At 65.2% G+C, this 57,001-nt stretch carries 52 protein-coding genes and 1 pseudogene (2 of these 53 only partly in view); 36 read left to right on the forward strand and 17 right to left on the reverse strand.

Annotated elements, in window-relative coordinates:
- From bcsA to PCE31107_RS09885, 4 genes are all read left to right on the forward strand, one after another.
- Window positions 1-845, forward strand: partial view of a UDP-forming cellulose synthase catalytic subunit gene (gene bcsA, locus PCE31107_RS09870; RefSeq protein ID WP_150608093.1) — the end only. The gene continues 1,813 nt to the left of window position 1, outside the view; the window shows 845 of its 2,658 coding nt (coding positions 1,814-2,658); its start codon lies off the left edge, out of view; it ends in the stop codon at window positions 843-845.
- Window positions 846-878: 33 nt separating this feature from the next.
- Window positions 879-2,504: a cellulose biosynthesis protein BcsG gene (gene bcsG / locus PCE31107_RS09875; RefSeq protein WP_130026083.1), complete on the forward strand. Its 1,626-nt coding sequence runs from the start codon at window positions 879-881 to the stop codon at window positions 2,502-2,504.
- A gap of 171 nt (window positions 2,505-2,675) precedes the next feature.
- Window positions 2,676-3,674, forward strand: a complete 999-nt coding sequence (locus tag PCE31107_RS09880) for an aldo/keto reductase (RefSeq protein WP_130026082.1) — start codon at window positions 2,676-2,678, stop codon at window positions 3,672-3,674.
- 267 nt (window positions 3,675-3,941) lie between these two features.
- Entirely contained in the window at window positions 3,942-4,877 is a 936-nt protein-coding gene (locus tag PCE31107_RS09885) for a universal stress protein (protein WP_174966609.1), read from the forward strand.
- A gap of 81 nt (window positions 4,878-4,958) precedes the next feature.
- On the opposite strand, the gene PCE31107_RS09890 is transcribed toward PCE31107_RS09885, so the two are convergent.
- From PCE31107_RS09890 to PCE31107_RS09910, 5 genes are all read right to left on the reverse strand, one after another.
- Complete coding sequence (locus tag PCE31107_RS09890; RefSeq protein ID WP_150608097.1) at window positions 4,959-6,218, reverse strand: NAD(P)/FAD-dependent oxidoreductase; 1,260 nt, start codon at window positions 6,216-6,218, stop codon at window positions 4,959-4,961.
- A 116-nt stretch (window positions 6,219-6,334) separates the two neighbouring features.
- Window positions 6,335-6,988 carry a TetR/AcrR family transcriptional regulator gene (locus PCE31107_RS09895; RefSeq protein WP_150608099.1) on the reverse strand — a complete coding sequence of 218 codons (654 nt, stop codon included), beginning with the start codon at window positions 6,986-6,988 and terminating at the stop codon, window positions 6,335-6,337.
- Window positions 6,985-8,493 (reverse strand): efflux transporter outer membrane subunit, encoded by a 1,509-nt coding sequence (locus PCE31107_RS09900; protein WP_150608101.1) that lies wholly within the window; start codon window positions 8,491-8,493, stop codon window positions 6,985-6,987. The genes PCE31107_RS09895 and PCE31107_RS09900 overlap by 4 nt, the downstream gene beginning before the upstream one ends.
- The gene (locus PCE31107_RS09905; protein WP_246181778.1) at window positions 8,490-11,690 is read right to left on the reverse strand and encodes an efflux RND transporter permease subunit; all 3,201 of its coding nucleotides are present in this window, start codon (window positions 11,688-11,690) and stop codon (window positions 8,490-8,492) included. Before PCE31107_RS09905 ends, PCE31107_RS09900 begins: the two co-directional genes overlap by 4 nt.
- Window positions 11,687-12,898 (reverse strand): efflux RND transporter periplasmic adaptor subunit, encoded by a 1,212-nt coding sequence (locus PCE31107_RS09910; RefSeq protein WP_150608103.1) that lies wholly within the window; start codon window positions 12,896-12,898, stop codon window positions 11,687-11,689. The genes PCE31107_RS09905 and PCE31107_RS09910 overlap by 4 nt, the downstream gene beginning before the upstream one ends.
- 385 nt (window positions 12,899-13,283) lie before the next feature.
- Here PCE31107_RS09910 and phbB point away from each other — a divergent pair, with 385 nt between their 5' ends.
- Together phbB and PCE31107_RS09920 are read left to right on the forward strand one after the other, a co-directional pair.
- The gene (gene phbB / locus PCE31107_RS09915) at window positions 13,284-14,027 is read left to right on the forward strand and encodes an acetoacetyl-CoA reductase (protein ID WP_150608105.1); all 744 of its coding nucleotides are present in this window, start codon (window positions 13,284-13,286) and stop codon (window positions 14,025-14,027) included.
- Window positions 14,028-14,068: 41 nt separating this feature from the next.
- Window positions 14,069-14,659, forward strand: coding sequence for a hypothetical protein (locus tag PCE31107_RS09920; RefSeq protein ID WP_017232207.1), 591 nt, complete (start codon window positions 14,069-14,071; stop codon window positions 14,657-14,659).
- Here PCE31107_RS09920 and PCE31107_RS09925 read toward each other — a convergent pair.
- Together PCE31107_RS09925 and PCE31107_RS09930 are read right to left on the reverse strand one after the other, a co-directional pair.
- Window positions 14,641-16,638, reverse strand: a complete 1,998-nt coding sequence (locus PCE31107_RS09925; RefSeq protein ID WP_246181779.1) for a PHA/PHB synthase family protein — start codon at window positions 16,636-16,638, stop codon at window positions 14,641-14,643. The two genes, PCE31107_RS09920 and PCE31107_RS09925, sit on opposite strands and share 19 nt — an antisense overlap.
- Before the next feature lie 202 nt (window positions 16,639-16,840).
- On the reverse strand, window positions 16,841-17,548 hold the full coding sequence (locus PCE31107_RS09930) for a phosphatase PAP2 family protein (RefSeq protein ID WP_150608107.1): 708 nt from the start codon (window positions 17,546-17,548) through the stop codon (window positions 16,841-16,843).
- Window positions 17,549-17,797: 249 nt separating this feature from the next.
- Between PCE31107_RS09930 and PCE31107_RS09935 the strand changes: the two genes are divergently transcribed.
- The 7 genes and pseudogenes from PCE31107_RS09935 to PCE31107_RS23635 form a co-directional block, all read left to right on the forward strand.
- Window positions 17,798-18,658 carry a M23 family metallopeptidase gene (locus PCE31107_RS09935; protein WP_150608109.1) on the forward strand — a complete coding sequence of 287 codons (861 nt, stop codon included), beginning with the start codon at window positions 17,798-17,800 and terminating at the stop codon, window positions 18,656-18,658.
- 125 nt (window positions 18,659-18,783) lie between these two features.
- Complete coding sequence (locus PCE31107_RS09940) at window positions 18,784-19,779, forward strand: metallophosphoesterase family protein (RefSeq protein WP_217425194.1); 996 nt, start codon at window positions 18,784-18,786, stop codon at window positions 19,777-19,779.
- Between the two features lie 25 nt (window positions 19,780-19,804).
- Complete coding sequence (locus tag PCE31107_RS09945; protein ID WP_150608111.1) at window positions 19,805-20,185, forward strand: cupredoxin domain-containing protein; 381 nt, start codon at window positions 19,805-19,807, stop codon at window positions 20,183-20,185.
- Window positions 20,186-20,222: 37 nt separating this feature from the next.
- Window positions 20,223-20,975 carry an RNA polymerase sigma factor gene (locus PCE31107_RS09950; RefSeq protein WP_281352568.1) on the forward strand — a complete coding sequence of 251 codons (753 nt, stop codon included), beginning with the start codon at window positions 20,223-20,225 and terminating at the stop codon, window positions 20,973-20,975.
- Complete coding sequence (locus tag PCE31107_RS23325) at window positions 20,962-21,819, forward strand: anti-sigma factor family protein (protein WP_174966610.1); 858 nt, start codon at window positions 20,962-20,964, stop codon at window positions 21,817-21,819. Before PCE31107_RS09950 ends, PCE31107_RS23325 begins: the two co-directional genes overlap by 14 nt.
- A 39-nt stretch (window positions 21,820-21,858) precedes the next feature.
- The gene (gene tam, locus PCE31107_RS09960; RefSeq protein ID WP_150608113.1) at window positions 21,859-22,665 is read left to right on the forward strand and encodes a trans-aconitate 2-methyltransferase; all 807 of its coding nucleotides are present in this window, start codon (window positions 21,859-21,861) and stop codon (window positions 22,663-22,665) included.
- 96 nt (window positions 22,666-22,761) lie between these two features.
- A pseudogene (locus PCE31107_RS23635) lies at window positions 22,762-23,613 on the forward strand (helix-turn-helix transcriptional regulator); the annotation flags it as partial.
- Here PCE31107_RS23635 and PCE31107_RS09970 read toward each other — a convergent pair.
- Both PCE31107_RS09970 and PCE31107_RS09975 read right to left on the reverse strand, forming a co-directional pair.
- Window positions 23,574-24,815: a YbfB/YjiJ family MFS transporter gene (locus tag PCE31107_RS09970; protein ID WP_150608117.1), complete on the reverse strand. Its 1,242-nt coding sequence runs from the start codon at window positions 24,813-24,815 to the stop codon at window positions 23,574-23,576. The pseudogene PCE31107_RS23635 and the gene PCE31107_RS09970 overlap by 40 nt on opposite strands.
- 179 nt (window positions 24,816-24,994) lie before the next feature.
- Complete coding sequence (locus tag PCE31107_RS09975; protein WP_150608119.1) at window positions 24,995-25,921, reverse strand: LysR family transcriptional regulator; 927 nt, start codon at window positions 25,919-25,921, stop codon at window positions 24,995-24,997.
- 122 nt (window positions 25,922-26,043) lie between these two features.
- Here PCE31107_RS09975 and PCE31107_RS09980 point away from each other — a divergent pair, with 122 nt between their 5' ends.
- A complete protein-coding gene (locus PCE31107_RS09980) occupies window positions 26,044-26,715 on the forward strand; it encodes a glutathione S-transferase (RefSeq protein WP_150608121.1) in 672 nt (223 codons plus the stop codon).
- 214 nt (window positions 26,716-26,929) lie between these two features.
- Complete coding sequence (locus tag PCE31107_RS09985) at window positions 26,930-28,591, forward strand: methyl-accepting chemotaxis protein (protein WP_150608123.1); 1,662 nt, start codon at window positions 26,930-26,932, stop codon at window positions 28,589-28,591.
- 37 nt (window positions 28,592-28,628) lie between these two features.
- Here the strand turns inward: PCE31107_RS09985 and dapA are convergent, their stop codons facing one another.
- Window positions 28,629-29,582, reverse strand: a complete 954-nt coding sequence (dapA, locus tag PCE31107_RS09990; RefSeq protein ID WP_150608125.1) for a 4-hydroxy-tetrahydrodipicolinate synthase — start codon at window positions 29,580-29,582, stop codon at window positions 28,629-28,631.
- Window positions 29,583-30,205: 623 nt separating this feature from the next.
- Here dapA and PCE31107_RS09995 point away from each other — a divergent pair.
- Entirely contained in the window at window positions 30,206-30,454 is a 249-nt protein-coding gene (locus tag PCE31107_RS09995) for a hypothetical protein (RefSeq protein ID WP_130026066.1), read from the forward strand.
- Window positions 30,455-30,576: 122 nt separating this feature from the next.
- Complete coding sequence (locus tag PCE31107_RS10000) at window positions 30,577-31,977, forward strand: diguanylate cyclase (protein ID WP_150608127.1); 1,401 nt, start codon at window positions 30,577-30,579, stop codon at window positions 31,975-31,977.
- A gap of 28 nt (window positions 31,978-32,005) precedes the next feature.
- Here the strand turns inward: PCE31107_RS10000 and PCE31107_RS10005 are convergent, their stop codons facing one another.
- Window positions 32,006-32,755: an FRG domain-containing protein gene (locus PCE31107_RS10005; protein ID WP_232424515.1), complete on the reverse strand. Its 750-nt coding sequence runs from the start codon at window positions 32,753-32,755 to the stop codon at window positions 32,006-32,008.
- On the opposite strand from PCE31107_RS10005, the gene PCE31107_RS23330 reads away from it, so the two are divergent.
- Window positions 32,754-32,933: a hypothetical protein gene (locus PCE31107_RS23330; RefSeq protein WP_174966590.1), complete on the forward strand. Its 180-nt coding sequence runs from the start codon at window positions 32,754-32,756 to the stop codon at window positions 32,931-32,933. The genes PCE31107_RS10005 and PCE31107_RS23330 overlap by 2 nt on opposite strands.
- Window positions 32,934-33,008: 75 nt before the next feature.
- On the forward strand, window positions 33,009-33,935 hold the full coding sequence (locus PCE31107_RS10010) for a 3-hydroxyacyl-CoA dehydrogenase NAD-binding domain-containing protein (protein WP_130026064.1): 927 nt from the start codon (window positions 33,009-33,011) through the stop codon (window positions 33,933-33,935).
- A 125-nt stretch (window positions 33,936-34,060) separates the two neighbouring features.
- Here PCE31107_RS10010 and PCE31107_RS10015 read toward each other — a convergent pair whose 3' ends face one another.
- Entirely contained in the window at window positions 34,061-35,077 is a 1,017-nt protein-coding gene (locus tag PCE31107_RS10015; RefSeq protein ID WP_150608129.1) for an NAD-dependent epimerase/dehydratase family protein, read from the reverse strand.
- 96 nt (window positions 35,078-35,173) lie between these two features.
- On the opposite strand from PCE31107_RS10015, the gene PCE31107_RS10020 reads away from it, so the two are divergent.
- The 9 genes from PCE31107_RS10020 (at window position 35,174) to PCE31107_RS10060 (ending at window position 45,553) form a co-directional block, all read left to right on the forward strand.
- Window positions 35,174-36,064 (forward strand): LysR family transcriptional regulator, encoded by an 891-nt coding sequence (locus PCE31107_RS10020; protein WP_150608131.1) that lies wholly within the window; start codon window positions 35,174-35,176, stop codon window positions 36,062-36,064.
- A gap of 95 nt (window positions 36,065-36,159) precedes the next feature.
- On the forward strand, window positions 36,160-36,891 hold the full coding sequence (locus PCE31107_RS10025; protein WP_246181780.1) for an alpha/beta hydrolase: 732 nt from the start codon (window positions 36,160-36,162) through the stop codon (window positions 36,889-36,891).
- A gap of 61 nt (window positions 36,892-36,952) precedes the next feature.
- Window positions 36,953-38,578: an AAA family ATPase gene (locus tag PCE31107_RS10030; protein WP_150608133.1), complete on the forward strand. Its 1,626-nt coding sequence runs from the start codon at window positions 36,953-36,955 to the stop codon at window positions 38,576-38,578.
- A 205-nt stretch (window positions 38,579-38,783) separates the two neighbouring features.
- Window positions 38,784-39,932, forward strand: a complete 1,149-nt coding sequence (locus PCE31107_RS10035; RefSeq protein ID WP_150608135.1) for a PAS domain-containing sensor histidine kinase — start codon at window positions 38,784-38,786, stop codon at window positions 39,930-39,932.
- Window positions 39,929-40,576 (forward strand): response regulator transcription factor, encoded by a 648-nt coding sequence (locus PCE31107_RS10040; protein WP_150608462.1) that lies wholly within the window; start codon window positions 39,929-39,931, stop codon window positions 40,574-40,576. Before PCE31107_RS10035 ends, PCE31107_RS10040 begins: the two co-directional genes overlap by 4 nt.
- Window positions 40,577-40,832: 256 nt before the next feature.
- Window positions 40,833-42,101, forward strand: coding sequence for an amidohydrolase family protein (locus PCE31107_RS10045; RefSeq protein ID WP_017232177.1), 1,269 nt, complete (start codon window positions 40,833-40,835; stop codon window positions 42,099-42,101).
- A 31-nt stretch (window positions 42,102-42,132) separates the two neighbouring features.
- Window positions 42,133-42,669 (forward strand): DUF1097 domain-containing protein, encoded by a 537-nt coding sequence (locus PCE31107_RS10050; RefSeq protein WP_017232176.1) that lies wholly within the window; start codon window positions 42,133-42,135, stop codon window positions 42,667-42,669.
- 167 nt (window positions 42,670-42,836) lie between these two features.
- Window positions 42,837-44,606 carry a gamma-glutamyltransferase family protein gene (locus PCE31107_RS10055; protein ID WP_150608464.1) on the forward strand — a complete coding sequence of 590 codons (1,770 nt, stop codon included), beginning with the start codon at window positions 42,837-42,839 and terminating at the stop codon, window positions 44,604-44,606.
- Between the two features lie 59 nt (window positions 44,607-44,665).
- Complete coding sequence (locus PCE31107_RS10060) at window positions 44,666-45,553, forward strand: LysR substrate-binding domain-containing protein (RefSeq protein WP_130026058.1); 888 nt, start codon at window positions 44,666-44,668, stop codon at window positions 45,551-45,553.
- Between the two features lie 107 nt (window positions 45,554-45,660).
- On the opposite strand, the gene PCE31107_RS10065 is transcribed toward PCE31107_RS10060, so the two are convergent.
- Window positions 45,661-46,500 carry a bifunctional allantoicase/(S)-ureidoglycine aminohydrolase gene (locus PCE31107_RS10065; RefSeq protein WP_017232174.1) on the reverse strand — a complete coding sequence of 280 codons (840 nt, stop codon included), beginning with the start codon at window positions 46,498-46,500 and terminating at the stop codon, window positions 45,661-45,663.
- Here PCE31107_RS10065 and PCE31107_RS23335 point away from each other — a divergent pair.
- Window positions 46,499-46,636, forward strand: coding sequence for a hypothetical protein (locus tag PCE31107_RS23335; protein WP_174966611.1), 138 nt, complete (start codon window positions 46,499-46,501; stop codon window positions 46,634-46,636). The two genes, PCE31107_RS10065 and PCE31107_RS23335, sit on opposite strands and share 2 nt — an antisense overlap.
- 11 nt (window positions 46,637-46,647) lie before the next feature.
- Here PCE31107_RS23335 and PCE31107_RS10070 read toward each other — a convergent pair whose 3' ends face one another.
- From PCE31107_RS10070 to PCE31107_RS10080, 3 genes are all read right to left on the reverse strand, one after another.
- Complete coding sequence (locus PCE31107_RS10070; RefSeq protein WP_150608137.1) at window positions 46,648-47,172, reverse strand: AidA/PixA family protein; 525 nt, start codon at window positions 47,170-47,172, stop codon at window positions 46,648-46,650.
- Between the two features lie 79 nt (window positions 47,173-47,251).
- Window positions 47,252-47,755 carry an inclusion body family protein gene (locus tag PCE31107_RS10075; protein ID WP_130026056.1) on the reverse strand — a complete coding sequence of 168 codons (504 nt, stop codon included), beginning with the start codon at window positions 47,753-47,755 and terminating at the stop codon, window positions 47,252-47,254.
- Window positions 47,756-48,110: 355 nt separating this feature from the next.
- Window positions 48,111-48,764: a GntR family transcriptional regulator gene (locus tag PCE31107_RS10080; protein WP_130026055.1), complete on the reverse strand. Its 654-nt coding sequence runs from the start codon at window positions 48,762-48,764 to the stop codon at window positions 48,111-48,113.
- A 252-nt stretch (window positions 48,765-49,016) separates the two neighbouring features.
- Between PCE31107_RS10080 and PCE31107_RS10085 the strand changes: the two genes are divergently transcribed.
- The 3 genes from PCE31107_RS10085 (at window position 49,017) to PCE31107_RS10095 (ending at window position 52,693) form a co-directional block, all read left to right on the forward strand.
- Window positions 49,017-49,484 (forward strand): VOC family protein, encoded by a 468-nt coding sequence (locus PCE31107_RS10085; protein ID WP_246181781.1) that lies wholly within the window; start codon window positions 49,017-49,019, stop codon window positions 49,482-49,484.
- Window positions 49,485-49,759: 275 nt separating this feature from the next.
- A complete protein-coding gene (locus tag PCE31107_RS10090) occupies window positions 49,760-50,809 on the forward strand; it encodes a porin (RefSeq protein ID WP_150608141.1) in 1,050 nt (349 codons plus the stop codon).
- Between the two features lie 81 nt (window positions 50,810-50,890).
- Window positions 50,891-52,693 (forward strand): LVIVD repeat-containing protein, encoded by a 1,803-nt coding sequence (locus PCE31107_RS10095; protein ID WP_130026054.1) that lies wholly within the window; start codon window positions 50,891-50,893, stop codon window positions 52,691-52,693.
- A gap of 135 nt (window positions 52,694-52,828) precedes the next feature.
- Here the strand turns inward: PCE31107_RS10095 and PCE31107_RS10100 are convergent, their stop codons facing one another.
- Complete coding sequence (locus PCE31107_RS10100) at window positions 52,829-53,812, reverse strand: 2-hydroxyacid dehydrogenase (protein ID WP_165385431.1); 984 nt, start codon at window positions 53,810-53,812, stop codon at window positions 52,829-52,831.
- A 160-nt stretch (window positions 53,813-53,972) separates the two neighbouring features.
- Here PCE31107_RS10100 and PCE31107_RS10105 point away from each other — a divergent pair, with 160 nt between their 5' ends.
- The 4 genes in view from PCE31107_RS10105 to PCE31107_RS10120 are tightly spaced (at most 37 nt apart) and all read left to right on the forward strand, a layout consistent with a single transcriptional unit that may run on beyond the window.
- On the forward strand, window positions 53,973-54,929 hold the full coding sequence (locus PCE31107_RS10105) for a fumarylacetoacetate hydrolase family protein (protein ID WP_150608143.1): 957 nt from the start codon (window positions 53,973-53,975) through the stop codon (window positions 54,927-54,929).
- Window positions 54,930-54,966: 37 nt separating this feature from the next.
- Window positions 54,967-56,028 (forward strand): ABC transporter substrate-binding protein, encoded by a 1,062-nt coding sequence (locus tag PCE31107_RS10110; RefSeq protein ID WP_150608145.1) that lies wholly within the window; start codon window positions 54,967-54,969, stop codon window positions 56,026-56,028.
- Window positions 56,029-56,063: 35 nt separating this feature from the next.
- Window positions 56,064-56,621: a VOC family protein gene (locus PCE31107_RS10115; RefSeq protein WP_017232163.1), complete on the forward strand. Its 558-nt coding sequence runs from the start codon at window positions 56,064-56,066 to the stop codon at window positions 56,619-56,621.
- 28 nt (window positions 56,622-56,649) lie between these two features.
- Window positions 56,650-57,001, forward strand: the 5' end (the start) of a protein-coding gene (locus tag PCE31107_RS10120) for an ABC transporter permease (protein WP_017232162.1). Its footprint extends 392 nt past the window's final position; only the first 352 of its 744 coding nucleotides appear in the window; it begins with the start codon at window positions 56,650-56,652; the stop codon falls past the right edge of the window.

The raw sequence follows: 57,001 nt of genomic DNA on the forward strand, positions 1-57,001 counted from the left end.
CGCACATTGCACACGCGAATATCGCCAACTCTCGCATCCAGGGCAAGTATCGCCATTCGTTCTGGTCAGATGTCTATGAAGCCGTGCTGGCGTGGTACGTGGCGTTACCCACGACGGTGGCGTTCATCAACCCGCGTTACGGCAAATTCAACGTGACGGCCAAAGGCGGCCTGATCGAACAGAGCTTCTTCGACTGGAATATCTCGAAGCCTTACCTGGTGCTGCTCGGGTTCAACGTCCTGGCCTTCCTCGCGGGCGTCTTGCGCTACTTCTACGGGCCGGCGCATGAGATGGGCGCGTTGATCTTCAACGTGGGGTGGGTGACGTTCAATCTGGCGGTGCTGGGCGCGGCGGTGGCGGTAGCGACCGAGGTGCGGCAGGTGCGCCGCACGCACCGGGTGTCAATGCGCATGCCCGCCACGCTGTATCTGCCGGACGGGCGCGCGATGGCGTGCTACACGCGCGACTTCTCGGGCGGTGGTCTGGCGCTGCAACTGCCCGTGCCCCTCGCGTTGCGCGAGGGCACCGAGGCGCAGGTCGCACTCGCGCGCGGCGCCACGGAGTATGGTTTTCCGGTGCGCGTGGTCGGGGTGCGCGGGCAGGCGCTGTTTCTCTCGTTCATGCCGCTCACGGTGGCGCAGGACAAACATCTTGTGCAATTCACGTTCGGCCGTGCCGACGCCTGGCGCGACTGGGATGTCGAGCGCACGCGCGACGAACCGATCAAGGCGCTCTTCGAGATGCTCGCGATGGGGCTGCGCGGTTATCAGGTGCTGGCGAATTACTTGCTGGGCAAACTCGTGACGCGCTGGCAGGATCGCCTGCGCAGCGCACGCCAGACGTAAGCCGGACAACACCGGCACTCAGGGACGCATACGATGGGCATCTGGAACCTCTATTTCATCCTGAAGCTGCTGCTCCTGTGGGCCGGCATCATCGGCTTTCACGTGCTGCCGAACTTCCTCTTCGCGGTGCTGCTCGCGATCCGGCTGCGCCCGCGCTGGGCGCGCATCGGGCGACAGGTGATCGCTCTGCCGGCCGGCGCGGCGCTGCTCTATTACGATTCGAACCTGCCGCCGTTCGCCCGTTTCGTCGAGCAGTTGCCGGCGCTGCTGCAATTCCGGTTCTCGTACCTGATCGAGCTGCTCGGACGCTTCGTGCCGACGCAATTCTGGCTGCTGCTCGCGATCCTGACGCTCGTCTACTGGATCGTGAACCGCTGGGTTCGCGTGACGACCTTCGTGATGCTCGCGCTCGTGATCGTGCCCCTCGTGCTGCGCTTTGGCGCGCTCGGGCCGGTCGCGCCGGTAGTCGCGGCGCAGGGCGATACCCCGGCCGCGCAGCCAGCGGGAGAGGGCGCAGCGACCGCCGGCGTGAACGAATTCGTGTCGGGTGACGGCGAGGTGCCGTTGGCCGCGAGTCCGGATGCCGCACTCGATGGCTTCTACTCCCGCGAACTGACGCGCGCCGTCGCGATGCCCGCGCAGACCGGGGCCGGCCCGGACTTCGACATCATCTTCCTGCACATCTGTTCGCTCGCGCAGGACGATCTCGACGTCGACAATCTCGCCAACCTGCCGCTGCTCTCGCGCTTCGATTTCGTCTTCAAGAACTTCAACTCCGCGGCGAGCTATAGCGGCCCGGCCGCCATTCGTGTGCTGCGCGCCGGCTGCGGCCAGCCGACGCACAAGGCACTGTACGATCCGGCCGGCCCGCAATGCTACGTGATGAGTGACCTGAAGCAGCTCGGCTTTACGCCGTCGCTCGCAATGAACCACGACGGGCATTTCGACAACTTCATGCAGGAGGTTCAGCAGAACTTCGGCATGCAGGGCATCACGCCGTTCGATAACACGCGCACGCGTGTGGCCATGCGCTCGTTCGACGAAACCCCGGTCCGCTCGGATGGCGACGTGCTGCAAACGTGGTGGCAGCAGCGTATGGCCATGCCCGACAAGCGCGTCGCACTCTACTACAACACGATCTCGCTGCACGACGGCAACCGTCTCGAAGGCTCGCGACTGCCCAGCGCGCAGAGCTATCCGATACGGGTGAAGGCGATGTTCGACGATTTTGGTCAGTTCATCGACACCATTGCCCGGTCGGGCCGCAAGGCGGTGGTGGTGTTCGTGCCTGAGCACGGCGCGGCGCTGCGGGGCAGCAAGCTGCAGGTCTCGGGCATGCGCGAGGTGCCGCTGCCGCAGATCACGCATGTGCCGGTGGCGGTGAAGCTCGTGGGCTTCGGCAACGGGGCGGGGGCGAGCCACGGCACGCCCATCACGATTTCCACACCCACGAGCTATCTGGCGCTGATGACACTGGTTTCGCATCTCATCGCGAACAATCCGTTCGCGGGAACGCCCGATCTGGCGTCATACGCGGCTGATTTACCGCAGACGGCCTTCGTGTCGGCGAACGAGCAGACCACCGTGATGAAGTACGGCGGCAAGCAGCTCATTCGAGGCACGGACGGTGTCTGGGTGGACCTCAAATCGATGGAGTGACGCGCCGACCCTGCGCGAGTCCTCGCCGGATCCGCACGCGAATGCGTGTTCGGGCTTGCGCACGCGTTTTCCCGGAATCGCGCATACTGTGCGCTCTTGCCAGCGCGCGTGGCCGGCGAGGCCCGCGATCGTCGCCTGGCATGGACGCATTCGAAACTTCCGGGAGTTACTGTGCAATACACCAAATTCGGCCGCACCGGCCTGAGCGTTTCCCGCTTGTGCCTGGGTACCATGACGTTCGGCCTGCAAACCGAGGAAGCCGCCAGCCATGCGATTCTCGACCGTACCGCCGACGCGGGCGTCAACTTCATCGATATTGCCGACGTCTACCCGCTCGGCGCCGACATCTCGTTGTCCGGGCGTACGGAGGAGATCGTCGGTCGTTGGCTCAAGGGGCGCCGTAGCCAGTTCATCGTCGCGACCAAAGCTTGCGGCCAGATGGGGCCGTCACCGTGGGACAAGGGGGCGTCGCGCAAGCATCTGCTCGATGCCATCGATGCGTCGCTGCGCCGCTTGGGAACCGACTACGTCGACCTGTACCAACTGCATTCCGACGACACCGACACGCCCATCGACGAAACGCTCGAGGCGCTCGACACCATTGTGAAGTCGGGCAAGGCCCGCTACGTCGGCGTGTCGAATTACCTCGCCTATCGCCTCGCACGTGCCCTGGGCCGCGCCGACGTGCTGCGCGTGGCACGCTTCGTGTCGGTGCAGCCGCGCTACAACCTGCTGTTCCGTCAGATCGAGCGCGAACTGCTGCCGCTGGCCAGTGAAGAGGGTCTGGCGGTCATCCCTTACAACCCGCTCGCCGGCGGATTGCTGACGGGCAAATACCGACACGACGCCGCGCCGAGCGAGGGTCGCTTCACCACGGCGACGGTCGGCAAGGCCGGCTCGATGTACCAGCAGCGCTACTGGCACGAGCGTGAGTTCGAGACGATCGAGTCGCTCAAAGGCATTGCGAAGGACGCGGGTGAGTCGCTGACGCGTCTGTCGCTCGCCTGGGTGCTGGCGAACCCGGTGGTCACGTCGGCGATTATCGGCGCGAGCCGCGTCGAACAATTGACCGAAACACTCGGTACTGTCGACTACGCGCTCGACGCCGGCCTCAAGGCGAAGCTCGACGACGCGTCGCATGCTTATCGCTGGGGCGACGCCGCCCGATAAGCGCAACGTCCCGCCCCCGTTTTTTGCTGGACTCACACCCTACACAGGCCCGATGCGTCGGGCCTGTGTCGTTTTTGCGTTGCATCAAGCAAGCGCGTCTTAAGGGGGATTCCCGAGCCCGCGAAGGTAGTCGTCGGCTACGATCGAGCGCTATAGTAGTTGCATCGTGTCACGATTCGACAGTCGAAGCGACTGGCGCGGCGGCACGATGCCGGACACGCTGCCTGCGTGCGAGGCCTTCCTCTGATGCTCCTTGCGAGGCTGCTCATGACAAAACGCATTCTGCTGGCGACCGACGGTAGCGAATCGTCACGCCGTGCGCTGCGCGAGGCGGCCGCCTTTGCGCGCAACGGCGACATGATCCGCGTCATTCACACGGTGGAAGATCCCGTCACGCCGGTGACTTCCGCCTTCGCCAAGCTCATCGACCTGGAGCAGGTGCGTCGCGACATGCAGCGCGAGGGCGAGGAACATCTGGCGCGCGCGGTGCTGTATCTGCGCGAGGAAGGGCTCGACCCACAGGCGCATTTGTTCGATCTGCGCACGACCGGCGAGACCGTGCCCGAGGCCATCACTCGCGAGGCCAACGAGTGGGGCGCCGACATCATCATCGTCGGCACGCACGGCCGGGGTGGTGTGCGACGCGCCATGCTGGGCAGCGTCGCCGAACAGATTCTGCGCAGCGCGGAGGTGCCGGTGATGCTGGTGGCGGGCGAGGCACGTCCGCATTCGCCGTTGCGTGCGGGCGGACACTACGAACGGATACTCGTCGCGCTCGACGACAGCGAGACGTCGCGCCGTGCCTTCGAATACGCGCTGTCGCTCGCTCGCGCGCATGCGGCGTCGTTGCGCGTCGTCCATGTACTGGATATGCCGGGGCCATTTCCCGAAGGCTTCGACTCGGCCCCGCTGCTTGGCGCGGTGCGCGCCGTGGGCGAGCAGGCGCTGAAGTGGGCGACGCGACGCCTGCACGAGGCGGGCGTGCCCGGCGACGTAGAGTTGCGAGAGGTTCAGCCAGTCGGCGAGGGGGTTGCCGATCAGATTATCTGCGCAGGCAAAGAGACCGACGCCGATGTCATCGTGCTTGGCACGCACGGGCGGCGCGGGTTCCGGCGCTTCACGCTGGGCAGCGTCGCGGAGGACACGGCCCGTCACGCGGGTCGGCCGGTGTTGCTGTTGCCCGCGCACGCACCGGTGGAGTGACACGCATGCCGTCAGGCGGCGCGTTGATCGCCGGGCGGAAGCGCCCGGCGTGTTTGGCACATCAGAAGGAGGCGTTCGGCCTCAGGCGGCCGGCCCGAGTTCTGCGAGAAGCGTTTTGAGGGGCGTGGCGGCGTCGGCCAGACGCACCGGGTCGACCACGGCGCGGCGACCGACGAGTTCGCGTGCCGCCAGAAACTCCTGTGCCCGATTGATGCTCACGGCCGCCACGACGGCACCTTCGCGCAGATAGAAGCGCATGAACACGGCGGCGCCTTGCGCGTCCGGCAAGCGGCGCTCGATCATGGCGTCATGGCCGTCGGTCAGGCCAACCATTTGCAGCTTCGCGTTGAACTGATCGGACCAGAACCACGGCGCGGTCGCGACGGCCTTGGGGGCATCGCCATGAACCACGCTCGCGGCCACCTTGGCCATTTCGCTCGCGCTCGGCACCGATTCCAGACGAATGCGGCGGCCCAGCGCCGGGTGTTCGTGATGCGCACAGTCGCCCACCGCCAGAATGTCCGGGTCGCTCGTACGGGCAAATTCGTCGACGACGATGCCGTTCTCGACGGCCAGCCCCGCAGCCTGAGCCAGCTCGGTGTTCGGAACGAGACCAATGCCAACGACCACTACGTCGGCCGGCAGGCGCTTGTCGCCGGCCACGACCGCGACCACTTGGCCAGCCGCATCCCGCTCAAGCGCCGTCACGCCGACACCGACCTGCACGTCGACGCCGTTCTCGCGGTGCAGCGCTGCGAAAAAGTCCGCCAGATCGGCTTCCGCCACGCGGGCCAGCAGGCGGGGGGCCGCTTCGAGCACGGTCACCGCGGAGCCCGCCTTGACGGCGGTTGCCGCCACTTCCAGCCCGATGTAGCCGCCGCCGACCACGACGACACGCTTGCCCGGTGCGAGCGCTTCGCGCAGACGCGTCGCGTCGGCGATGTTGCGCAGGTAGTAGACGTTCGGGGCGTCGCCGCCCGGAATGGGCAGATGGCGCACGCGGCCGCCAAGCGCCAGCACCAGATGGTCGTAGCTCAGTGCCTGGCCGTCGTCGAACGCGACGGTGCGCGCCGCGCGGTCGATGGCAGTGGCCGTCACTCCCAGACGCACGTCGATCTCGGCCTTCTCCCAGGCGTCCGCTGGACGGATCAGCAGGCTGGCTTCATCGGCCTGACCGGACAGAAACGCTTTCGAGAGCGGCGGGCGGCGATACGGCAGATGGCTCTCGCTGCCGGCGAGCACGATGCGCCCGGCATAGCCCAACTGACGCAGGGCGAGGGCGGTTTCGCCGCCGGCTTGACCGGCGCCGAGAATGACGGTGGTGGAGATAGCTTCTGACATGAGGATGAAAGCAAAAGAAGGCGGCCGCCAGTGTAATGCATCGGCGCGCCTGTCGCGTCCCGGATACCGTCAAGATGTGTTCGTGACACTGCCGCGTCGCTTGGCGCTGACGGGCGTCAGTCCTTTGGGCCGTTGGGTTCGGCGAAGAACAGGCTTTCGACCTGCTTGATCAGGGCCGGCCCGAAGGCATCGCCGCCGACCTGCGGCGCAATCAATTGCATCAGCACCGGGGAGCCGGGCGGTGGGTGCAGGGCGTGAACAAGCACGCAAAAGTACATGGCCGGATGTTCGGCACGCACGACACCCGCCTGCATGCCCTGCACGATGAGGGGCTCCATGCCGTCGTAGACGGGCATCACCAGATGGCGGTGCAGGATGGCACCGCGCTCGCCGGTCTCCGATGCGTGCTGCGTGATGAACTGCTTGTGCTCCGGATGGTTGATGGCGTGGGCGGCGATGATCGCAATGGCCTCCTTGAGACGATCGGTCACCGGACGCGCAGTGTCGAGTGACAACGCGCGAAGCCGCTCGCTCGGACCCGTGAGCGCGCCTTCGAGCGTGTCCACGCATGCGCGCCACAGTTGCTCCTTCGAGCCGAAGTGCACGCGCACCAGGCTGGCGTCGACCTTCGCCGCCCGCGCGATGCCACGCAGGTTGGCGCCGTCGTAGCCCAGTTGCGAAAAGGCGTCGATGGCGGCGGCAAGCAACGCCGCACGGCCTTCGGGCAGGTGTTTGGGGCGACGGCCCCGTGGGGTCGATATGGCAGTCATTGTCGGACAACGTCGTGCGCGGGGCGTGTGGCCTCAGCGGTCTGGGCCGTGTCGGCCGCTGGCGCTGGCGGCACCCCCATCGCGTAAAAGAGGAGGGCAGTATCCGACAAACGTGCGCCGGTTGCACGCACTGTCGTGAGATAGGCGCTCCAGTACTGCTGTTCGCGCCCGCGCGCAGCCGACACCGGCAGGGCGCCCAGACGCACGCGGGCGGCCGTGTCGCGATAGATCTGCTCGGCCGCCGCGCTGGCAAGGTCCGCGTGCCGCAGCGATGTGTTGTCCGCTTCGAGCGACGCCAACGTATCGGCCACGTTCTTGAAGGCGGAGAGCACCGTCTGCTTGTATCGGTCGAGCGCGGCCGCATAAGTGGCACTCGCTGCCCGACGCTGCGCGAGCAATGCGCCACCGTGGAAGATCGGCTGCGAGATCGACGCGGCTACGCTCCAGAGCGCCCCGGCGCCGGAAAGCACCATCGGCCAATGGAAACCGCCTTTGCCCATCGACGCGCTGAGCGTCAGACTCGGGAACATCTGCGCTGTGGCCACGCCGACCTCGGCCGAGGCCGCCTTGAGGGCCATCTCGGCCGCCTGGATGTCGGGCCGCGATTGCAGCAACGTCGACGGCACGACGACCGGCACCCGTTCGGGAACCTTCAGCGCGCCCAGCGGCACATCGTCGGGGGCGCGATCGGGCGTGCGGCCCAGCAACACGGCCAATGCGTGGCGCGTGGACTGCCACTGCGCGCGCAGGCCGGGTAGCGACGCCGCGAGCGTCTCGGCGTTTTGTGCTGACGCCAGCGCGTCGGCGCGGGAGACGGCGCCGAGCCCCTCTCGCCGGGCCATCTCCGTGGCGTCGGCCTGCGCCAGTTCGACGAGCCGCTCGGTCGCCTTGACCTGTGCGCCGAGCACCGACGCCCCGATGGCGCCGGAGACGATATTCGCCGCGAGCGCCTGCCGCGCCGATTCGAGCTGGAACGCCTGCTGATCGACCTGGGCCGCCAGCGCCGCATCGGCGAAGCGAGCGGCGCCGAAAAAGTCGAACGTGTAGCGTGCCTGCACCTGTCCCACGAACATGTTGTACAGCGCCGTCGGCGGTCCGAGATTCGGGATGCCGAGATTGCGCTCGCGTGCCGCTTCACCGCCAAGGTCGATCGACGGGAAGAGCGACGCGCCGATCTGCGCTTTCAACTGCTCGCGCGCGCCCTGCAAGGCATGCTCCGCCGAGGACAGGGAGGGGCTGTTGCGCAGCCCTTCGTCGACGAGGGCATTGAGGGTGTCCGAGCGATAGGCATGCCACCACGCGCTCACGGGGGCCGCGCCCACGTCGAACTGCTGTGCCGTGCCCTGCGCCATGTCGGTATGCGCGGGCAGCGCGCTGGCGCCATAGTGCGCGGGCGAGGGCATGACCGGCGGCGTGTCGCCCGGGGTGAACGCGCAGGCGCTCAGCCACAGTGGGAGGATCGGAACGAGCGGGGCGCACCAGCGCCGGGCGAGGCGCGGCATCATGAGCGGTCTCCTTGCGGGTTAGCCGCGTGTGCGGGGTCGGCGGGCGAGGCACGTTCGTCGTGACGCACGCGGAATGCCGTGGCGTACAGCGCCGGCAGGAAAAACACGGTCAGGATCGTGGCGCTGGTGATGCCGCCCATCAACGCCGTGGCCATCGGGCCGAAGAAGTTGCTGCGCAGCAAAGGGATCAGCGCGAGCACGGCGGCGGCGGCGGTGAGCGTGATTGGCCGGAAGCGCCGTACCGTGGCGCTCACGATGGCGTCGAAGCGCGGGTGTCCAGCGGCGATGTCCTGTTCGATCTGGTCGACCAGGATCACCGAGTTTCGCATGATGATGCCGAACATCGCGATCACGCCGAGCATTGCCACGAAACCGAACGGCTTGCCGAATAGCAGCAACGTGGCGACCACGCCGATCATGCCGAGCGGGGCCGTGAGCACCACGAGCAAGGTGCGCGCGAAGCTCTGGAGCTGAATCATCAGGAGTGTGAGCACCGCGATGATCATGATCGGCATCTGCGCCATGATCGACGACTGTCCCTTGGCGGACTCTTCGACCGATCCGCCGATCTCGATGCGATAACCCACCGGGAGGGCCCGGCGAATGTCGCCGAGCGATCGGTAGACGGCGTCGGTCACGTCGATCCCTTGCTTGCCCGCGCGCACGTCCGAGCGCACGGTGAGCGTCGGCTGCCGGTCGCGCTCCCAGATCACGCCATATTCCAGGTCGTTCACCACGTGCCCCAGCGTGGCCAACGGTACCGGGCCGTTCGGCGTGGGCATGGCGAGCGTGGCGAGCTTCGCCGGATCCACCCGCTCGGCCTTGGGCGCGCGCAGTGTGATCGAGATCAGCTTGTCGCGTTCGCGGTATTGGCTGATGTCGTAGCCCGTGAGCGTCATGGCGATGAAGTTCGAGATATCCGTCGAACTCACGCCCAGTGCACGTGCCTTCTGCTGGTCGACTTCAAAGCGCACCGAGCGTTGTGAGGGCTCGTCCCAGTCGAACTGGACATCGGCGGTGTCACCGTTCTTGCGCATGACGGCCGCCACCTGCTCGGCAATCTTGCGCACCGTGCCAATGTCGTCGCCGCTCACGCGAAACTGCACGGGAAAGCCGACGGGTGGTCCGTTTTCCAGTCGCGACAACCGGGTGCGCACACCGGGCATGGCCTCGCGCAGCGTCGGCTCGAGCCATTGGGCGAGCGCCTCGCGATCGTCCACGGACTTGGCGGTAACAACCAGTTGCGCGAAGTTCGGCGTGGGCAGTTGCTGATCGAGCGGCAGATAGAAGCGGGGCGCGCCGGTGCCGACAAAGCTCACCGTGTGATCGATCTCTTTCCGACCCTTGAGCAATTTTTCCAGACGTTGCGTCTCGCGCAGAGTCGCTTGATACGACGCCCCTTCCGGCAGACGGAGATCGACCATCAGTTCGGGCCGATCGGAACTCGGGAAAAACTGCTGGGGCACGAGCGAGAAGGCAGCCATCGAAATCAGGAACAGCACGACGGTGACGGCGAGCACAATGAAGCGGCGCTCGATGCACCATGTCAGCCAGCCGCGTAGGCGATTGTAGAAGCGGGTGTCGTAGACCTCGTGCTCATGATCGTCGCCGTGATGGGCCTCGCGGGCTCGCTCGGGCAACAGCTTGTAGCCGAGCAGCGGAATGAGCACGACGGCGGCCAGCCACGATGCGAGCAGCGCAATGGCCGAGACCTCGAAGATCGAGCGCGTGTATTCACCGGTGCTCGACTTCGCCAGGGCAATGGGCAGAAAGCCGGACACGGTCACGAGCGTGCCGGTCAGCATGGGGAACGCCGTGCTCGTGTAGGCGAAGGCGGCCGCACGCTTGCGATTCCAGCCTTGGGAGAGCTTCACGGCCATCATTTCGACGGCGATGATGGCGTCGTCCACCAACAGCCCGAGCGCCAGAATCAATGTGCCGAGTGACACCTTGTGCAGCCCGATGTCGAAGAGGTACATGAACAGCGACGTCACGGCGAGGACGACCGGAATCGAAATGGCGACCACCAGGCCGGTACGCAAGCCAAGCGAGACGAGGCTCACGATGAGCACGATGGCGACGGCTTCGGCCACCGCTTCGAGGAAGTCGTCGACGGACTGTGACACAGACTTCGACATGCTCGCGACTTCAGTGAGCGTGAGGCCTGCGGGCAATTGAGCCCGCAGCTCGCCCATCTTGCCGGCCAGCGCCTTGCCAAGGTGAACGACGTCCTGCCCCTTTTGCATGGTGATGCCGATGCCGAGCACGGGCTTGCCACCGAAGCGCATCTCCGAGACGGGCGGGTCGACATAGCCGCGCTTGATCGTGGCGATGTCGCCCAGCCGGAAGGATCGGTTGTTCACGCGGATAAGCGTGTCGGCAAGGTCATCCACGCTGCGGAACTGGCCGCTCGGGCGCACGACCAGCCGGTCGTTGGGCGTGTCGATCGTGCCCGCCGGCGAGACCGCGTTCTGCGCGCCCACGGCCTGGGCGATCTGGCTGGGAGAAATGCCGAGTCGCGTCAGTTGTGTGTTGTTGATCTCGACGTAGATGCGCGGCTCCTGGTCGCCGAAGTAGTCGACCTTCGCCACGCCCGGCACCCGCAGCAGCACGGTGCGTAACGAGTCGGCGTAATCGCGCAACTGGGCGGGACCGAAGCCGTCGCCCTGGAGCGTGAAGATGTGCGTGTAGACGTCGCCGAATTCGTCGTTGAAGAACGGCCCTTGCACGCCCTGAGGCAAGGTGTACGCGATGTCGCCGACCTTCTTGCGCACCTGGTACCACTCTTCGGGCACGTCGCTCGCGGGCGCCGAATCCTTCATCGAAAAAAACAGCAGCGACTCGCCAGGGCGTGAATAGCTGCGTTGGAAGTCGATCGCCGGCATCTCCTGGAGCTTGCGCGCGATCCGGTCGGTGACCTGCTCCTGCACCTGTTTGGCGGTCGCGCCCGGCCAGTACGTGCGGATGACCATTACGCGGAACGTGAAGGGCGGATCTTCTGATTGCGCGAGGCGCGAGTAGGCCAGAATGCCGAAGATCGTGGCCATCGCGATCAGGAAGATCACGAGCGCGCGATGCCGCAGGGCCCATGCGGAGAGATTGAAACGACCCTCCTCGTGACGATAGTCCTTGGGTGCGGCGGGCGGCGCGGCGGGGGATGCCGCGGGCACAGGCGGCTTGCCGTCCTGCGGGCTCATGACGCGAAGTCCTCGGGGTGCAGCGGCGCAATCACGCGAACCTTCTCGCCGGCGGTGACGGTGTGCGCGCCTTGCCAGACGACGCGCTCACCGGGTTGAATGCCGCCCGCGACGGTGACGGTGCGCTCGCCGTAGCGAGCAATCTTCACGCGTCGCAGCACCAGCGTGTCGTCGGATTTAACGACCCACACCGCGGGTTGATCGCCCTCGTGAAAGAGCGCAGTCGACGGCAGCGTGATGGGCGGGCCGTCGGCGAGCGGGGTGGCGGCGGGCTCGCCGGACACCATTGCGGCGGGCGTGGCCGATATCGTCGCCGGTGCCGCAGGTGGGGCGACCGGCGGCGCGAAGGGTTGTGCGAATGCGACGTTGGCTGTCATGCCGAGTTTGACGTCGGGACTGGGTGAGAGCAGCGAGAGCTTGGCCCGGTAAGTGCGGCTCGTGGGATCGGCCGCGGGCGCGATTTCACGCACCCGCGCTTGCCACGTCTTGCCCGGCACGGCGGGCAGCGAGACCGTCGTCATCAGCCCGACGCGCAGGGCGCCGAGCACGACTTCGGGCACGTCGGTAATCACATCGACGTCGCCCGTCCATGCCAACTGGTAAACCGGCTGACCAGCGCTGACGTTCTGCCCTGTATCGGCTTGCTCGGCGGTGATCACGCCGTCGCGATCCGCCTTGAGGCTGCCGTAGTTCAACTGATCGCCGGCGAGTGCGGCCTGCTGCGTCGCCTGATTGCGCTGGGCGAGCGCGCTCGCGTAGGCATTCTCTGATTGTTCCAGTTGCGCCGGGGCGATGAGGTTTTCGCGCGCTTGCGCGCGGTCACGGGTGACGGTTTGCGTCGCGTAATCAAGTTGGTGCTGCGCCGCGTCGAGCTGAGCGCGCGCACTGGCGGCCTGCTTCGACAGATCGCCCGGATCCAGACGGGCGACGATCTGGCCCGCCTTGACGGCGTCGCCGAGTCGCACGTTGCGCTCGATGATCTGGCCTGCAACACGGAATGAGAGCGGCGTGACGTAGCGCGCCTCGATTTGCGCCGGTAGCGACACAACGGGTGCGTGCTCGGCGACCTTGGCCGCCACCGCCACGACCGGGCGCGGGGGCACCTCTGGCGGGGCTTTGCGCGAACACGCGCTCAATATGGCGGCAATGGCCGTGATGGCGACGGCCTGGGCAAGGCGGCGTGGTGCGATGTCGGGCAGAAGGGGCATCGTGCGCTCGTAACTGACAAAGGGAGACATCAAGATTAAATCTACGGGCGATGATATATGGATTGCCCGCGTGGTGCAACGGCGCTGCACACGACTTTTCACCGACCTGTGACTATCGACGGGGGGCGTGTCATTGGATTGTTGTCGGCAAGCCGGGAAGGGCCAACCGCCGAATTAATTTGGAGTACGATGCCTAGCGAGTGCCCGCCGCAACCGCCGCGGACATCGGTGAGTCTTCGCGCGCACGATGCCACGTGGGACGGCGACTTTGACCCAAGTCAAGCGAAGGGCATGCCGGGGGATCGCGCGCGGCGGAAAGCCGGGGGTTCGCGGCTATGCTGGAGGTATCTGACGTTTCGCGATCATTCACCGGAGACGGATAGCCATGACAACACGCATTGCTTTGGTCACAGGCGGTATGGGCGGTTTGGGTGAGGCCATCAGCCTGCGCCTGGCCGATGCCGGGTATCGGGTTGCGGTCACCTGTTCGCCGCAGAATCACGATTGCGAAGGGTGGGTCGAGCGCATGCGCGCCACGGGCCGCGAGTTCGCCGCGTACCGTGTCGACGTAGCCGATTTTTCGTCATGCGAGACTTGCGCGAAAGCCGTCGAATCCGATACCGGTCCGGTGGACATCCTCGTCAATAACGCGGGAATCACGCGCGACGCGACAATGCGCAAGATGACGTCCGAAGACTGGCAATCGGTATTGCGCACGAATCTGGATAGCGTATTCAACATGACCCGGCCGCTCTTCGGCGGCATGGTCGCGCGCGGCTGGGGCCGCATCATCAACATTTCGTCGGTCAATGGCAGCCGTGGGGCGTTTGGACAAGCGAACTATGCCGCAGCGAAGGCCGGCATGCATGGGTTCACCAAGTCGCTGGCACTGGAGGTCGCCAAGGCCGGGGTGACCGTCAACACGATCTCGCCGGGATATCTCGCCACGAAGATGGTCACGGCGGTCCCGGCCGATGTGCTCGAATCGCGCATCCTTCCGCAGATTCCGGTCGGCCGATTGGGACGCCCGGATGAGGTGGCTGCCCTGGTGGCCTTCCTCGCCTCGGAAGACGCGGGTTTCATCACCGGCAGCAACCTTGCCATCAACGGTGGCATGCATATGGAGTGACTTGCAGCGACGCTGCCTACTACTTATTCAGGAGAGTCACGATGTCAAAGGAAACGAATCCGGCACTGACGATGGTCAAGCTCGGCACGGCGAGTGCGTTGGGCGCCTACGGCATTTTGCTGGAAGCGGCGCAACACATGCACCAATTGCAGGCAGAGCGAGATACCGAATTGCTCAAGGCCCATGCGGACGCCGCCAAGTCGCTCGGCGGCGCCAAGGACTTCAATGGGCTATTGACCGCGCACTTGCAAATGCTCAACGGTCAGCTCGCGCAACAGAACGAATTCTGGCGCGAGTGGCTGGCGGTGTGCGCGAACAATCAACTGCTCTGGACCGAGCATTTGCGCAAGACGGGCGAAGAGCTGCAGCACGGCATGGCCGGTGCGATGACGCTGCCCGATTTGATGGGGGCGGGCACAATGCCCGGAGACGCCGCCAAGGCCGCCGAAGCGCCGTTGCAGAAGTGGTTCCAGGCATTCAACGACGCGACGCTGGGCACGATGGACGCCTGGCGACGCTTGTCGACGCAAGCGGCACAGGCCACCGAGGCGGCCGTTTCTCAGCAGTCGCCACTCAACGGGCGCGTACCGCCCAAGCGCGGCGGCGCTCCGGCTCAACGCTCGAGCACGTAAGCGCCGGGCGCATCGCATAGCGAGTGCGTCGGTGGCCAGGCGGTGGCGACGGATTTGCCGCTGCCCTGCGCGAGCAGCCACGCCTGCCATGCCGGCCACCAGGAGCTTGGCTTGGCGGGCGTGGTGCCGAACCATTCGTCGGGATCGCGATACGCCGCGCCTGCCACGCGCGTCGCGACGCGATGGTGACTGGTCGGATGTCCCGGCTCACAGACGACCCCCACGTTGTGCCCGCCCGAGACGAGCGCAAACGTCAGATCGCCGTTGTAGAGCAGGTGCATCTTGTAGACGGAGCGCCACGGGGAGATGTGGTCGCGTTCCGTCGCCACCACGAACATCGGCACGCGAATGTCCGATAGCGCGACCGGTAGGCCGCCCACCTTCAGTGTTCCCGTTGCCAATGCATTGTTCAGATACAGTTCGCGCAGGCACTGACTGTGCAGCCGCGCGGGTATCCGTGTGGTGTCGGCATTCCACACCGTAAAGTCAGTCGTTTGCGCCGGTTTGCCGAGCAGGTAGTCGTGCATGAGCCGCGACCAGATCAGATCGCGCGAATTGAGCAGTTGGAATGTCCCCGCGAGTTGCTCACCGCTGATGTATCCCTGGCGCCACATCATCGCTTCGAGATACGCCACCTGGCTGGCGTCGATAAACAATCCCAACTCGCCAGGCTCGCTGAAGTCGGATTGCGCGGCCAGCAGCGTCACGCTGGCGAGCAGTTGGCTCCCTGCCTCGCTGCCTTTCGAACGTCCGTCCCCGCCTCGGTGATCGCGACTGATCTCACTTCCGTCTTCACCGCCGTTCGGGTGTTCGCGCGCAAGCGTCGCTGCCGCGATGGCGAGCAGCGTGCCGCCCAGACAGTAGCCGCAGGCATGCACGGGCACGTTGTCCGTCAGGCGATGGACCTCCCGCAGGGCGGTCAGTAGTCCGGCGTTCAGGTAGTCGTCCAGTCCGCGGCCACGAGCCTTCGGCCCGGCGTTGTGCCACGACATCATGAAGACGTTATGCCCCTGCGCGACCAAATAGCGCACGAGTGAATGCTGCGCTTCCAGATCGAGGATGTAGTACTTCAGCAGCCACGACGGCACGATGAGAATCGGTTCGCGCCACGTCTGCGCCTGCGCCGGGGCGTAGTGCAGCAACTCGAAATACGCGTTGCGATAGACGACCTTGCCGGGCGTCGCGGCAATGTCGTGGCCAACGCAGAACGCTTTGCACGCCTCGGGCCCCGCACCCGGCGCGTGGCCCGCCGCCATGTCGCGCAGGTCGGACCACCAGCGTTGCGCGCCACTGACGAGGTTTTGCCCGTGCGTGTCGCGTACCGCGTTGATGACTTCTGGATTCAGGAACCAGACGTTGGCTGGCGAGAATACATCGAGCCATTGCCTTGCCATGAAGCGCACCACGTCGCGGTGGTGCCGCTCGACGCCCGGGATTTCGCCCGTCATCGTGTCCACGAAATCCTGCGTTCGCAGGAAACGTTCACGCCACCAGGCGAACGGGAGTTGATCCCAAAGTGGGTCGCGGAAACGCCGGTCGGCGACGGAGGGGCCGCCGGCCTTCGCCCGATCACTGGCCGTGGGCTTGTCGATGGCGGCGAAAGCCTTGAAGACGTTGAGCTGATGCCCGGGCGCCGTCGCGGCGTGCATGGCCCAGTCGGCCCAGGCGAGCGCCACCGCTGCGGGCGAGACATTGCCGGTAAACCGCGCGGTCCCGGCCATCGCGGCGCGGTCCAGGCTGTCCGTAAATGAGGTGGCCGACGATGGAAACGCGACCTCGGGCGTCTCCACTGGCGCAGGTGTGCCTCCCGTCGTGGTAGAGACAGGGCTCGCTGCGGCGGCCGGCGCCGGGCCAGGTGGCGTCGCACGGCGCGTCGGCGGATTCGCCGCTTTGGGCGTGCCGCGCGAGCGCGATGCGGAGGAAGACTGAGACGATGGGGACGACGGCGATTCGGAGGTCTTGGCAGTGCGAGCGGGCATGGCGGACTCCGTTCTACCTCGCCACGATCATGCGAACGCGCGCGGCGGACGTCGAAGCGAGGAGGATGCATTGGGCAACGCCCCCGGTGTCGCAACGTCAATGCGTCACGGGGCGTTTCGGCAAATATATCGCAGACGTCATGCACGTATCGTGATCTGCGACAAATTGCGCAGGGACGACGACGTCATTGCGTGGGGTCGTTCATCGTGGCGGGGCTGGCGTCGGGGCATCGAGCGCGGTGGCGGGTTTCGCCGGCGAGGGGTGCGAGGGCCGCAGAGTCGACGGGGCCATGGGCTTTCGTGCGTGCCAACTGATGCGACGGAACGGCTGCTCGCGTCCGGACAGCGTGAGCGCGACGTGGGTGATCCAGCGCTGCGTCGGCACGCGCTCGCCGTGCAGCCACATGACAAGCACGAACAGGCTGGCCGCCATCGGCAGGGTTTTGAGATTGGGCGTGGCGTCGCGACGCGTATGCCAGGCAAAGGCGGCACAGATGGCGAAGCCCACGACACAGCCGGCCACCGTCTCCGAAATCGAGTGCGCCGACAGGGCGACGCGCGACGCCCCGACCGCCACGCTACCCGCCGTGGCGGCGGCCATGCCGAGCACGCGCCACGGCCACGCGAGGTGGCGCAGAAGCAACCATGCAATGACCGGGTACACGGTGGCGGCGAGCATCGTATGGCCGCTCACGCCGGTGAAATCGAGTTCGCGCCACCCGAGGCCCCAGCCGAGAAACATGACCTTGGAGGCCGCCACGACAAGCGCACCCGCCGCAAACAGGGCGACCCAGGTGAATGCCATGCGCCACGCACGGGCCGAGAGCAACCAGAGGGTGAGGGCGGCGGCGGCGGGCACCGTCACGGCGGCACCGCCGAAATTGGTAATCGTGATCCAGAAGCTAGACATGACTGGCAAATGACGGCCCGAGGGCGGAGGGCTTCGGGCGAAAGCGCTATCTTACGCGCGCGACGCTGGGGAGAACAAATGCCGGTCCGGCATCGCACGGAGGTAGGGTGCGAAACGAGGGTTCGCACCGGGTTATTTCCCAAATGGCGATATTTTGCTGGGTGTTGATGGATATTTTGCGCGTTTTCCCGTCAATTATCGCCATGATGCCCCGTAGACTGCGTCGTTTTCGAACAGGTTTCTCGAGCGATGTCTTTCTCTTCTCCTTCCTCCAAGCGCAGGTGCACCGCGTTGGACGGCGGCGCGCAAGGCCTGCGGGGGCAAGGCGAAGGCCGCCGTGCCCGCTGGCGCGCCGCGTGCGTCTGGCTGTGCATGGCGCTGCCGGTGGCTGCGATGGCCGACACTGGCGGCATGGCCGACACATTGCGCCTGCACCCGCGTCTGACCCCTTCGTTTTCCTTCTCGGCGGCGACACCGACCGTGTCGGCCGACGCATCGTCGCCGCACGCGAACGTGGCATTGCCGCAATCCGTCTGCGGCAAGGTAACGCCGCTGTATGCCATGACCATGACGGTGCGGGCGCCGAAGCCTCTCGTCATGCCGGTGACCTATTCGCGCGTTTCGTCTGATTTCGGCACGCGCTCACACCCGGTGCGACGCGTGAAGCATCGGCACACCGGCATCGATCTCGTGGCGCCGTCGGGCGCGCCGGTGCGCGCGGTGGCGCAGGGCGTGGTGAAGTCCATCGGCTTCGAGCGCCGCGGCTTCGGACGTTACATCGTGATCGCGCATCGAGACGATAGCGAGACGATCTACGCCCACTTGTCCGCCACGGCGCGCGGGCTGCGTGTCGGTGAGACGGTGGCGGCGGGCCGCGTCATCGGGGCGGTCGGCAAGACGGGAATGGTCACGGGCCCGCACCTGCATTTCGAACTGCGCCGCCAAGGCGTGCCCGCCGATCCGCGCCCGTTGCTGCGCCGCACGGCCAAGATGAGCGAATCGCCGGCGGGCACAGGCAACTCTTGCCTGAGCGTGCTCAATGGCGTGCCGTCGGGGCATCTTCACGGGGGGGCCGGGGTGGCCACTCGATGGCAGTACTCGCCGCTCTGAGGGGCGCGTCGAGATCGTCTTTCCGGGAATAAAGCGGCACGTGCACCGGTATTACGGATAGGGGCGCTCTTGCGACTCGTCACGGCGACGGGCGGGGCAGCGCACGTAACGTAGGGAGGTGCGCGATGAGCCATCAAGGGGAAGTCAAGCCGGAGACCGGTTCCGATGCCCGTTCGTTCGACGAGAGCAACCCGTCGCGACGCATGTCGCGTCGCCGGGCGATGACATGTCTTGCGTGGGCGGGCGCGGGTATCCTGTGGACCCTCGACGGGGGCGTACCGCGCGGCCTGTCGCTGGGGGCGCCGGCTGCGGCAGCCGACAAGGCGACACGTCAAGCACTGTCGTTCGTGCAGATCAGCGACAGCCATATCGGCTTCAACAAGGCGGCCAATCCCGATCCAGCGTCCACGCTGCAGTTGGCCATCGATCGAATCCGCGGGGCATCGCAGCGTCCCGCGTTCCTGCTCCACACGGGCGACGTCAGTCATTTGTCGCGCGCCGAGGAATTCGATACCGCGCAGCAGATCGTAAGCAGCGCGGGCCTGGAAACGCACTACGTTCCCGGCGAGCACGACGTGATCGCCGACGACGGGCGCGCCTTCTTCGCACGCTTCGCACCCGACAGCCGGGGTGTCGGCTGGTACAGCTTCGATCGGCAAGGCGTGCACTTCGTCGCGCTGGTCAACGTGATCGGGCTCAAGGCCGGCGGCATGGGCTATCTGGGCGACACGCAGCTCGCCTGGCTCGCGGCGGACCTGAAGGGGCGCTCGCGCAGCACGCCGCTCGTCGTGTTCACCCATATGCCGTTGTGGTCGGTCTATCCCGCCTGGGGCTGGGGGACCGACGACGGCGAACGCGCACTTGCCTTGCTCCGGCCGTTCGGCTCGGTGACGGTGCTTAACGGGCATATCCATCAGGTCCTGCAAAAAGTGGAGGGCAATGTGCGTTTGCAGACAGCCATGTCGACGGCGTATCCGCAGCCCGCGCCGGGCGACGGCCCCGGCCCGGGACCCTTGAAGGTCGACGCGTCGCAACTGCGGCAGGCCCTCGGCATTCGTCGCGTCGACTTCACGGCGCTCGACGCAACGCCAATGCTCAGTGACACCTCGTTGGCGTCGTGACGCCCACGGCTTTCGGAGCCCTTCCATGAAATCGTCTCTTCTGAACGCTTGCGGTGCACGGCGTCGCGCATGGCTGCGTGGCGTCGCCGTGGCGTCGGCCGGCATGCTCACGCTCCGTCTGCCGGCGCTCGTGGGCGTCGCCAACGCCGCCAACGCCAGTGCCGTCAATATCGACAACTTTGCGTTCTCGCCCGCGACGCTCACCGTCCGCGCGGGCACGCGTGTGACATGGACCAATCACGACGAGGACCCGCACACCGTGACCAGTTCGGACAATCCGCATGTGTTTGCGTCGGGCGCGCTCGATACCAACGGCACGTTCTCATTTACGTTCGACAAACCGGGAACGTATCCCTACTACTGCGCGATTCATCCTCACATGACCGGTGTGATCATCGTGAAGTAGTCGCGAAATCGTCGTGGCGAAAGGCAGATGTGATTCAATGAGGCCATTGACGTCGTGTTCGCGACGACAGACCGATTCACCCGGGCACCGTGTTGCCCGCACTGGGGAGACTCCGGTGACCGACGCTGAAACATCCGGCGCGCCTGCGTCGGAACGGTTCGATGCACTGGCGTTGCCGCACCTCGATGCGGCGTACAACCTCGCGCGCTGGCTGTCGGGCAGTGCAAGCGACGCCGACGACATCGTGCAGGAATCCTACTTGCGCGCGTTGCGTTTCTTCGACGGTTTTCGTGGCGACAATGCGCGCGCGTGGCTGCTGGCCATCGTGCGCAATACCTGGCTGACGGAGTGGCGTCGCCGCGCCGATGAGGCGCTCGGCACGCCGTTCGACGAGGCCAGGCACGGCCTGCAGGATGACGCCCGTCTGCCCGGTTGGGATGACGCAACACCCGGTGACCCTGAGCGTCTCGCCGTGCAACGTGACGAGTGCGCGCTCGTGCGCGGGGCGTTGGCCTCGTTGCCGGTGGTGTTTCGCGAGGTGCTGGTGTTGCGCGAGATGGAGGATCTGAGCTACCGCGAGATCGAGACGATCGTCGGGGTGCCGGCGGGCACGGTGATGTCGCGTCTGGCGCGCGCCAGGCAGATGCTGGCGGCTGCCGTGCTCGATGCACAGGCCGCCGCGCGCACGAGCGCCAGGACCACACCGCGCGCGCCGTCGGCGCAGGTCGCACGTCTGACACGTCTGCCGCTCGACGGCACCACGCGGGGAGGACCCGATGAACAAGCCTGACGACCCCAACGATACGATGCCGGGAACGAGCGCGGGCGAAACCCCCGTCGCTGGCGAAGCCACCACGCTGGGCAAGCTGTTGCGCGACGGCTCGTTGCGCCATGCTGCCCCGCAGGCGTTGCGCGAACGCCTGCGCGACGACGTGGCACTCGCCGAACGTCAAGCGCGCCTGACGTCGGCGCCCGCCACGGCAGCGCCTGCACAGGATGCCAAGCCCGGGGCCGATCCGACGAATCCGGCCCATCCGGCGTCGCCGACGAAGCCTCCTCACGTGAACCGACCGGCCGAGCTGGCGTGGGGGCCGAGCCTTGCCCCTTGGTTGTTCGGCGGTGCCGGCGGCGCGATTCTCGGCGGGCTCGCGGTCGCGATGGGGTTGCTGGTGGCGCGTCCGCCCGTGACGCCGCAAGGGGTCGAGGAACCGGCAGCCATCGGCCTGCATCCGCAGGAGATCGTGGCGAGCCATGTGCGCGCGTTGCTGTCGCAACATCCCATTGACGTGATCTCGACCGATCAGCATACCGTCAAGCCGTGGTTCAACGGACGCATCGATTACGCGCCACCCGTCACCGATCTGTCGGCCAAGGGGTTCCCGCTGGAAGGCGGACGCGTCGACTACGTTGGTGGACGCACGGTGGCCGTGCTCGTCTACCGCACGGACAAGCATCCGATCGATGTCTACGTGTTTCCGGCGCGCGACATGGCCGCGGCGGCGCCGACGATCACGGGGTCCGATGGCTATGCCATTGCGCGCTGGCGGCGCGGCGGTATGACCTACTGGGCGATCACCGATGCCGAGCCGTCGCACCTGCGTGTGTTTGTCGAGGCATTGCAGGCGGCGACCTGATATCGTAAGGCGCTTGCCCCATCCCCCATGGAGAGCGTCATGTCGAAAGTCCCCTCGTCGAATGCCCCGGTGAATCCTGCGTGGCAGGCCGAACAATACGTCAAGTTCGAAGACGAGCGCACGCGTCCCGTGCGCGATCTCGTAGCCGCCATTCCGCCGCTTGCGGGGCGCAGAGTGGCCCGCGTGGTCGATATCGGCTGCGGCCCCGGCAACTCCACCGAAGTGCTCGCCGCTCGTTACCCACACGCTGAAGTGCTCGGTCTCGATAGTTCGCAGAACATGGTCGATGCGGCGCTTGCGCGACTGCCGCAATGCCGCTTTGACGTGGCCGATATCGCGACCTGGGCCGATGGCCCGTTCGACGTGATTCTCGCCAACGCGGTGTTGCAATGGTTGCCGGATCACGAGACCCTGTATCCGCGCCTGGTCGATTGTCTTGCGCCCGGCGGTTCGCTGGCCGTGCAGACGCCCGACAATCTCGACGAGCCCGCGCACCAGCTGATGCGCGAAGTGGCGGCCGATCCGCGTTGGGCCGCAACGCTCAAAGGGGCGGAGCGCACGGCACGCCATGGCGCGACGTTCTACTACCCGCTGTTGCGCGCGCTGTGCTCGCGCGTCGACATCTGGCGCACCACGTACTACCACCCGCTCGCGGGCGGGGCACCGGCCGTCGTGGAGTGGTTCAAGGGCAGTGCGTTGCGGCCGTTCCTCGCGAAGCTCGACAACGCATCGCGAGAGGCGTTTCTGGTGCGCTATACCGACGCGATTGACAACGCGTATCCGGCGCTGGCCGACGGTACGGTATTGCTGCCGTTTCCACGCCTGTTCGTGGTGGCGACGCGATGATGGACGGGATAGGGCAAGATCGCCGCGCACAGAGGACTCAAGCAGGCAAGGTGCGCGCTCGGCAAACTGCCTGACGCCCGGTGTAAAGTAGTGCACATGAATGTCCCGTCTCCGCCGATTCAGCCGTTTCGCAACGCCCCTCACTACTGGCGCTCGTCGCTAGTCCCCGGTGGCGATATGGTCACCGCTGAGTACAACGACCACACCTTCGCACCGCATTGGCACGATGCATATACGTTCGCGTGCATCGTGGAAGGGGCCGAGCGCTATGCTTACCGGGGCGGCGAGCATGTGGCGCACGCCGGATCCGTGGCCGTCATTCATCCAGGCGAAGTGCATACCGGCGCGCGCGAAACCGATTTCGGGTGGCGTTATCGCGTGTTTTACCTGCCGGTCGGCTTCGTGCAAGGCGTGCAGCGTCAGGTGACGCGTCCGTTGGCGGGGCTGACGACGCCGGGCGACGCGCATCCCTGGTTTGGCGAGCAGGTCATCCGCGACGCGCAGGCAATGCATCGGCTGACGACGGCGCATCGTCTGCTTCAGGTCGGCGCCGACCCGTTGCTGGCGGAAAGTGTACTGATCGAGGCCGTGTCGTTCATGCTGGCGCGCCATGCGCAGGCGCGGGTGCCGGACACGCCGGTACATCGCGATGCGGTGCGGGTCGAGACCATGAAGGCGCGGCTCTCGGCCGATCTCACCGAGCCATTGTCGCTGACGGCCCTGGCCGAGGCGGTCGACCTGTCGCCGTTTCACGCCGCGCGGCTGTTCTCGCGCGAGACGGGCCTGGCGCCGCATGCCTGGCGCAATCAGTTGCGTCTGGTGCGTGCCTTGCCCGCGTTGCGCGCCGGCGCGCCGGCGACCGACGTTGCCCTCGCGCAAGGCTTCAACGATCTGTCCCACTTCACCCGCTACTTCCGCCGTGCGTTCGGTGTGTCGCCCGGGAAGTGGAGCGCCAGGCGAGCGGAAGCCACGTTGACGAGCAGCCCGATCGCCATCGCGACACCGCCCACCATGAACAGCAGCGCGTAGTTGCCCGACGTCGCGGCGAACACAAACGATAGTCCGTAGGCGGCACCTGCCTGCAACGTCGCGAAACTGGTCGTGGCGGTGCTCCACGCGGCTTTTTGTCCGGCAGGATGATGGGCGAGCAGTTCATTCACGCGTCCGAGCACCAGCGGCACGATGCCCGGGGTGAAGGCGCCCATGACCACGCTGGACACCATCAGCGCGGGCAGGCCGAGGCCGAGCACCGGCAGCAGCACCGCACAGAACTGCGCGACGTAAGCAACACGCAAGGCCCGTGCAAAGCCGATCCGGTCGGCGAGGTGCCCGGCGAAAAGCGGACCGACGATCGCCCCCAGTCCGTACAGCACCCAATAGTTCGCGCCGGCGTCGAGTCCCTTGCCCAGCCCGCGGGCGACATAGTCGACGAGAAAAATCATGTGCGGCACCAGTGCGACGGCGTTTAGTGCGTACTCGATATAGAGTGAGCGCAGCGCCACCGGACTGGCGAGCGGGCGCCTGATGGGAGCGGGGGCGTCGGCGGCCGTTGCCGTCGGCGTGCCGTCGGGCCAACCGCGCCACGCCACTGCCGTGAGCACGAGCGAAAGCACGCCGAGGCCGCTCCACGTCTGGGCAAGGCCGTCGCGCAACAGGAGCGGCACGAGCGTGCCCGACGCGGCGATGCCCAGCCCGAGGCCGGCGAAGATTGCGCCGCTCACGATGCCGCGCCGCGAGGCAGGCACGTGCGCCAGCACCGACGGTGCGGCCGTGACCATCAATACGCCGCCCGCAAACCCCGAGGCGAAGCGCCATCCGAAAAACCAGACGAACGACAGGGGCCAGGCGCAGGCGAAGAAAGCGAAGACGGCGACCAGCATCATCGTGCGCACGAGTCTCACGCTCGACACATGCCGCGCAAGCACGCGGGCCCCCAAGGCACCGGCCAGGTAGCCGCCGAGATTGGCCGCGCCAAGATAGGCCGCGGTCGCGGGTGCGAACCAGTGCGCACCGATGATCGCGGGCAGAAGCGCCGTGTAGGCGAAGCGGGCAAAGCCGATGCCGATGAGACTGGCGCAGGCGGCCGACAGCGTGGCTCGCCAGGCGTTGAAGGCGGCGGTTGTGGGGCTGCCAAGGACAGCGTGGGACATGAGGACTCCGGAAGCACCGGCTGCGCCCCGGCGTGGGTCGGTGCGAGGCGTCGCGGCAATGGCGTCAGTCTAGGCGCTGGCGGCGCGCCGGGGAACGGCTATGGCTCGGAAGTCATTCTTCCGCACGGCGTAACAATGTCGGGGCGGCAGAACGCCGCTTCATCGGCACCGCCCATCCCTTATGCCTGGCTCGCCAACTTGTGTACGCGTGCGAAATGCTTGCGCAGACGCGGTACCGCGAAGTCGACGAAGGCGCGCACCTTGGGCACGGCCAACCGTCCTTGCGGTGTGATGACGTGGACCGGCATGGGCGGGTGTTCGTAGTCCTGCAAGACGATGCGCAGCGTGCCGTGCGCCATTTCGTCGACGATGTGATACGTCAACATTCGCGCCACGCCGTGTCCTGCAACGACCGAGGCAATCGCAGCCCGGATCGAATTGACGACCAGCCGCGGGGTGAACTGTACGATCTGTGGTACCGAACCGCGTCCTGTGGCGGGGAAGCGCCACGCGTCGATGCCGAAGTACGTCATGGACACGATTTGCTGCTTCGACAGATCCGCGGGGGACCCGATAGGATCGTGGGTCGCCAGATAAGCGGGCGAGGCGGCAATGATTCTTCGAACCTCGCCCACGTGCGTGGCCACGAGCGAGGAGTCTGGCAGGTGGGCGACGCGCATCGCGACGTCGATGCCCTCGTCGATCAGGCTCACGGGCAGGTCGCTCAACTGCAGGCGGACGACGACTTCCGGATAGCGTTCGATGAAGGCGTCCACGATCTCGCGCATGAACGTTTCCCCGGCGGCGAGCGGCGCGGAAACGGTGAGCAGGCCGCGTGGGGCCGAGCGCTCCCCGGCGGCGATCACATCGGCTTCGTCCAGATCGAGCAGGATGCGCCGACATGCAGCGGCATAGCGCTCGCCTGCAACGCTCAGCTTGACCGAGCGCGTCGTGCGATGGAGCAGCGCCGTGCCGGTGTGCGCCTCGAGGTAGCCGATGGCGCGACTTACCGCCGCGGCAGAGCGCCCGAGGCGCCGGGCTGCACCGGCGAGGCTTCCTTCGTCGACGATCGCGACGAAGACTTTCATGGCATCGATTCGGTCCATGAGGGATGAAAGAGAGGGAGTGGGCGCAGAGTCGATTCCGGATCGGCCGATGGACAAGATTACCCTTAAACCCGGCGTTGCGGCGACAATGGCGAGCGGACGTCCCGCCGGAGCCAGACCCTATGCTGACGGTTCACCATTTGAACAACTCGCGCTCGCAGCGCGTACTGTGGATGCTCGAAGAGCTGGGCATTCCCTACGACCTGCGTCGATATACGCGCGACCCGAAGACGATGCTCGCTCCGCCGGCACTGCGCGAGGTGCATCCGCTGGGCAAGTCGCCGGTCGTGACCGACGGTGAACTGACGCTCGCCGAGTCGGGCGCCATCATCGAGTATCTCGCCGATCGCGACGAACTCGGGCAACTGGCACCGCCGCGAGGCACACCGGAGCGGCTGCGTTGGACCTACTGGTTGCACTACGCAGAGGGGTCGGCCATGCCGCCTTTGCTGCTCAAGCTCGTCGCCCTGCGCATCGCGAGCGCGCCCATGCCGTTCTTCGCTCGCCCCATTGCCCGCAAGATCAGCGACACGCTGCAGTCGAGCTTCGTCGATCCGCAACTGCGCCTGCACTTCGACTACGTGAACGACGTGCTCACGAAGACCGGTTGGTTTGTCGGCGATCGCTTCAGCGCCGCGGACATCCAGATGAGTTTCCCGCTGGAAGCCGCGAGCGCGCGCGGCAACGCGCAGGGGCGCTGGCCCGCGATCGCCGATTTTCTGCAACGCATTCATGCGCGTGATGCGTATCAACGTGCCCTGGCCCGTGGCGGACCCTATCAGTTGCCGGGCTGACAGGCGTCGTTTGCGCCGTTTTGGTGCGGACATCCCCCGATGACCGCCTGTCTGAGCGGCGCCGACGGAAGATTCGGCGAATTCGTCGCGCAGAGGCTCAAGTTTCGTCAAATGCACTCGTTATACCTCCACAGAGGTACAGAGAGAGGCACTGGCCTGCCAGGCTGAAGTCACGACAACACCGCAGGACGAATCGCTTAACGCGCGCAAGGCAATGTTCAAGAACCTGAGTATCAGCAAACGGCTCGCCGCCGCCTTTTCCGTCAATGTATTCATGCTGTTGGTCGTGGCCGTGGTGGCCGTGACGAAAATGGCGACGATGGATACGAATACCCAGCTCATCGTCTCCGACCTGAACAACAAGATTCTTGAATTTCATGGCCTGAAGGATCGCGCGGCGCACGTTGCCGTCCTCCTGCGCGATATCGTGATGTCCGAAGACAACACGCAACTCGATGCCCGTCTGGCCAAGATCGACGAGATGCGCCAGACCAACAACAAGAGCATCGCGGGCATGGCGACGATCTTTTATACCGACAAGGGCAAGGCGCTTTACCGCACGCTGGCTGATACGAACGCGGACTATGGGAAGCGGCTCGATGCGGTCGTGGCATTGGTTCGCAGCGGCAATTTTGCCGAAGCCAAGACCGAACTGATGGGGCCGCTGCAGAAGGTCCAGGTGGCATACTTCGCCCCCCTCGACGCTCTGATGGAGGTCGGCAAGGTGGTCAGCGCGAAGGAGGCGGCCGATGCGACCGCCGCATATGGATCCGCCCGCCTGTGGCTGCTCGCCACGATGCTCGCGTCGGTCGTGCTGTCCGTGGTGTCGGCGGTGGCGATTACGCGCTCGGTCACGCGCCCGGTGCGTGCGGCGGTGGCGGGGGCCTCGGCGCTCGCGCGTGGCGACCTGACGCATCGTGTCAATGCCGAGCGTGCCGACGAAATCGGCCAGATGGCGAGTGCGCTCGACACAGCCGTCGAACAACTGGGCCATCTCGTGCGCAATATTCAGGGCGCGTCGGGGGCGATCGACAACGCGGCACGCGAAATTGCGCAGGGCAACACCGACCTGTCGCAACGCACCGAAGAGCAAGCGGCCTCGCTGGAAGAGACGGCAGCGTCGATGGAAGAGTTGACATCGACCGTGCGTCAGAACGTCGAACATGCGATGGAGGCGCGGCGCCTGTCGCACGAAGCGACCGGGGTGGCGGATGCCGGGGCGCAGAGCGTGCGTGCCGTCGTCGAGACGATGCAGGCAATGGCCAGCGCATCGGCGCGCATGAGCGACATGATCAAGGCCATCGAAGGCATTGCTTTCCAGACCAATATTCTCGCGCTCAATGCGGCCGTGGAAGCGGCGCGCGCCGGCGAACAGGGGCGTGGCTTTGCCGTGGTGGCCGGCGAGGTGCGCACGCTCGCCCAGCGCTCCGCAGGCACCGCCAAGGACATTCGCGAATTGATCGCGGCATCGGTGCAGCAGGTCGAAGACGGCACGTCGCGCGTGGAAGTCGCGGGTCGTACCATGGACCAGATCGTCGTGTCGGTGCGACGCGTGAGCGAGCTGATCGCCGAGATCGCCGCCGCGAGCGACGACCAGGCGCGCGGCATCGAGCAGGTGGGGCAGGCCGTCACGCAGATGGATCAGGTCACGCAGCAGAACGCCGCCCTCGTGGAACAAGCCGCGGCGGCGGCGGACCACCTGCGTCAACAGGCCGCCGACCTGGTCAACGAGACCGCGAAGTTCCGCGTGGAAAGCGACGGCGGCGCGCGCCCGGGCATGATGCCGCGTGTGCCGACATTGGCGTTGACAGGTGCTTTGTCGTCCCGCGGCGAGCGCGGCACGACGGCGCCGGGACGACAGCGCGCGGCGGCCTGACGTCCGCGGTTCCACCCCCCTCGTCTGCTATCTCGGCTCAGGCGGCATTGGCCGCCTTCGCGCCCAACGCGGCGTCGATGGCGGCAACGGCCGCGACCAACTGCTGTGTCAGGGCGGTTGACGCGCTCGTCATCGGCGCGCGCAGCACATCGGCCATCAGGCCCTCATGGGCAAGCCAGGCCTTCACCGGTCCGGGATTCGCCTCGGCAAACATGAGACGCACCATCGGCATGAGCGCATGGAACAGCACGCGCGCGGCATCGAGCTGCTGCGCTTGCACCGCGCGATACAAGGCCACGAAATGCGCCGGCCGGCAGTGCGACGTCGCAATGATCGCGCCATGGCCGCCCATCGCGAGCGTGGACAGCAATTGAGCGTCCTCACCTGCCAGCACCGATAGGCGTGCGTCGGCGATGAGTGCCTGCGTGGTGTGCGCGTTGCCCGCGCAATCCTTGATGCCGCGAATATTGTCGTGACCCGCGAGCGTGAGCAGTGTCTCCAGCGTCAGGGGGGTACCCGTGCGATACGGAATGTCGTACAGCACCACCGGTGCACGCGAACGATCCGCCAGCGTCTGAAACCAGTGGACGAGCCCGGCCTGTGCGGGCCGGATGTAATACGGCGCCGGCGTCAGTACGCCCGCCAGGGGCAGGGTGTTAAAGGCGTCCAGGCGCGCCAGCGTGTGACCCAGGTGATTGCCGGCGAGCCCGGCGATCACCGGCAGGTCGCCGGCCTCGGTCAGCACTGTGTCGAGCACGGCAAGCTGTTCGGCGTCGTCAAGGGCTGCCGCTTCACCCGTCGTACCACACACGACAAGGCCGGCGATGCCCGAGCGACGATAGTGCGCGACCAGTCGACGTAATGCCGCGTGATCGACCGGCGTGTCGGCGCCATCTCTGGCGAAAGGCGTGACGAGCGGTACCCAGATGCCGCGAAAGAGCGGGGCGCGAGATGAAGCGAGCGACTGGGGTTGGGACTGTGCGACTTGCATAAGTGTCTCCCTGGACGTTACGTACGAAACGAACGTGCGTTGACCGGTATGAAAACCGTTCAGCAGGACGACGGGCAATTGCCGGCGCGTGGGAGACTTCGAGGCAGGCGCGCCGGGTGAGGCAGGGCGGCGCGAGGTGAGGACTGCCGGGTCCACGTGGCTGTTCCGTCGCTCAACTGACGGAACAGCACGCCCCGGTCAGTTGAGCGACTGTTTTTTGCTTTTGACGAACGCACCCCGCTGTCCCATCGGGACAACGCGCAAACACGGCGAGCAGGGGATTCGGAAATTCGTCATAGGCAGACTCTATCCGCTGTACGCAAGTGGCGTCAAGTACAACGATCCGCGATGGCGCCGCAATGCGCGAGGGTCATGTCGATCATGCCGGCATTTGCGCGGCGCAATTTAAAGCGTCCTTTAATTCTCCGTTTAATCGATTTAATCGAAAATCGATGTTCGGTTAACGGCGGATTGCGGTGAACGCCCCGTGGTGCGACCGCCACGGGGGGACTTTCCCGGTTGCCAATTTGAATCCGTCAAGTGACAATCGCACTCACACCCCGGAAACGCAAAACAATAATGGGCACACTGGGGCGGGGAAAACTGAAAAGTATTGAGACAAGATGGCAGCCAAAGTCGTGAAGTATTCGCGTGACGGGGTGACGTATTACGAAATTCGAGGCCCCTTGCCCGACGGTACCCGATATGAGGACCGGGTGGGATTCAGCGAGCGCGAGTTGGCATTCCGGCGTCTCGTCGCGGCGAGAATCAAGCTGCTGCGAAGCGAATACGAGACCGCGTGCCGGAACGTGCGGGCGGAATGTGCCGCAAACGTCGCAGCGCCGGGGTGGCTGAAGCAACTGATTTTTTGAGGAGCGCGGGATCGTAGTGCGGCGGGGAAGCGATCGCAAGTTTTGCGTCGTCAAGGTGACGAAATATTCACATATTGAGATTACCTTATACTGCGCGGAGCCTTCGTGTCCGTTCGAGATACATGGAATTTGTCACAAAAGACGTCTTGGCAAGCTGTATGGCGTTGCTGCTCGACGCTGTGTTTCTTGTCGACAAGGCTGGCGCGCTCGTCTATGTGAGTCCGGCCTGCGAGCGCATTCTCGGGTACACCCCGGAGGAATTGCTGGGGCGCTCGATGATCGATTTCGTCGTGAAGGAAGATCGCGAGCGCACGATTGAAGAATCGAAGTTCGTGATGGCGGGACTTCCCCGGATCGGGTTCGAGAATCGGTATATCCACAAGGACGGCCATTACGTCCACATCATGTGGTCCGCCCGCTGGTCAGAAGACCACGAACTGCGCATTGGCGTGGCACGCGACGTGTCGGCCAAGAAGCAGGCCGAAGCGCTGCAGCGCGCCACGTACTCGATATCCGAAGCAGCCCACGACGCCGCCGATATTCGCTCCCTGTGCAAGGCCGTCCACGACACGCTGGCCACGCTGTTTCCCATCGATGCCATTGTCGTGGCGACCTGCGATGCGGCACTGATGACGTGGGAGAAAGCGTATCAGTATCGCGACAGCGCCGACATCCCCTTGCTCGACTGGCCGCAGGCGCGGGGCCTCTCGACGCAGGCTGCGCAAGCGCAACAATCGCTGTGGCACCTGATCGAAGCGATCCCTATCGACGGCGCGGGGCAATCGATCCCCCACCTATGTACCGAACCGTTTGCGCCAGACGCGCTTGCCGAGCCCGGCGCGCAGGCGCTGGTGATTTTGCCGATGCGCACGGCGCGCCGCGCCGTGGGCACACTCATGCTCTACGGCCCGGCCAGCGCGCTGCGGGCGGAGGCCGCGCAGCGGCTGCTGGCGTTCGTCTGCGACCAGACCGCGTTGGCCATCGAGCGAAAGCAACTGATCGACGACCTCTACAAAGCGGCGCGATTCGATGAACTGACCGGATTGCCGAACCGCCGCACGTTTGGCGAGTTTGCGAGCGAGGCCGTTCGCCGTGCACAGCGCACCAACGGGAAGCTGGCGCTCCTGTTCGCCGATATCGACGGGTTCAAGGGCGTCAACGACAGCCTGGGGCACGCGGTCGGCGACTTGTTGCTCAAGGAGATTGGTCAGCGCATGAAGGCCGGAGTTACGGGAGGCGGCTTCGTGGCGCGTCACTCGGGCGACGAGTTCGTCGCCATTGTCCAGGATGCGGAGGTCGTCGAGCGGATCGACGTCGCAGTCACGCGTCTGCGCGCCGAGATCGAACAGGTCATCTCCGTCAACGATGCCAGCCTGAGCGTGCGCGTAAGTGTCGGGGTGGCGGTGTTCCCCGACGACGGCGAATCGATGAGCGAACTCATCCGCGTGGCCGATCAGCGTATGTATGCCAACAAGTCCGCGCGCAAATCCGGTGGGTCCAGTTTCTTGCAGCACTTGATCTGACGCCCGACTGACCCGCGCGCCGGGCCATTCATCCCAGCGTCTGCGTTGGCCAGATCATTTCGATTTCGATGGCAATCGAGCGGGCGAGGCCGTCGAGATCCGGAAACAGCGATGCGTTCGTGACGTTCATCCGATAAAGCCATTTCATCGCGTCCGCGCGCAGCGCCAACGGCAGCACGATCTTGCGCAGCAGGGGTTCGTCGCTCTCATAACCGTCGAGGATGCGGTGCATCGGCCGGTCGATCACGCCGGGTACCACGAAGGTGCCGGATTGCGCGATCAGACGACCGTCCATTTCTTCCGGCTCGCCGAACCAGACCACCTCGTTGTCATTGCCGAGGAAGTACTTCTCCATGTTCCCCTTGACGCGGGGATCGATCGTATCGCGGGTGAGCCACGGTGCATGACGCGGACGGGCACGGTCGTCATACAGCGCGGGGGTGTTGAGCGCGAAAATGGCCGAATCGCTCGTGGCGCGCTCCAGTGCAAAGAACGCGGCGACAAAGGGCGATTTCGTGAAGTCGAGCAAACGGGTCGGGGCACCATGGTGTTGCATCAGCCCAAGGCAGCGCAGATCATCGTGCAGCAAGTCGGGCCAGGGCACATGGTTGTGCGCCTTGCGCCGAAAGATGCGAATAGCACGTGCCTCACGGCTGCGCCACTGTTCCTTGTCCGCCACATAGGCGTGCAGGTACCGCGAGAGCGAGCTTTGCAGGTGCCAGCGTGCGTCCTGCTGCCCGCGAAAGGCCCAGCCTTCGAAGCGGGAGGACAGTTCCATGAAATCCTTCCAGCTTTCGACGACGGTGGTGTCCATAGTGAGCGAGATCCTTGAGTTGGCGTGCGGCGCCGACGTGCCGCTGATCGAGCACGCCAAGGCAAAGCGAGCGCTGCATGGCGTCGGCCACTATAGTACGGTGTTGGTGACAGCTCAAGCGCGCGCATCGAGCATGCGATAGATGTGAACGAGCGACACGCATTCTCAGGCCGGGCGGCACGTGAGTCGTCCCGCCGCCATCCTTTCGGAGACAAATGTGAAATACGACAACATCGAGCAGGTCGCCGTCATCGGCACGGGCGTCATCGGCGCGAGCTGGGCGGCTTACTTTCTGGCGCGGGGTCTGCGCGTGAGTGCCTGGGATCCGGCACCGGGCGCCCGCGAGCGCTTGCGCGAGGCAGTCGATGCGCATTGGCCGACGCTGATCCGGATCGGCCTGACGGCGGGCGCCTCGCGCGACGCGCTGACGTTTCACGACACGCTCGACGCGGCGCTCGCCGGCGCCGACTTCGTGCAGGAGAGCGGTCCCGAGCGCGAGGACCTCAAGCAGGACCTATTTCGCACGATGGACGCTGCCTTGCCGCCGTCTGTCGTGATCGCATCGAGTTCGTCGGGACTGCTGATGAGCCGCGTGCAGTCGGTGTGCATCCATCCGGAGCGCGTGGTGCTTGGACATCCATTCAATCCGCCGCATTTGATTCCGCTGGTCGAGGTCATCGGCGGCGAGCGATCGTCGCAGGCCGCCATCGACACGGCGATGCAGTTCTACCGCGCCATCGGCAAACGGGCGATCCATGTGAAGAAGGAGGTCAAGGGCCACATCGCGAACCGGCTGCAGGCGGCGCTTTGGCGTGAGGCCATTCATTTGGTCGATACCGGTGTGGCCTCGGTGGCCGACATCGACGACGCCATCGCTTATGGCCCGGGCTTGCGCTGGGCGGCGTTCGGGCCGTTCGTGAACCTGCATCTGTCGGGCGGCGCGGGCGGCATCGCGCATTTTCTCGAGCACCTCGGGCCGCCCGTGGAATCGTGGTGGGCCGATCTCGGCGAGCCGGTGCTGACGGACGACCTCAAGGCGCGCATCGCGGCAGGGGTCGACGCCGAACTGGCCGGCTGCGGCAGCGCGCGGCTCGAAGCGCAGCGCGACGCCATCATTCTCGGTATTCTCGCGGGCAAGGCGTAGGCATCGCGGGCGGGCTCGCGCAACCGGGGCGGGACGCCGGCCGTTCGCGGCGGGCCAACCGCGCGGTGATCCTGGCGCCGTTGCCGCTGCTCGAGCCCGACGCGATGACCTGGAGGGGGGGGCCGTCAATCGGCGAGCCGTGTTGTCTGAAGGCCTCCGCCTGGCAAGCATCCGAGCCCTTCGAGCGTAGCGCTGAGCGCGACGTCCAGCGGCGTGTGAGGCTCATGCCCGAGCGTCGCCACGAGTCGCGTGTTATCCATGCGCACCGGCTGCTGCCACAGATAGCGCATCTCGCGCAGCTCGCGAAGCGTCGTGACGAAGGGCGATGCCGCCCACACGAGCCACCACGGGAATCGACGGAGTTTGACGTCGACGCCGTGTCGCGCCATGACGCGTGTGATCGCGGTCGCCATCTGAGTGCCATCGGCATCCCAATGCCCGGCCATGTGGAATGTGGCGAAGGCGTCAAGCGTACGACGACGTTCGATGAGCATGACCATCGCGCGGCCGACATCGGGCAAATAGGACCATTGATGACCCACGCCGGGTGTGTTGGGCACCTGGACGACGCGCGCAATCCGCCCCGGCTTCACCAGTCCTTGTCCAAACCAGCTATTGCGCGATTGCGCACCAAAAAAATCGCCGGCGCGAACGATGATCGTCTGCACGCCATGGCGGCTCGCGTCGCGCAGACGGGCTTCCATCGTCGCGCGGATGCGCCCCTTGCGCGTGCGCGGCCGCTGCGCGGCGTCATCGCGCAGGACCGGGAATGTCTCGGGGCCGTAGTTGTAGACCGTGCCCGGCAGAACGATGGTGGCGCCATGCATCGTGGCGGCCGCGAGCGTGTTGTCGAGCATCGGCAACACTTGCGTGTCCCAGTGGCGATAGCCGGGCGGGTTGACGGCATGCACGATCACCTCGCAGTCGCGTGCCACCGCGAGGACGTCGCCGGTCTGCATGGCGTCGCCGTCGAGCCACTCGATGCCGGCGGACGATGCAGCGGCACGCGGCGCACCGCCGCGACGCAACGCGCGCACATGCCAGCCGGCGGCGAGCAACTGACGCGCGACTTCGCCGCCGATACCACCGGTCGCCCCGAGGACCAGCGCGCGAGAGACTTTGTGTTGGGACCCGTAGTGCATGATGCCGCTCCTTGAATGTTGTCGGTGACGCCATTCTCCGCGCGAGGCAATTCAATTAAAATTACCTAAAACCATCTATCGGCTATACATTTTTGTATGATGACGCCCCTGAACTGGGATCTCTGCCGGACGTTTCTCGCTGTGCTGACCGAGGGCTCGCTCTCCGGCGCGGCGCGTGCGTTGGGCATTACGCAGCCGACGGTCGGCCGTCATATCGCCTCGCTGGAGGCGGTGCTGGGGCAAACGCTCTTCACGCGTTCGCAGACCGGCTTGCTGCCCACCGATGCCGCGGCATCGCTACGGCCCCATGCGCAGGCGATGCAACACACCGCGCAGGCATTCGAGCGGGCGGCGGCAAGCCAAGGGGAGGGGGCGAACGGCGTCGTGCGCCTCTCGGCGAGCGAGGTCGTTGGCGTGGAGGTGCTGCCACCGATCCTGAGCGCGCTGCGACGCGCCCACCCGCACCTCGTCATCGAACTGGTACCCACGAACCGCATTCAGGATCTGCTGCATCGCGAGGTCGATATTGCCGTGCGAATGGCGCCGCCACAGCAGGACGCGCTGATGGCGCGTCGCGTCGGAAACATCGACGTCGGCCTGCATGCGCGCGACGATTACCTGGCGCACCACGGCGTGCCGACGTCGCTGGCCGATCTCGCGCATCACACAATGATCGGCTTCGATCAGATGACGCCGTTCATCCGTGAGGCCACACGGGGCATGCCCGTCTGGTCACGCGATAGTTTTGCGTTTCGCGCCGACAGCGATCTGGCGCAACTGGCCATGATCCGGGCAGGCTACGGCATCGGTGCGTGTCAGGTGCCGCTGGCGCAACAAGAGGCCCGGCTCGTGCGCGTGCTGCCCGATGCCTTTCGCTTCTCACTGCAAACGTGGGTCACGATGCACGAAGACTTGCGTCAAAGTCCGCGCTGCAAAGTCACCTTCGACGCGCTCGTGGCAGGATTGACCGCCTATATGGCCGAATAAGGCGGCTGTCCAAAGGCATACCGGATATCGACGGAGATCTTTGTTGATATACAATATATCAATAATATCAACGATCACGAGACAATCTCCTCGCTATGTTCGACCCTTCGTTGTTCGGAAGAATGCCACCGGACGTTCTGACGTCCGCCTCTCCCGACGTTGGCGCAGCGGTGCCTGCGCCGGCGTCATCCGGCGCGGCCTTGCCGTCCCACTGGCCGTCCGGCCGTCACTCACTTGGGTTGAGTGAGCAGCGTGACACTGTGCTTTACGTGCCGCCCGATCTCCCCACGGACACCACCGTTCCTCTGTTTGTCATGTTTCATGGCGCGGGTGGCTTTCCGGAAAAGGTGTTGCCGTTCATCGAGCCGCATGCACAGCGTCATAAGTTTCTCGTACTCGCACCGCATTCGACCTTTCCGACGTGGGACATCGTGATCGGCGGCAACGGCCCCGATCTGGCGCGACTTCAAGCGGCGCTGCGCGAGGTCGCCAGCCGGTATCGCATCGACACAGGGCGTGTGGCGTTCGCGGGCTTTTCCGACGGGGCGAGTTACGCCCTGTCCATCGGGGTGACGAACGGCGACATCGCCACTCACGTGATCGCGTTCTCGGGGGGCTTCATGTCCATCTTCGTTCAGGAAGGGCAGCCCAGCGTCTTCATCGCGCACGGACGCGTCGACGAACAACTGCCCATCGAGACAAGCGGCCGCCAAAACGCCAGCAAGCTCGCGGCGGCGGGCTACGACGTGCAGTTCGTCGAGTTCGACGGACGGCACATCATCGAGCCGGACGTCGTTGCGCGTGCCATCGACTTCTTCCTCGCCTGACACGCGCCTTGCCACGGGGCAACGTACGCACGGGCCATACGCCTTACGGGGAGTGCCGTTCATGGATTTCGAAATTCCCGAGTCACTGATTCATCCGCTGCTGCAACTGATCGGCAGCGATTCAACGCTGGGCAAACAACTGACGGCTTACGGCGTGTGTCGCGGCAACCTGCGGGTGTCGAGCCACTGGTTCGACGCCAAGTCGCTCAATACGCTCTACGTGCTGTGCAAAACGCAGAACGAACGGGCGCTGATGTTCCAGATGCTCGCGCTCGACAACGTCTTCAATGCGCCGCAGGCGCGCGTGATCCCAAGTCTGGACAAGCTGGTGCCGGGCCTCGTCGCCTATCTTGCGCGCGACGTCATCGACGGCTGGGTGTACCAACGTCACCGTGACGGCGCCCTGCTGCCGTGGCTCGTTCGCCGCTTGCGCTACGTGGAGCCGGAGCAGGGATCGCCTTATGTCGTGATGGACATGCTGGCGAACACAATGCAGTCGGCCAATTCCAATCTGACGGAGCATCGCCTGCGCCGCTCGGGCATGACCACGTCGCTCGTGTTCACGCGCGACGACATCGCCAATCGCACCATTCCCGAGCTGCTCGCCGAGTTCGGTTTCTACAAGGAGTGCGCCGAGTTCAAGCGCGAATACGAACAGCATGCGCAGCGGTTTCTGCGCGTGCAGCGTGCCTTCGGCGCGCAGTTCGTACTGCGCCGCGCGGCGTTCTCCGTCGATGCAAAAGGCGCGACCGAGTTGATTCGCGTGGTGGACGGCACGGCCGCGAAGTGCGTGAACGACGAAGAGCGCCTGGAGCGCAATTTCGAGATGGCGTGCGATGCGGACTTCTGGCGCAACGCCGAGGTCGCGCAGGGGTTCGAGACCATTCCACTACATTGCTATGTGCATGTGTTCCACCTGGACTGGCATCGCAACCTCTGGGTGCACGTGCAGAACATGACCGAGTATGCGTATCAGCCGGGGCTGCGCGACAAGCTCGTGCTGCCGGCGCATCATCACGACCTGATCGACATCCTGACATCGAATATGGATGTGATGATGCCGGACTTCGTGCCGGGCAAATCGGGCGGTGCGACCATCCTTTGCCAGGGCGCGCCAGGACTCGGCAAGACGCTCACGGCGGAGATCTATTCCGAAGTCGTCGGCAAGCCGCTCTACCGTGTGCATTCGGGGCAATTGGGGACGACGGCGGCGTCGGTCGGGGCCACGCTCATGAGCATTCTGCGTCGGGCCATGCGCTGGAATGCCATCCTGCTGCTCGATGAGGCGGACGTGTACATCCGCCGGCGCGACAACGATCTGGAGCACAACGCCATCGTCGCGGAATTCCTGCGTTCGCTGGAATACTTCCATGGCCTGTTGTTCATGACGACCAACCGGAGCGGCGACGTCGACGACGCCATTTTGTCGCGCTGTATCGCCACGATCCATTACGAGACGCCATCGCCGTCGCATGCGCGCCGGCTCTGGCGAATGCAGGCCGATCAGGTCGGTGCGCCGCTCGACGACGCCCTGATCGAGTCGCTCGCGAGCCGTTACCCGAACGCGAGCGGACGCGACATCAAGGAACTGATGAAGCTGGCGAGCCGCTATTGCAACGTCAAGGGCACGCCATTCACGGAAGATGTATTCCGACTGTGCGGGCTGTTCCGGGGGTATGAGCGCTGAGGTGCCGGGCGTGCGTCAGCCCCGCAGCACGGCAATATGCGGGAAAACTAGAGGCGCGCCCAGGCGCCGGTCTGGCTATATTGGGGGCGGACCGGCACCGACGTCGCGACGTGCTGTCGACGGAGCGAGCGCCCCGTTCGCGAGCGCGTGAGGGCGTGACGTCGCCGCGCCGCTGCGGCAGTCCGTTGCCAGCCAAGGAGACGAAGTGGAGACGCATGGAGAGCTGCACCGGGCGATTCTGAACAACATTCCTGACCAGGCCTGGCTCAAGGACACCGAGTCGCGCTACATCCTCGTCAACGACGCTTTCCTGGTGGCTTGCGGCCGCACGGAAGCCGAGATCATCGGCAACACGCCCGACAAAGTCTGGTCGTCGGAATGGGGGAAGGTCTACCTTGCCACCGACAAAGCGGTCGTGGCCAGCGGCGAGCGCCGGCGCTACGAAGAGAGCCGGCCGGGGGCCGACGGCGCGCCGCGCTGGTTCGACACCGTCAAGATGCCGGTGCGCGACGCGGCTGGCCGTATCGTGGGCACCGTTGGGATTTCTCGCGACATCACCGACCGCAAGCGCTCCGAAACCGCATTGCTCGACTCGCGCGCGCAACTGCGTCAGCTCTCCGCCTATCTCCAAACGGTGCGAGAAGCGGAACGCACGCGACTCTCGCGCGAACTTCACGACGAACTCGGGCAGTGGCTGGGCGGCCTTCGGCTGGGCCTGAGCTACCTGGACACGCAACCCGTCGCGTCGCCGGCCGATCGGTCCGCCCATATCCAGATGCTCAAGGACCTGGTCGACGAGACCATCGACGCCGTGCATCGCATCGCGGCCGACCTTCGGCCCGCGGTGCTCGACGAGCTGGGCCTGCACGCGGCGCTGGAGTGGCTGACCGAATCGTTCGCGCAGCGGCATGGGTTGCCGTGCGAGCTGGACATGCCGGAAGCGCTGACCACGCGTCTCGACAGCGAATGCAGCACGGCGATCTTCCGTATCGTGCAGGAGTCGCTCACGAATGCCAGCCGACATGGGCAGCCGTCGCAGGTGCGTGTGGCGCTCGAGCTACGCGACGGCGATTGTTATGTGAGCATCGCGGACGATGGCCGGGGCATGGACACTGCACGGGCCGGAGACGGTCAGCGCCTCGGTCTGATGGGCATGCGCGAACGCGCGCTGATGCTGGGCGGCGCGTTCGAGATCGAAAGCGCCCCGGGACAGGGAACGCGCGTGCGGGTGAGAATTCCTGCGCGCGCACCTGCGGCAGGGGTGAGCGACGATGACGCCGCCAGCGTGATGAACGCAACGACCCCGGCGACCCCATCGAAGCTGACGAACCTGACGAACGAGAGGGAGTGGTGATGCGTGTCATGATTGCCGACGACCACGCGATCATTCGCGATGGGCTGAAAAAGATCATCTCGATGGCACCCGACATGTGCGTGGTGTCGGAAGCCGTGGACGGCGCGGATGTCCTCAACCGGCTTCGCCTGATCGCCGTGGACGTGCTGCTGCTCGATATGTCGATGCCCGGCAAGAGCGGCATTGCCCTCATCGCGCAGATCAAGGCAACGTATCCGGCGCTCCCCATACTCGTGCTCAGCATGTATCGCGAATCGCAATACGCGGTGCAGGCCATCCGCGCCGGGGCCGCCGGCTACCTCACCAAGAACGCCGAGTCGGAGCAGTTGATGAGCGCCATCCGGCGCGTGGCACGCGGCGGCACGGTCGTCTCGCCCCTGGTCGCGGAAAAGCTCGTGCGTCAGTTGCAGCAACCGGCCGAGGCGTTGCCGCACAGCGGGCTGACGGCCCGCGAATTCCAGATCTTCCAGATGCTGGTCGAGGGCCATGGCATCAACGAGATCGCACGCTGCCTGTCGCTCTCGGCCAAGACCGTGAGTACGCACAAGGCCAATATCCTTGCCAAGATGGACATTCCGTCGACGGCGGGCCTCGTGCTCTACGCCATCGAGCACGGCTTGATCGTCGCCGGCACCGACGCCTGATCCCACACGCGACCCACGCCCCCAACGCGCCCGACATTGCCGACGCGACCATCGACCACACGCGTTCCTCCTCGGTTTCGCTTGCTGCACTGCGTCTAGGGAAATTCTTAGACGAAAACCAGCAAATCCCGATGCCCCGCCCGCGGGCACTCCCCTAATCTTGCTTCAAGCCCCGAAGGCGGGGCACCGACTCACTGCCACCCGGCCGGCGCTTGCCAGCATTTCCTTCAACCCTGAGACGTAAGGAGACCGCACCATGCATGTGGACCTGCTGATCAAACACGTGTGCGTGCGCGACGATGCGCCGCTCGTGGACATCGCCATCAAAGACGGACGCATCGCTGCGATGGAGCCCGGCATCGACGCCAGCGCGACCGAGGAGATCGACGCGCAAGGCCGCGCGGCGATTCCCGGACTTATCGAGGCGCACCTGCACCTGGACAAGGCACTGCTGCATCGCCGTCTGCCCGCACGCTTCGGCACGCTCGACGAGGCCATCCGCGTGACCGGCATTCTCAAGAGCCGGCAGGAGCGCGAGGACGTGCTCGATCGCTCGCGTCAGGTGCTCGACATGGCGATCAAGAACGGCACCGTCGCCGTTCGCGCCCATCCGGACGTCGATCTGATTCAAGGGCTGATCGGCGTCGAGACGCTGCTCACGCTCAAGGACGAGTACCAGAGCTTGCTCGATCTGCAGATCGTGGCGTTCCCGCAGGAGGGCATTCTCAAGTCGGCGGGCACCTACGAGCTAATGATCGACGCGCTGCGCATGGGGGCGGATGTGGTCGGCGGATGTCCCTACAACGAGCTGAACTGGGAAGACACCAAGCGCCACATCGACATTGTGTTCGAGCTGGCGCAGCGCTTCGACGCGCCCATCGACATGCATGCGGACTTTGCCGACGACACCAGCGATCAGCGTTTCGCGGCCATCTCGTACATTGCGCAGCGCACGATCGATACCGGCTACCAGGGCCGGGTCTCGCTGGGGCACGTCACAAGCCTGGGCGCGCTCGACAACGACGAACTCGCGCCCGTGATCGAGCAGATCCGTCTCGCCGGCATCAGCATCGTCACGCTGCCCGCGACCGATCTCTACCTGGGCGGGCGTAAGGACGTGCAGAACCCTCGGCGCGGTCTCACGCCCGTCAAGGCGTTGCATGCCGCAGGGGTCAACGTGGCGTATTCGTCCAACAACGTGCGCAACGCCTTCACGCCGTTCGGCAAGGCCGACATGTTGCAGATCGGCAATCTGCTCGCGCACGTGGCGCAATTCGGCGTGCCGGAGCACCAGCAGGCGATTCTGGACATGGGCACGCATAACGCCGCGCGCGCCATTGGCCTCTCGCACGACTACGGCATCGCGGTGGGCAAACAAGCCGATCTCATCATTCTCGACACGTTCAAGGTGGCCGATGCGCTGCTCGACATCCCGCCACGCCTGTGGGTGATCAAACGTGGCCGGATCACGGTCGTGACGCAGCATCACTGCGAGATTCACCGGCATTCCTGTTGTTGCGCGTAATGCAGTTCTCATCACACTCAAGGAGACACTCATGAAGAAGCTGCCTGCGGAAGTCGTTGCCTCGTTACTGGCCGTCACCACCATCCCGATCGCGATGCTGCCGTTGCATTTGCCGCCCTGGGCGATCTTTATCAGTTGGGCCGCCACCTTTGCCATGGGGGGCCCCACGTTGGTGAACCTCAAACGGATCTGGGCGACGCTGCCGGTGGGCGCGTGCTTCGCATGCCTCATCGTGCTGGGGTTCAAGCAAGCGGGCGCCCAGTTCAGCGGCAACACCCTCGTCGCCGCGGAGATGGTGATTCTCTTCGCGGGCAACGGCTCGATGATGGCGCTGGCCCGCGTGTTCCCGGCACTGAATTTCATTCCGGGCATGTTCTTCGGGTTCGCGACGTACTTCGCCACGCTGTTCGGCGGCTTCGGCCCGGTGGCGCAGGACCCGTTGGCGGCACTCGGGGCGGCCGTCGCCATGAATGCTCTCGGCCCGGTCTACGCCTGGGTGAAGGAGCGCTTCTCGGCCCCGGAAGTGACGCATCAACGCCACTGGAAGGGCTGGAAGGCGGAAGTCTGACGCAAGCCTGCCGTTTCGCGCATCAAGCCGGGGCGGCGGCACGGTGCGAGCCGGTTCCGGCTCGACGCACGGACGGGATCGAGGCGAAGCGTCTGCCGGTGTCGGGCGCGCTCCGCCTTCCAATGACATTGTTTGGGGAGACGAACGGCATGACGTTCGCACAAGACATGGCCGATGGGCTGACCACGACACCTCCGGTCGCGACGGGCGACGCCGCCGGCAGTACCACGCGGCGAAACTTCCTGCGGGGCACGGCCGCATTGGCCGGTAGCGCGGTGCTGCCCGCACCGTCGGCCGACGCCGCCCAAGCCGCCCAAGCCGCCCAAGCCGTCCACAGCGACGCGCGAGCCGACGCCGGCCCTCGCCTTGCGCAATCGACGCGGGGCATGGTCACCAGCCCGCACGCGCTGGCCAGCGAGGCGGGACTCGAAGTGCTTCGCGCGGGCGGCAACGCCATTGAAGCCGCGATTGCGATCGGCGCGGTGCTGAGCGTGACGTATCCTCACTTCACCGGTCTGGGCGGCGACGCCTTCATGGTGATCAGCGACCGCGAAGGCAACGTGCGCACGCTCTCGGGCATCGGACAAGCCGCCGCACAGGTGCCGGCCTACCGCGGCGCCATCCCCGTGCGCGGCCCGGGGGCGGCGCTGACGACGGCCGCGACCGTGGCGATCTGGGACAAGGCATTCGACCTCAGTCGCCAGCAATGGGGCGGGCAACAGGCGTGGTCGTCGCTGTTCTCACGCGCCACCGAATACGCGGCAAACGGCTTCCCGGTCACCCCGTCGCAACACTTCTGGCAAACATTGCGCGCGGGCGAACTGTCGGGTTGGGAAGGCTTCGCCTCGGTCTTCATGCCGAACGGCCGCATTCCGCAGGCGGGCGAGCGCTTTCATCAGCCGGCACTGGCGCGCAGCCTCGATCGCATTGCCACCCATGGCGGGCGCGAGTTCTACGAAGGCGATCTGGCCGGCCGCATCGCGGCAGGCCTCAAGCAGGCCGGCTCGCCGCTGCGCGCCGGCGATCTGTCACGGGCGCAGGCGCGCGAGGAAGTGCCGCTGCGCGTGGCCTATCGTGACGGCGAGCTGCTCGGGCTGCGTCCGCCGACGCAGGGCGTGACAACGCTGGAGATCATGGGCATTCTCGATCGCTTCGATCTGAAGTCGATGCCCGAGGGCAGCGCCGACTATTACCACGTGCTGGTCGAAGCGGTGAAGCTCGCGTTCATCGACCGCAATCGCTATGTAGCCGACCCCGATTTCGTCGATGTGCCGGTAGATCGCTTGCTGGCAAGCGCCCACCTTGACGCGCATGCCCGCAGCATTCGCATGGATCGCGCCATGCCGTGGCCACATGTGTTCAAGACCGGCGACACGGTGTACATCGGTGCCGCGGACAGTCAGGGCAACTGCGTGAGCATGCTGCAGACGGTCTACTTCGATTGGGGCAGCGGTGTGGTGCTGGGGGACACGGGCGTGCTGTGGCACAACCGGGGCGCGTCGTTCAGTCTGGACGCCAGGAGTCCGAACGTGCTGCACGGTGGCAAGCGCCCGTTCCATACGCTCAATCCAGGCATGTATCTGAAGCAGGGACGCCCGCAACTGCTGTACGGTACGCAGGGCGCCGACGGGCAACCGCAGACGCTGGCCGCGGTGCTCACCCGCCTGATCGATTACGAGATGGATCCGCTCACCGCGCTGGGAAGGCCGCGCTTCCTGCTCGGCAAGACCTTCTCCGACAGCCGCGATGCCCTCAAGCTCGAACAGGATGCCGGTGCCGATGTGTTCGCGGCGCTGGCGGCGCGTGGGCACGAGATGAGCGAGCTGCCGCCGCAGAGTCAGTTGGCGGGCCATCCCGGTGCGATTCGCATCGGTGCGCACGGGCAGATGAGCGGTGCCCACGATCCTCGCAGCGATGGTCGGGCACTGGGGCTTTGACGCTCGGTTGTTGCGCGTGATACAAGTGCTGCCATCCATTGGCAACGTAAATACTTCACATGGCTGGTAGTGCAAAATCGAATCGCCCGCTCTTCGATCTGGATTTGCTGCGCTCGATCATCACGGTGGCGGATTGCGGCAGCTTCACGGCGGCGGCCGCGCGTCTGCATTCGACGCAATCCACCGTGAGCCAGAAGGTGCGGCGACTCGAAGACCTGGTCGGGCACAAGTTGCTCGAACGCGGCAATCGCGACGTCCATGCCACCGATGCGGGCGAGCGATTGCTCGGCCATGCGCGACAGATGCTCGCGCTCAACGACCAGATGTTCGAGGCACTCTCCGGGGCCGTGATAGTGACGGTGCGGCTGGGCGTGCCGGAGGATTTCGCGACCGGCGCCACGACGCAGGTGCTCGCGCGTTTCAATCGGCAGTATCCGCAGGTCAAGCTCGAAGTCACGAGTGGCCTGAGCCGCGATTTGTTCGCGAGCTACGATCGCGGCGAACTCGATCTCGTGCTAGTCAAGCAGCGTCGCGGCAGTCGCGAATCGGTGGCGAGCCGCCCCGAGAAGCTGGCGTGGATCGACAGCGCGGCGCATCCGTCGTTTGGATGCGATCCGGTCCCGCTCGTGACGTTTCCTGCGCGCGGGTTGTATCGCGACGACATGATTCAGGCGCTTGAGACGATGGGACGCGACTGGCGCATCAGTTTTACCAGTTCCAGCCTGAGCGGCATTCAGGGGGCGGTGGCCGACGGGATGGGAATCAGTCTGGTGCCGCCGCGCGCCGTGCTGCCGCGGCATGCGGTGCTTGGCCGTGCGCAGGGGCTACCGGTCATCGACGCCTTCGAGCTGGCGATCTTTCACCGACCGACGGCGCACGCCATGGTGATGGCGCTCGCCAAAGTGCTCGTCGCGATGCTCGCGACGAAACCGCGCGCGCCGAAGTGAGCGACGCGCGCGGCGGGTGCGTGCGGGGATGGGCGCCAAGGGGCACGCAGCGCAGACGCTGACTTCGGCGCCTGCTCCGGCACCTGTTTCAGCGCGTGCTTCGGCACTTACTTCGGCTGGGCGCCCAGCGTCAGGTTCATGTGACGGTTGACGTCCTTGTACAGCAAGTAGCGGAACGGGCCAGGGCCCCCGGCGTAGCACGCCTGCGGGCAGAAGGCGCGCAGCCACATGAAGTCACCGGCTTCGACTTCCACCCAATCCTGATTCAGGCGATAGACGGCCTTGCCTTCGAGCACATACAAGCCGTGCTCCATGACGTGGGTTTCCGCGAACGGGATCACGCCGCCGGGCTGGAACGTCACGATGTTCACATGCATGTCGTGGCGCATGTCCTGGATGTCGACGAAGCGCGTCGTCACCCAGCGGCCGTCGGTGCCTGGCATCGGAATCGGCTCGACGTCCTGCTCGTGCTTCACGAACGGCTCGGGGGCCGGCAAACCTGGCACGGCTTGATAGTGCTTGCGAATCCAATGGAAGCGGGCGGTGCCCTGGCTGTGGTTGCGCACTTGCCAGTCGGTCGCGGGCGGCAGGAACGCATAGCCGCCCGGGGTGAGGCGGTTCGCCTTGCCCTGGATCGTCACCGTGATCTCCCCTTCGACGACGAACAGCACGCCCTCGGCGTTTTCATCCTGCTCGGGTTGGTCGCTGCCGCCCCCCGCACCGACTTCCATGATGTATTGCGCGAACGTCTCGGCGAAGCCCGAGAGCGGACGGGCCAGCACCCACAGGCGCGTGTTGTCCCAGAACGGCAGATGGCTCGTGACGATGTCGCGCATCACGCCCTTGGGAATGACGGCGTACGCTTCGGTGAACATGGCGCGGTCGGTGAGCAATTCCGATTGACTCGGATGCCCACCCTGCGGCGCGTAATACGTGGTCTTCGACATGATTGATGGCTCCTGTGTCGTTCTGATCGCGGAGTTTCGTGGGGGCGAAACCATCGGGAAAGATGCACAAGATAGCGAACCCGCCATCCATCGACAAATTAAATATCAAAATGCATGGCATTCGATTTTTGAATGAATGACCGACGCTCAGGGCACAACCACGCGCATTGACCAGCGAAATCGGCCGAGCACATTGGCATCGCGGTCCGTGACGATGGCCTCGATCGTCAGCGCTGCGGTGCCGCTGCCCGCGACATCGGCTTGCCAGAAGGCATCCGGGGCGTCGCGCGCGACGGCGACCTGCGGCGAACCCGACTGCGGCGCGTAGCGCGTGGCGTGCGTCAGGCAATGCAACTGCAGGCCGCTCAGCGTTGTCTCGTCATCGAGGCAAAGCTGGAGCATCACGGCATGTTCGCCGCGCATGGCGAGCGGCGTCCAGCGCAGCCGCAAGCGGTCGCCGGGGCGAACGGCGATACGCCATTGCGCCGCATTGACACCGGTGAGCGCCGCGCTATCCGCGGCCAGCCCATAGCAGCAATCGGCGTCCACGCCCACGGGCGCGTCGGTCGCTTCGGGGTGTTGGTCAAGCAGCGTCACGGTATCGATGACAAGCAGAACGTCGGCAATCGCACGGCATGCGCCATCGCCGTCGGAGGGGGTTGCGTCGGACATTGGGATTCCTTGCCGTGAGCCGAGGTGACCGCGATCGGGCGCCCGGATTGGCGCGTCGTGGATCGCGGCGCGGCGCTCGTCAGTGATTGCGAATGGTGATGAACGGATCCCACTGGTAGCAGCCGCACAAATTGCCGCTGCGATCGAGGATCATGAACTGGAAGTGGTAGGTGACGCGACCGGTCTTGAGCGTTTCGCACGACCAGAAGTAGTTCGAGCAGGTCTGCTTCTTCGGATGGGTCGGGTCGGGCGGATTCGGCACGGGGATCGTGACCTCCGCTTCCCGTGGCGAGGGCGGGGAGATCAGGTCGTTGCCCTGATTGCCGATGAACTTGTAGAAGATGCACGATTGCTCGAAGCCGAGCGAGAGCGAGCATTCGCGCCACCGGATGACGTCGCCGACGGTCGCCGCGACGTCCAGCTCGCCGCCCGCCTGTCCGCTCACCACATTACCCTGCGCCACGATCATGAAGACGTGCTTGAAGTCGATGAGCGGAGGATTCGCCATGCTGGAGTTCTTGCCGTACCGGTCGACGATCGTCTTGGTGTCGATGCTGACCAGCACATCGGTGATTTGCGACATGTGTTTCTCCACGAAAGGCTGAGTTGGATGCCGTCCATCGGACGATGGCGGTCTCTAAGCCAGCGGCCTGCCGGCCGCGCGCGAAACGCGGCAACGCGCTTCACGGATGGAGCCTAGAAACGGCGACGGCAATGTTCAACCTCGCGCGGGCTGCGCTTTATGAGTGACAGTTGCGTGCCAAGCGGCGTCGCGACTCGCGTTGCGCGGATGGGCACCGATATACCAATCGGGGAATTGGAGCGAGGCCCCCAGAAAAACCGATGCGTGCGTGTGGGCATCGGGGGCGTCAGCGTCAGGAGCGCATCGGCCGGCCGTGTGAACGAAGCCGGCCTGGACAGACGAGCGGGGGCGGGGCTTAACTCAGCTTGCGGCTGTGTTGCAGGCGTTCGAGCACATGAATGCTCAACCGCGCCGTGTGGCTGCGCATGGCGTTATAGGCGGCTTCGGCGTCAGCCGCGAGCACGGCCTCGACGACGCGCTCGTGCTCGTCGAACGACACGGCGAAGCGCTCTTCGACATCGGATTGCGCCGCGCGGAAGGGCGCCAGACGTTCGCGATGACTGTCGATCAGCGCCATCAACGTCTTGTTCTGCGTGCCCGCGCTCAACAACTGATGGAACTCGCGGTTGAGCGCGAGATAGCCGGCTTCGTCGCCCGCATCCATGCACTGCTTGCTCTGGATGTGAATCATCTCGAGCTGCTTCTTCTGCATCGCGCTCATGCGCTGGGCACTCAGCCGGCAGCACAGGGCATCGAGCTCGCACATCGCTTCGAGCATGTCGGACAGGTCGTCGACGCTGATGCTCGCCACCACGCCGCCCTTGTGCGGGGTGAGTTCAATGAGACCGCGTGCATTGAGTTCGCGCAGCGCTTCGCGAATGGGCGTACGCGACGCCTTGAAGCGCTCGGCCAGTGCGACTTCCTCCAGTTTCTGTCCCGGCGGCAGGCGTCCGTCGATGATCTCGCCGGTCAGCACCCGGCAGATTCGTGCGGCAATGGTTTCGGCCATGCTTGTCTATCTCGCTCCGTGGATGTGTCTTTTTGATTCGATTGTATACATGGGGATTATACGAGTATTTTCCTTCGCCATTACGTCTGGAGGCGCCATCGGGGTGCCATCCCCAGATGGAAAGCGCAGCGGGTTGATCCAAGTGCATTCAAAAATACGTTTTTGGATGCAATATGCTGAGATAGTATACATGAGCGTCTGCCGGGCGTTCCGGCACGCGTCGACACCTCAATTCGAAGGAGACATCTCATCATGGCCAAACTGCGTCACATTGCGCTTTCGGTGCCCGATCCGTGGAAGGCGGCAGAGTTCTATATGCAGGCATTCGACTTCAAGAAAGTGGGCGAGACGGACTCATCGCTCGCCCGGGGCGTTTATCTGTCGGACGGCGTTATCAACCTGGCGTTGCTCAATTACAAGAACGACGAAGCCGCAGGTGATCGCGGCCGCGAGTACGTGGGGCTGCATCACATCGGCATCTGGGTCGAGGATGTCGAGGCCACGCGCACGAAGATCGAAGCTGCGGGGGGCCGCTACTACATGGGCGAAGTGCCGGTGAAGAGCAACATCTTTTATGAAGTGAAGTTCTTCGATCCGAATGGCGTGATCTTCGATGTCACTGCCCACGGCTGGGGCGGTGCGTCGAAGGACGGCACGGGCAAGGACAACGCGCCGGCGCTGCGTCACGAAGGGCTGCAAGCCGATCGCACGGGGCTCTGATACCGCGCCGTCCTCGCTCGGCGACAGCGTTCGCAACACCGCCTCTCCCCGCCGGACGCCAAGCGCCGGCGGCGCTTGGCGTCCGGCGCTCACGGGTCAGTGGCCATCCGGGGTGACCCGCTATAAAAAAATCGACCGTTTGTATAAACAAATAGCGGTAGAAATTCAATTTCTTTGCTATGTATAATCATTCGACTGATTGTATACATGTAGCGCGGGCGGCAGACACCCGGTCAGGGGCGCCGCGACAAAAACGAAAAAACTCAGGAGACAGCATGAAGAAGCGAGTGTTGTGTGCATTGTTGCTGGGCGCACTGCAGGGCGGTGCGTACGCGCAATCGTCCGGGGGCGTGACGCTTTCGGGGTTTGTGGACCTGAACGTCGAGCAGTTGTGGGGATCGGGGGCCAATGGCGGCAAGGTCGCGCGGGTCTCCAGCGGCGGGCTGAACACCTCTCGCTTCAATTTGAGCGGGTTCGAGGACCTGGGTGGTGGCAACCGCGCATTCTTCACGTATGAGCCCATGTTCTCGGCCGCGAACGGCACGCAATCGGCGCAGGCGCGCCAGTCGTTCGTCGGCCTGAAGGGGGCGTGGGGCGAAGTGTCGCTCGGCCGTCAGTTCACGCCGTCGTACTGGATTGCCGGTTACGCCGATCCGAGCTGGGCGGCGGACTTCAGTATGGTCAACAACATGGAGTTCTTCTATGCGTCGTATCGCGTCGACAACTCCATTCAGTACAACACGCCTCGCTGGCACGGGTTGATGGGCCGCTTCATGGCGACGACCGGCGTGGGCGACGGCACGCGTTCGGGCCGTTTCTACTCAGCCGGCCTCGATTACCGCAACGGCGGCATCTTCCTGGGCGCCGTCAGCGAACTGCAATACACGCGCGACATCTACTCGTCGAGCCAGATCCACTCGTCGCGCGACAACTACTTCGCGGCGACCTACAAATTCGGGAGTGTGGAGCCGACCCTGATCTACCACACGTACAACGGCTACTACGCCTATCCGCCCTATGTCGCATTCAATGTGCGCGGCTGGGACATTCAGGCCGGTGTCAGGTATGCGCTGACCGACCGTCATCGCTTCTACGCGAGCTTTGTCCATCGCCAGGACGAGGACAACAAGGCGCTCTCGAACGGCAACGGCTTCGTGATCGGCTACATGTACGGCTTGTCCAAACGCACCACGCTTTACGCCACTTATGCCCGTGTGCAGCACAGCAACGACACAACGGTGCATTACCCGGTGACGTTCCAGGTCACGCCGACCGGCACACAGAACCCGTCGGGCGTGCAGTTCGGCATCCGCCACGCGTTCTGACGCGTTCCGATCGGCGACATCACGCCGCCAGCGCCTGACTGACGCGCTGGCGAGAAGATTTTTGAGACGAAGGAGGAAGACATGTTTCGCAAGCCCACACTCGGCGTTTCGTTGACCGCGACGGCATTGCTCGCCGCGCTCACGATGACGCTCGCGGCCCACGCGTCGGCACCGGACAGCGCGCCGGCGGCGCCCGCTGCCACGCCGTCGGACGCACAGCCCACCGGTACGCCCGGTATGCCGAACGTCAAGGATCCGTACCTGGCGGGATGGTTGCGCCTCACGCCGGATCGCGAGCCCAAGCCGCTCAAGGCTGGCGTCGATTACGGCATGGATCCGGCAACAGGCAAATTCATCTGGCCGAAGGCCACACCGGAAGTACACACCGGTCAGCGCTTTCCCGGTGAACTGACGACGTGGGACAAGAAAAGCTACACAAAGAACGTGAAAGTCCTGGCGTTCTACCCGGGCGTCAATTCGCCGTTCCACGCATGGAACAACATCGCCGACTTCAACGGCAAGCGCTACCTCTATATCCACGATCGCGACTATCTGCGCATCATGGACGTGACCGATCCCGCGCATGGCAAGGTGGTGTATTCGACCGGCGGCGTATGGGGCCCGAAGGGATCGAGCGAGAAGTTCGATCCGAACAATGTGCACGGCTATCTGGGCGGCGCCACCATCGTGTGGAACAAGACGCGGCGCAAGCCGATTCTCGTGGCGTCGTTCGAAATCGGCCGTTACGGCCTGATGACCGACAAGTCGAAGCAGCCGGACAAGGTGGCCGCGCAACGCCACTACAACTCGCTCAAGGGCTTCAAGGTCTTCGAGATGGATGGGCCGCTGCCGTCCGACTGGAAGCTCATCGCCACGCGCACCACCGACTACCGGCATCCGGACGCGCCGGTCGGGCAGCAGCAGGGCTCGGGCTCGCTCGATTCGCCGGAGTTCTACGGCGGCAAGTACATGATTCTCTCGTCGGCGCCGGACGACAGCTACGCACTCACCGAGTACCCGAACTATCTCTACTCGCCGGGCTACCAGGTGTGGGATATGTCGGATCCGGCCAATCCGAAGTTCGTCTCGCAGATCTCGGTGCCGGGGCAGATTCTTGGCAATGCGGCGCACGAACAGGCCTATTTGCAGAATCCGCGGGCGGGCAACCGCACCTCGTGGATGGGCTCGCGCATGCCGATCTTCCTGCCCAAGCCGCTGGAGCAGGGCGGCAAGGTGGGCTTCGGCGCGATGGGCGGTCTGGGGCTGTGGTCGTTCGACTTGTCCGATCCGGCGCATCCGAAGGTACTGGGCAACGTGAATACGGCGCCGAGCTTCGCGGGCACCGAGTACGACAATGCGGACGTGAGCCAGTACGAGCGCACGGGGTACGTGCTGACCAGCGGCTACCCCATGAACCGCGACTGCTATGAGCCGTACAAGGACATCTTCGTGGTCGATGCGCGCAACCCGGCCAAGATGAAGGTCGCGGCGAAACTGCCCGAGCCCGACGTCCCCGAAGGCGCGCCGTTCACCAGCTTTTGCCAGCGCGGCGGTAACTTCGGTCCGAAGCGTTCGAATTCGATCGGCCAGCCGGGTACGTGGCGCCAGGGCATCGTGCCGTACTCGTTCTACAACGCGGGGGTGCAGATTTTCGACGTGAAGGATCCGGCCAAGCCGCGCATTGCGGGCTACTTCGTGCCGGGGCTGGCCGACGAGTCCGAGCTGCCCGTCTACACGCTGGGCAAGGGGGTGTTCGCGATGTACACCGAGTACGACCGCAACATCATGTGGGCCTTCACCGAGAACGGCGCCTACGCCCTGTCGAGCCCGTTGCTGGGTGAGCCCGTGATGGGTGCACCGGCGAAACCCTGGCCGGCACGGTAAGCACAGCGTCAAGGCGGCACGACACGTCGTGCCGTCGCCGCGCACGACTTCACAGGGCCTCCAAAGCGTGAAGTGTTGAGGCGGGCAACCTCCGAAGGTCTCCTGGTTGCCCGCTTCTTTTTTCACCTGAACCCGTTATCGCGCGACATGCCGCGCCACCGCATTGACGGGGGACGCCAGCGGCGCGCCCGCGAGATGGGCGTGAAGGCTGGCGAGCAGCGCGTCGATCTGTGCGTGCAAGGCGGCCGGCGAGCGTCCCGAGACATGCGGCGTCAGCACAACGTTCTCCAGCATGCGCAATGCCGACGGCACCTCGGGTTCGTGCTCGAACACGTCGAGCGCGGCCCCTGCAATCACGCCGTCGCACAGGGCCTCGATCAGGGCCACGGTATCGACGACGCTGCCGCGCGACACGTTCACGAGAAAGCCGTCGGCGCCGAGCCGCGCCAGCACGTCGGCGTTCACGAGGTGATGTGTCGCGGCACCGCCCGGGCAGGCGAGCACGAGAAAGTCGCTGGCGTCGGCCAGAGCGCCGACGTCAGCGACATGGTGCCAGCGGCAGTCGCGGCGTGGTGTGCGCGTGTGATAGCGGATGGACATGCCGAAGCCCTCCGCGCGCGTCGCAATCGCGTGACCGATGTGACCCAGTCCGACGATGCCGAGTCGCGCGCCATGCAGCGTCGGGCGCGGTGCGCGGTGTTTCGCCCAGCCACCAGCTTTCACGGCGCGATCGAGCGTGATGAGGCCGCGTGCGGTGGCGAGCATGAGGGCCAGGGCGTGATCGGCGACGGTCTCGCCGTTGGTATTGGGCGCGTGCGCGACGGCGATGCCACGTGCGGTGGCGGCGGCGACGTCGATGTTCTCGTAGCCCGCCCCGAAGGCGCAGACGAGTTCGAGCTTCGGTAGCGCATCCATCTGCACGGCCGTGAGGCCTGTCGTGCCATTGGTGAGCACGAAGCGGACGTTGGACGCATTGGACATGAGCCGGATGGCATCGGGCCGATCGACGGCCTCGCAACCGGCGTCGATCTCGTGCAGACGCAGTCCCGCGGCGATCAATCGGGCGCGGGCGATCGGCGCAAGCGGGATGAGGGAGAGGAGTGGCGAAGCATCGGTCATGGAGGCCTTCATCGTGAGGATCGTTTGGATAGGAAAATAAAATACAAATCAGTTGCTATGTATACATATGCTATGTATTGTATCTCCACATGGCAATCAAAAAAACGACCGATGCGCAACGCGCGACGTCGGTTCCCTGAGGGAAGACAAGGAGGAAGGTGTGACCTGGTTTGGACTTGCAACTTATGAATCGCTGGCGCCGGGCGCCGTTGCCGCGCGGCGTACCGCGCTTGTGCAACATGGGCATTTGTACGATCTGGAAGCCGTGCTGCGCCACATGGGCGCGGACGTGGACGATGCGGTGCTGGCGACGCACGATCTGACGGCGCTGCTCTCGGACTGGGATGTGCACGGCGAAGCGATCAACGCCGCTGTGCGCCGTGCGCTGGACGCGGGCGTGCCGGCGAAGGTCGGCGCGCTGGCGGGCGACGCCTATCGCCTGTGCGTGCCCTATCAGCCGGGCCGCATCTTTGCGACGGCCTCGAACTATTACGAACACGCGGCCGAAATGGGTACGAAGCTCGCGCCGCGCAGCGAGAGTTCGCCGTACATGTTCATGAAGGCGGAGACGAGCGTGACGGCGACCGGCACGGACGTCGTGCTGCCGCCGCATGCGCAGCGCGTGGACTGGGAGGTCGAGTTGGCGGTGGTCATCGGCCGTCCGGGACGGCACATTCCGGTCGAGCAGGCGCATGAATGGATCGCGGGCTACACGGTCATCAACGATGTCAGCGCGCGCGACCTGAACCGCCGCACCGACTATCCGTTCACGCACGACTGGTTTCGCGGCAAGAGTTTCGATACCTTCGCCCCTCTGGGGCCGTGGTTTGTGCCGCGCGAGGTGATTCTCGATCCCCAACAACTGCGTATGACGCTGTCGGTGAATGGCGAAATGATGCAAGACGACACGACGTCGGGGATGATCTTCAATATTGCGGAGCAGATCGCCTATCTGTCCGACATTCTCACGCTCAAGCCGGGCGATCTGATTGCCACGGGCACGCCGACCGGTGTGGGCATGGGACGTGGCGTCTATCTCAAGGCCGGCGACGTGATGGTGGCGGGCATCGAGGGCATTGGCGTCATCGAGAACCGCGTCGTTGCGCAGCAAAGATAACAACGGTCGCTCAGGTAGCGGCCAGGAGGAGGCGGCAATGGAGCAGTGGCAGTGGGCAAGGCGGTGGTGGACGGTGCTTGCGTGTGCCGGATCGATCGGTGCGATGGGAGCAATGGGGGCGATCGGCACGGTTGGTGCGATCGGTGCGGGCGCGCTGTGGCCGACGCCGGCCGTCGCGCAGGAGAAGGTCAAGTTCAACCTCTCGTGGCTGCCACAGGGCAGCACCGGGGGGGTGCTCGTTGCCATTCACCAGGGCTTTTACCGCGAGGCAGGCCTCGAGGTGTCGGCGGTCGTTGGCCATGGCGGGCAGCGCACCGTCAATGAGGTCGATCAGGGCCTGTTCGAGTTCGGCTACGGCGATCCGATCAGCGTGATGCTCAACCGCGCGCAGGGCGGCAAGACGAAGATGGTGGGCGCGATCAATGCCGTCTGGCCCGGCGCGATCTGCTACCTCGTCAAACCGGGGCGGACCCTTGCGAAGCCCGCCGATCTCAAGGGTTTGTCGATGGGCGGCGGCGGTGCGTCGCCGTTACAGAACATCGTGCCGGCCTGGCTCAAGGCCAATGGCTTGCCGCCGACGGCGATCAAGCTGTTGCGGCTCGACCCGTCGACGATCAATCCGTCGTTCCTGCAAGGTCGCGTGGATCTGACCGAATGCTGGGAAGGCGCTAACCTGCCGGTGCTCAAATCGCTCGCGGCGAAGCAGGGGCGCGAGATCGGATCGCTGCGCTACCGAGATTTCGGGCTCGACATGGTTGGCAACGGCATCGTCACGACCGAGACCATGATTGCGAAGAAGCCTGACGTGGTGCGTCGCTTCGTGCAGGCCACCTATCGCGGCTATGCGTGGATGCGCGAGCATCCGGAGGCGTCGACGGGGGTGATCGTGTCCCAGTACCCCATGCTCGACAAACAGGTCATGGTCGAACAGATTCGGCAGATCGGCGTGCTGGAGACCGACCGCGAAACGCAGGGGCACAAGCCGGGTTGGCTGCCGGTGGCGCGCATGGCGACGACCGCGCAGTTTGTGCGCGACGCCTTCAACCTGCCCCCCACGCTGAAGGCCACCGACATCTATACCAACCAGTTCGTCGAATGACGGTCGCTGAAACGCTTGCAATGCAAGGAGTCGAGATGACAAGCCTCAAACCCAAGCTCAACCCGAAGCGCCTTGGCCACCTGGTGTTGGTGGTGCGTGATATCCAGAAGTCGGCGAAGTTCTACACCGAAGTGCTCGGATTGACCGTCTCCGACTGGATTGGCGACCAGATGGTGTTCCTGCGCGCGGGCACCGACCACCACGATCTGGCGCTCTCGCAGATTCCGAAGGATTCGCCGGACATCGACGATCTGCCGCGTTACGGCCGTCCCGGCATGGAGCACTTCTCCTACCTCGTCGACAGTGTCGAGGAGATGGAGCAAGCCGTGGCGGTGCTGCGTGCGCATGACGTCGAGATCGTGCGTGGGATCGGGCGTCACGGGCCGGGGGCGAACTATTTCCTCGTGTTTAAGGACCCGGATGGCAACAACGTCGAGTTGTATTGCGAAATGACGCAGATCGACGACGACCACCCGTACGAGGCGAAGGTGTGGGAGCGCTCTATCGAGAGCTTCGACCGGTTCCGCTTCGAACGCTTCGTCGTGCCGCCCCCGCCGGGCATGGTCAAGGACAAGTCGGGCGGAAAGACCTAGCCAGCCGAGATTCCGGAGGAGACATCGAATGAAACGCATCGCACAGACGATCGTATTTTGGGGCGTGCTGCTCGCCCTGTGGGAATTGGCCGTGACGTACTTCAAGGTGCAGTCGTACTTGATGCCGCCGCCGTCGGCGATCTTTCGCGCGGCCTGGGAAGTGCATCCGCAAATGCTGGAGGACACCTGGATCACGACGGTCGAAGTGCTGACCGGCTTCGTGGCGGCAGTGGCGGGTGGGCTCGTGATTGGCGTCGTCATCAGCTACAGCGCGTTTGCGCGTCGCACGCTGTACCCGCTCGTCACCGCCTTGCAGAGCATGCCGAAGATCGCGCTCGCGCCGCTGATGATCGTTTGGTTCGGATATGGGTTTGCGTCGA

This window comes from Pandoraea cepalis, assembly GCF_902459625.1.
GTDB classification, from domain to species: domain Bacteria; phylum Pseudomonadota; class Gammaproteobacteria; order Burkholderiales; family Burkholderiaceae; genus Pandoraea; species Pandoraea cepalis.

Coding starts and splice junctions, on each gene's coding strand:
- PCE31107_RS09975 (WP_150608119.1), bottom strand. CDS start 25,921: ATGGACCGAATCGATGCCATGAAAGTCTTCGTCGCGATCGTCGACGAA.
- PCE31107_RS09910 (WP_150608103.1), bottom strand. CDS start 12,898: ATGCCCCTTCTGCCCGACATCGCACCACGCCGCCTTGCCCAGGCCGTC.
- PCE31107_RS10050 (WP_017232176.1), top strand. CDS start 42,133: ATGAAGAAGCTGCCTGCGGAAGTCGTTGCCTCGTTACTGGCCGTCACC.
- dapA (WP_150608125.1), bottom strand. CDS start 29,582: ATGCAAGTCGCACAGTCCCAACCCCAGTCGCTCGCTTCATCTCGCGCC.
- PCE31107_RS09890 (WP_150608097.1), bottom strand. CDS start 6,218: ATGTCAGAAGCTATCTCCACCACCGTCATTCTCGGCGCCGGTCAAGCC.
- PCE31107_RS09940 (WP_217425194.1), top strand. CDS start 18,784: ATGAGCCATCAAGGGGAAGTCAAGCCGGAGACCGGTTCCGATGCCCGT.
- PCE31107_RS23335 (WP_174966611.1), top strand. CDS start 46,499: ATGATTGATGGCTCCTGTGTCGTTCTGATCGCGGAGTTTCGTGGGGGC.
- PCE31107_RS09985 (WP_150608123.1), top strand. CDS start 26,930: ATGTTCAAGAACCTGAGTATCAGCAAACGGCTCGCCGCCGCCTTTTCC.
- PCE31107_RS09895 (WP_150608099.1), bottom strand. CDS start 6,988: ATGACTGCCATATCGACCCCACGGGGCCGTCGCCCCAAACACCTGCCC.
- PCE31107_RS10025 (WP_246181780.1), top strand. CDS start 36,160: ATGTTCGACCCTTCGTTGTTCGGAAGAATGCCACCGGACGTTCTGACG.
- PCE31107_RS09995 (WP_130026066.1), top strand. CDS start 30,206: ATGGCAGCCAAAGTCGTGAAGTATTCGCGTGACGGGGTGACGTATTAC.
- PCE31107_RS23330 (WP_174966590.1), top strand. CDS start 32,754: ATGAAATCCTTCCAGCTTTCGACGACGGTGGTGTCCATAGTGAGCGAG.
- PCE31107_RS09930 (WP_150608107.1), bottom strand. CDS start 17,548: ATGTCTAGCTTCTGGATCACGATTACCAATTTCGGCGGTGCCGCCGTG.
- PCE31107_RS10115 (WP_017232163.1), top strand. CDS start 56,064: ATGACAAGCCTCAAACCCAAGCTCAACCCGAAGCGCCTTGGCCACCTG.
- PCE31107_RS10030 (WP_150608133.1), top strand. CDS start 36,953: ATGGATTTCGAAATTCCCGAGTCACTGATTCATCCGCTGCTGCAACTG.
- PCE31107_RS23325 (WP_174966610.1), top strand. CDS start 20,962: ATGAACAAGCCTGACGACCCCAACGATACGATGCCGGGAACGAGCGCG.
- PCE31107_RS09945 (WP_150608111.1), top strand. CDS start 19,805: ATGAAATCGTCTCTTCTGAACGCTTGCGGTGCACGGCGTCGCGCATGG.
- PCE31107_RS10110 (WP_150608145.1), top strand. CDS start 54,967: ATGGAGCAGTGGCAGTGGGCAAGGCGGTGGTGGACGGTGCTTGCGTGT.
- bcsG (WP_130026083.1), top strand. CDS start 879: ATGGGCATCTGGAACCTCTATTTCATCCTGAAGCTGCTGCTCCTGTGG.
- PCE31107_RS09935 (WP_150608109.1), top strand. CDS start 17,798: ATGTCTTTCTCTTCTCCTTCCTCCAAGCGCAGGTGCACCGCGTTGGAC.
- PCE31107_RS10065 (WP_017232174.1), bottom strand. CDS start 46,500: ATGTCGAAGACCACGTATTACGCGCCGCAGGGTGGGCATCCGAGTCAA.
- PCE31107_RS10000 (WP_150608127.1), top strand. CDS start 30,577: ATGGAATTTGTCACAAAAGACGTCTTGGCAAGCTGTATGGCGTTGCTG.
- PCE31107_RS09950 (WP_281352568.1), top strand. CDS start 20,223: ATGAGGCCATTGACGTCGTGTTCGCGACGACAGACCGATTCACCCGGG.
- PCE31107_RS09900 (WP_150608101.1), bottom strand. CDS start 8,493: ATGATGCCGCGCCTCGCCCGGCGCTGGTGCGCCCCGCTCGTTCCGATC.
- PCE31107_RS10100 (WP_165385431.1), bottom strand. CDS start 53,812: ATGACCGATGCTTCGCCACTCCTCTCCCTCATCCCGCTTGCGCCGATC.
- PCE31107_RS10085 (WP_246181781.1), top strand. CDS start 49,017: ATGGCCAAACTGCGTCACATTGCGCTTTCGGTGCCCGATCCGTGGAAG.
- PCE31107_RS09885 (WP_174966609.1), top strand. CDS start 3,942: ATGACAAAACGCATTCTGCTGGCGACCGACGGTAGCGAATCGTCACGC.
- PCE31107_RS10060 (WP_130026058.1), top strand. CDS start 44,666: ATGGCTGGTAGTGCAAAATCGAATCGCCCGCTCTTCGATCTGGATTTG.
- PCE31107_RS09970 (WP_150608117.1), bottom strand. CDS start 24,815: ATGTCCCACGCTGTCCTTGGCAGCCCCACAACCGCCGCCTTCAACGCC.
- PCE31107_RS10005 (WP_232424515.1), bottom strand. CDS start 32,755: ATGGAACTGTCCTCCCGCTTCGAAGGCTGGGCCTTTCGCGGGCAGCAG.
- PCE31107_RS09920 (WP_017232207.1), top strand. CDS start 14,069: ATGTCAAAGGAAACGAATCCGGCACTGACGATGGTCAAGCTCGGCACG.
- PCE31107_RS09980 (WP_150608121.1), top strand. CDS start 26,044: ATGCTGACGGTTCACCATTTGAACAACTCGCGCTCGCAGCGCGTACTG.
- PCE31107_RS10020 (WP_150608131.1), top strand. CDS start 35,174: ATGATGACGCCCCTGAACTGGGATCTCTGCCGGACGTTTCTCGCTGTG.
- PCE31107_RS10015 (WP_150608129.1), bottom strand. CDS start 35,077: ATGCACTACGGGTCCCAACACAAAGTCTCTCGCGCGCTGGTCCTCGGG.
- PCE31107_RS10070 (WP_150608137.1), bottom strand. CDS start 47,172: ATGTCCGACGCAACCCCCTCCGACGGCGATGGCGCATGCCGTGCGATT.
- PCE31107_RS10075 (WP_130026056.1), bottom strand. CDS start 47,755: ATGTCGCAAATCACCGATGTGCTGGTCAGCATCGACACCAAGACGATC.
- phbB (WP_150608105.1), top strand. CDS start 13,284: ATGACAACACGCATTGCTTTGGTCACAGGCGGTATGGGCGGTTTGGGT.
- PCE31107_RS09905 (WP_246181778.1), bottom strand. CDS start 11,690: ATGAGCCCGCAGGACGGCAAGCCGCCTGTGCCCGCGGCATCCCCCGCC.
- PCE31107_RS10090 (WP_150608141.1), top strand. CDS start 49,760: ATGAAGAAGCGAGTGTTGTGTGCATTGTTGCTGGGCGCACTGCAGGGC.
- PCE31107_RS09925 (WP_246181779.1), bottom strand. CDS start 16,638: ATGCCCGCTCGCACTGCCAAGACCTCCGAATCGCCGTCGTCCCCATCG.
- PCE31107_RS10080 (WP_130026055.1), bottom strand. CDS start 48,764: ATGGCCGAAACCATTGCCGCACGAATCTGCCGGGTGCTGACCGGCGAG.
- PCE31107_RS10045 (WP_017232177.1), top strand. CDS start 40,833: ATGCATGTGGACCTGCTGATCAAACACGTGTGCGTGCGCGACGATGCG.
- tam (WP_150608113.1), top strand. CDS start 21,859: ATGTCGAAAGTCCCCTCGTCGAATGCCCCGGTGAATCCTGCGTGGCAG.
- PCE31107_RS10095 (WP_130026054.1), top strand. CDS start 50,891: ATGTTTCGCAAGCCCACACTCGGCGTTTCGTTGACCGCGACGGCATTG.
- PCE31107_RS10055 (WP_150608464.1), top strand. CDS start 42,837: ATGGCCGATGGGCTGACCACGACACCTCCGGTCGCGACGGGCGACGCC.